This is a genomic window from Pseudomonas asplenii, from assembly GCF_001293465.1.
In the GTDB taxonomy this organism is placed as follows: domain Bacteria; phylum Pseudomonadota; class Gammaproteobacteria; order Pseudomonadales; family Pseudomonadaceae; genus Aquipseudomonas; species Aquipseudomonas fuscovaginae_B.
The window spans coordinates 84,443-142,113 of the sequence record NZ_JSYZ01000023.1 but is presented as its reverse complement, the minus strand read 5'-3'; the positions used below and the strand labels follow the sequence as shown (position 1 = coordinate 142,113).

Here is a 57,671-nt window from a genome sequence, read left to right as displayed (position 1 = left end):
ACTGGCCATCCAGATCAAAGACCGGTTCCTCGCGGCGACGGGCGGGTTGGCGAATGGTGCTGATATGTTTTTCCACCAGGGGCAGCAGCAAGTGGGAGAAGTTATGCAGGGAGGAGCGTTCCTGTGCTGAAAAGTGCTGCGAAGGATTGCAGCGATACAGCGAGATAACGTAGCGGTAGTCTTTCTTGTTGCTGCTCAAGTGCAGTTCAGCGGAATTGTCTGAAGAGAAATCATGCTCCTGGGGGATGCTCTGTCGGCAAGTAGCGAAGCTGGCCAGGCGTTGTGTCGAGTTGTATCCGGCGAGCAAGTCGTCAGTCAATGAGATCGGCGGGGAGGTGTCTGCAGAGGTCCAGTTTGTGTCACGATTTTTATTGTCGAAAGATACTTTCGAGAGGTTGTCTGAAAGATTGCCGACCGGTTCTGCAGGGAACTGGGTAATATGCGTGGCGTCCACTGGGAGGTGGGTCAGAATCAGATCGTGAAGCAGGCGCGGAAAGTGGCTGCTGCCGGTACTTGCAATAACTTTTCCAATGTGTGGGAACAACTTCTGTGCGTTCATCGACTTTACCCGTGTGTCGCCATTTTTCTGTTTAAGGCATAAAAACTCATTACCGATAGAGGGGGCATGAACAGCGAATGCCCCTTGCCACGGCACAATGAATTGTTCACGCCGCCAGTGATTTCAGGCTGTCGTCCGGCACCCCGTGGTCCAGGTCCGTCGTCTTCATGAAGGTGTTACCAGCGTCAGCCGTGGCTTGTGCTTGCGAGCTGGCGTGGTGTGCTCGGTGGACATGACGAAGGTTCTTTGAATCCAGCGATCGCGCCCATCGAGTTGCGCGGAGAAGGCGCTGCGGGCGTGGGCGGTTTTGCGGTTATCGATCACCAGCAGGTCACCGGCCTGGAGGGCCACCGGCTGTGCCACTTCCCAGGCCACGCGGCGCAGCTGCTGCATCTTGTCTTGCGCCAGGCCGCTGGCGGCGACCATGAAGTGCGGGTCGAAACGGAAGGAGGGCCATTGCGGATTGCCGTACAGCACGGTCTGCTTCCTGTTTATATCGATTCGACAGTTCTTTTCTTTCACGCCGTAATCAGAAAGGAAGTTATATTTTTCGGTTTGAAAGAATTCGATATCCGCAGCACTCAGGCGATCGAGAATGTTATCGACCGAACTGATATAGGTGATGGCTTGTGCAGCAGGATCCTGACGCAGGCAGAGGAGAATCAGATAGTCCGGCGACTGGTCGTGGAAGGCATTCTCGGTGTGCAGGTCGAGTTCGGTGTCATAGCTGTCGGAAGTTGCTTGTGCGGAGAACTTCTTTTGCGGGAAAAAATTGTTTACGAGAGCTCCGTCAGACTCTTGAATATAGCCTATTGGCTCCCCTAGTATGCTTGTTGCTGATAGAATTGTTTGTTCGCTGATGTTGCACTTCTTATCTAGCGCGGAACGATCCGTTGGAGTTGGGGGGATGTCGCCGATGGGCTGATTTTTCAGGACTATATAACCGCTTTTGTTACTGTTCAGGCGGAAATCCAGCAGCGTGGATTGGGTTTCCGGGCTCAGCTTTTCAGCCAGGGTAGTAGCGGGCAGTAGAAGGGTGGAATTGCGCATGTCGAGTGTTCTTCTGTGTGGAGTTCGTGGGTCGTTTCAGGCTGGTAAAAGGGATCGCGGCAGGCATCTCTTTGTGCGCAATTTGTATTTTGGGGATTGGTCTGTGCGCCGATTCTTATAGTTAGTTGGCTCTCTTATGAATGTTCGAAATTATCCAGCAGTTCTTTATCTTGAAAAAACAGAAAATAGGGATGGGTAAGGATGAGTATTTATCATGATCCGTACGGTGAAGTTCTCAACCGCTTGCCGCCGCTGTACGCCTTGCGCGCTTTTGAACTGGCGGCTCGTTTCAGTTCCTTTACCACTGCGGCGGATCATCTGTGTATTACCCAGAGTGCCGTGAGTCGGCACGTTCGAACTTTGGAGGAACACTTCGGTTGTTCTTTGTTCGAGCGCAAGGGACCGAAGATCTTTCTGACTGACGCGGGTCGACTATTGGCCCAGGAACTGAAAATAGGTTTCAGGATCATCGAACATGCCTGTCTCTCCACCGCGCGCAAGGAACAGGCACTGCGACTCAAGGCGCCTTCCACATTGACCATGCGCTGGCTGTTGAATGTGCTGGACGGATTCAATGAATTGCATCCCGACGATCAGGTGCAATTGACCAGCGAATGGATGGATGTCGATTTCGTCGACTTCGACTCAGAGCCTTTCGACTGTGCGGTGTTATTGGGCTCGGGTGTGTTTCCGGGAGACTGGAACTACATCAAGCTGTTTGACGAGTGGCTGGTCCCCGTCTGTTCTCCGCAACTGATCGAGCGCCTGGAACTACAGGGCGGTCATATTTTCTCCGCCGGACTGATTCATCCTTCCCGGGACCGTCGCGACTGGCAGCGCTGGCTGGAAAGTACCGGGCTGATCGGGGCCGTGTCCTGGCAGAAGGGCAAGATCTTCGACACTCTGGAACTGGGCATTTCCGCCGCTATCCAGGGGCATGGCATTTCCATCGGTGACCTGGCGCTGGTCGGCGACGAATTGCTCAAGGGCGCCCTGATGCTGCCATCGAAAAAAGCCGTGCGTACCGGCGACAGCTACTATCTGGTCTGGCCCGACCGGGCTCGTGACAACAAGATGCTGGGGATGCTGAAAAACCATCTTTGCGAAAACGTCCCCAAGATCGATCGGGTGGACATGGAATTTCTGGACTGAAAGAGGGCGGCAGCGTGAGCGGGGCCGCCCCCCCGGATTCAGCGTCGCGCATCGGACAGTGCCAGGTTGTTGGCCGGCTGTGCCCAGGGCCCACCCAGTGCGGTGTACAGGTTGACCTGGGACACCAGTTGCGCCAACCGGTCGTTGATCAGTCCCTGCTGGGCGGTGAACAGCGAACGCTGGGCGTCGAGGAATACCAGACTGCTGTCGACTCCGGTGCGATAGCGGCGTTGGGCCAGGTCGTAGTAGGTCTGCGTCGCCTCCACCAGGTCGCGTTGGGCACTGAGCTGTTCGTGGTAGGTCTGGCGAGCCGCCAGTCCATCGGCGACTTCCTGGAAGGCGGTCTGGATCGATTTCTCGTACTGCGCCACCAGCATGTCTTTCTGCAACTTGGCGTAATCCAGGCTGGCCCGCAGGGCGCCGGCGTTGAAGATCGGCAGGTTGATCTGCGGTTGGAAGGTCCAGCCGCCGGAGCCGGCCTCGAACAGTCCGGACAGTTCCTTGCTCGAAGTGCCGGTGCTGGCGGTCAGCGTGACGCTGGGGAAGAACGCCGCCCGGGCCGCACCGATATTGGCGTTGGCCGCCTTGAGCTTGTATTCCGCCTGGAGGATATCCGGGCGCCGCTGCAACAGATCCGATGGCAGGCCCGCCGGGACCTGCGCGACCAGGTCATTGGCCAGCGGCAGGCCGGGCAGGGTATCGGGCACCGGTCCGCCGACCAGCAGGGTCAGGTTGTTCAGGTCCTGGGCCACCAGGCGCTGGTAGCGGGCCACGCTGGCGCGGGCGCTTTCGACGCTGGTCTGGGCCTGGAGCGTATCGAGGGTCGACATCTTGCCGGCGTCGCGGTTGTGTCGGGTCAGGCTCAGGCTTTCCTCGTCGGCCTGCAGGGTCTTGCGGCTCAGCGCCAGCAGTTCCTGGTCGGCGCGCCAGGTCAGGTAGGCGTTGGCAACATTCGCCACTAGGCTGAGGTGGGTGCTGCGGCGGGCCTCCTCGGTGGCAAGGTAGTTGGCCATCGCCTGGTCGGTGAGGCTGCGTACCCGGCCGAACAGGTCCAGTTCATAGGCGCTGATGCCCAGGTTCGCCGAATAGGTCGAGGTGATCGCCGACTTGTTGGTGCCGGTCAGGCTGCCGGGTACGCGCTGGCGGGTACCGCTGCCATTGGCGGACACCGCCGGGAACAGGTCGGCCCGCTGGATCCGGTACTGTGCCTGGAAGGCTTCCACGTTCAGCGCGGCCACGCGCAGGTCGCGGTTGTTGTCCAGGGCCTGGGCGATCAGCTGGCGCATCGACGGGTCCTGGAACACCTGTTGCCAGTCGGCGCCCGCCGCGACCTGGGCGTCGGCCGCGGATGGCGCTGCGTAGGCCGGCCCCGACGGAAACTGGGCGGCGCTGGGCGAAGCGGGTTGCCGATACTCCGGTATCAGCGAGCAGCCGCCGAGCAGCAGTGCCATGAGCAGCAGGGGGATCGGCGACTTGTTCATTTTCACGCTCGGGCCATCCATCGTGCGAGTCCGTGTCGGCCGCTGACACCCAGTTTGCTGGCGGCACGCTTGAGGTAGGTTTCGATCGAACTGTTCTTCACGCAAAGCTGTTCGGCCAGGCGCGGAATGGTGCCGCCGCTGAGCAGCCCGAGACAGACCTCCTTTTCCCTGGCCGAGAGCACGACCTGCTCCAGCGCCAGACGCTCGTCGAAGGCCTGCTCCAGTGGCTTGTGTTCCAGCTCGACGTCAGCCGCGGGCGGGGTATTCATCACGGCTCTCGCAGCCGTCTGCCGGCTGATCCAGGCGTGCCGTTCGGTCAGTGGCAGCAGGGTATCGGAGAGGTTCTTGAGGAACGACAGTTCGCTCAGGGAAAACACCGGCCGCACCTGCGGGCGGCAGAACGAGATGACCCAGCGCCGATTGGCGGTGCGCGAGACCAGGTTGCACTGGTGGTTGTTGTCCCGGGTGCCTCGGCTACCGGCATTCATCTGGATCAGCAGCGAGTCGTCCATCCCGGTCATCCTTTCCAGCAGCGGACTGTTGTCGTGATGGTGCAGTACGGCGGCGGGCGCAGGGTCCTGTTCGAGGGCGGCGCAACCCAGAGGCTTGATATCGAGCACGCTGGCCTGGCGCTCGTCGAGTGTCCACTCGCTGAGTTCGACCAGGTCCACCGGCACCAGCTTGTCCACCAGCCGCAGCATGTTGGCGGCGAAGTGATCGTTGCCGGTACTGGAAATCAGCTCCCCCAGTTCACAGTAGAAGTGGGAGTTTTCAAGGTTCGTCATGCTACTGCCAAGACTCATATCGTCATCATCCTTGAGCCGGACCCGGGCGGGAGTGCTCTGGCATCCGTGTTTGCAAGCAAGCCTCTTCTCCCTGAAGAGGATTACGGACCGGATTTAATCTTATACATCAGTCTGGCGTCTGTAATGGAAAACCGGGACACAAAATGACATGGAAAAACCCTGGGCTGCGCGGGCATTGCTGGAGATGAAAGCCCCGGCGTCAGGGCCGCCACTGTTTGAGTATGAAAAATAACTCTTTGATTTTTAAAAACTATTTTGATCGGTTTGGTTGCTGCGCCGAATTGTCTTACCCAGGTTTGTAGCTGATTTCCTACAGCGAATTGGGCTGATGTACTCGGGGGATTCGAGCAAGCCGTGGCCGGCGAATCCGTCCACACTGGCCCGGATGAGTACGCCAGCTATCAGCGCCTGCTCATCGTGTCGTCTTCGCCGACAGCGCGTGGTGATCGAGGGATCACCGCCTGGATTTTCCCTGCCAATACAACGAGAAGGATCTATGGAAAGGTTTTTTTCACCGGCCGCCGCCGAGGCTGCCCGTCCGGCTTCCGTGCCTTACCCGCTCACCGCCGCTCAACAGGATATCTGGCTGGACCAGTCGAGTCGGGGTGATTCGCCGTTGTACAACATTGGCGGTTATGTCGAGTTGCGTGGCGCGGTGGATCCGTCGCTGCTGCGAAGCGCGATCGAGTTCCTGGTACAGCGTCACGATGCCCTGCGCACGGTGCTGCAGCCCGGTACCGACGGCCTGCCGCAGCAGCGGTTTGTCGAGCGGCTGGAGGTACGGGTCCCCCTGTATTGCTTCGCCGACCATGCCGAGCCGCTGGCCGCCGCGCTGGAACGGGTCGAGCAAGAGATGGCCCAGGTCTATCCGCTGGATGGTTCACCGCTGTTCCGGTTTTTCCTGATGCGCCTGAGTGACGACCACTACCTGCTGGGCACCCAGGCGCACCACCTGATTCTCGACGGCTGGGGTTTTGGCCAGATGCTCGCGGACCTGGGGCGGATCTACAGCGCCCTGGTGCGGGGCGAGGAGGTCGCCGACGCGGCGGCCTCCTATGTCGACTTCATCGAGGAGGACCGGCTCTACCAGGCCTCGCCGCGTTACCTGCGCGATCGCGACTATTGGCTCGACAAGTACCGCACGCTCCCCGAGCCCATGCTGCTGCCCCGTCATCGCGAGCGTCCGCTCGCGGGTACGCCACCCGGCGACAGCGTGGTGCAGGCATTCCCCACGGCGTTGCACGAGCGCATGCAGAACCTGGCGAAGGTCTGCCAGGCCTCGACCTTTCATGTCTGGCTGGCTGCGCTGTACCTGTGCTTTACCCGCAGCCACCAGCGCGACGAGTGGGTGGTCGGGTTGCCGATCCTCAATCGCAGCCATGCCCGCTTCAAGGCGACCGTGGGGCTGTTCGCCCAGGTCAGCCCGACGCGGCTGGCATTCCCTGACGACACGCCGTTCGGCGAACTGGTGCGGGGTATCGGCCAGGTGCTGCGACAGGACCTGCGTCACCAGCGCTTTCCCCTGAGCGAACTCAATCGCGGCCTGGGCCTGCTGCGTGAGGACCGCGCGCAACTGTTCGAGGTGTCGGTGTCCTATGAACAGGATGACCATGACTACCGTTATGGGCAGGTGCCGGCACACACGGTCAAGGTTTCCAACCGTCACGAATCGATGCCGCTGGCGATTCACCTGCGCAGCAATCGCTTCAACGACCGGGTCTGGATGCATTGCGTCTACGACGCGGCGTACTTCGAGGCGGGGGAGGTCGAGGCGCTGGCCGCGCGGGTCATCCATGTGCTCGAACAGGGCCTGGCGAATGCCAGGCTGCCGTTGGCCGCCTTCTCCCTGCTCGCGCCACAGGAAGCCGGGCGGCTGGCGCAGTGGAACGACAGCGTGGCCGACTACCGCCACGACGTGACCCTTCACCGGCGTATCGAGGAACAGGCCGCCGCCCGCCCCGAGGCCGTGGCGGCGGTGCACCAGGGCCGTTCGCTGAGCTATGCCGAGCTGAACCGGCGCGCCAACGCCCTGGCCGCCCACCTGCAGGAGCTGGGTGTGCGCCCTGACGACCGGGTGGCGATCGTCGCCCGGCGCGGGCTGGAGACGCTGGTGGCGCTGCTGGCCATCCTCAAGTCCGGGGCGGCCTATGTCCCGGTCGACCCGAGCCATCCCGACGAGCGTCTGCGCTACCTGCTCGATGACAGCGCGCCGGTGGCGGTACTGGCCCAGCGCGAACTGCTGGCGCGCCTGTCGCCTTCATCGGTGCCCCTGATCGAACTGGACAGCCAGCGCTGGCACGCCGGCAGCGATGCCAATCCGCAGGTTACCGGGCTCGGTGCGCAGCACCTGGCCTATGTGATCTATACCTCCGGCTCCACCGGCCTGCCCAAGGGGGTGATGGTCGAGCACCGGACGCTGTCCAACCTGGTGGACTGGCACAACCGTGCCTTCGATCTCGGTCGGCACAGCCACGTCTCCAGCCTGGCCGGGTTCGGCTTCGACGCCATGGCCTGGGAGATCTGGCCGACGCTTTGCGCCGGGGCGACCCTGCACCTGGCGCCGGTATCCGCAGGGGCCGAGGACCTCGACGCGCTACTGGCCTGGTGGTGCGCGCAGCCGCTGGATATCAGTTTCCTGCCCACGCCGGTGGCTGAATACGCCTTCAGCCGCGAGCTGGACCACCCGACCCTGCGCACCCTGCTGATCGGTGGCGATCGCCTGCGCCAGTTCAGCCAGGCCCGACGCTTCGCCGTGGTCAACAATTATGGCCCGACCGAGACCACGGTGGTCGCCACCTCCGGCGCCCTGTCGCCCGGCCGGGTGCTGCCGATCGGCCGGCCGGTGGCCAACACGCGGATCTATCTGCTCGATGAGCAGCGGCGCCTGCTGCCGATTGGCGCTACCGGCGAGTTGTACATCGGCGGAGCCGGGGTGGCGCGGGGTTACCTGAACCGTGCCGAACTGACCGCCGAGCGTTTTCTGGACGACCCCTACAGCGACGAGCCGGGAGCGCGCATGTACCGCACCGGCGACCTGGCGCGCTGGCACCAGGACGGCAGCCTGGAGTACCTAGGGCGCAACGATGACCAGGTGAAGATCCGCGGTGTGCGGGTCGAACTGGGCGAGATCGAGGCCGCGGTGGCCAGCCATCCGGCAGTGCGCGAAGCGGTGGTGCAACTGCGCGACGGGCGCCTGCTGGCCTGGTTTATCGCCGATCGGGCGCTGCCTGCGCAGACCCTGCACGGCCATTTGCAGGGCCAACTGCCGGGGCACCTGCTGCCGAGCGCCTACGTGCAACTGCACGCCTGGCCACTGACGGCCAACGGCAAGCTTGACCGCCGGGCCCTGCCGGCCCCGGACAGCGAGGCGCTGGTCAGCCGCGAGTACCAGGCGCCCGAGGGGGCGGTCGAAGGCACCCTGGCGCTGATCTGGGCCGAGTTGCTGCAGGTCGAGCGGGTCGGGCGCCAGGATCATTTCTTCGAACTGGGAGGCAACTCGCTGCTGGCCGTGGCACTGGTCGAGCGCATGCGCCAGGCCGGCCTGCAGGCCGATGTCCAGGTGCTGTTCGGCCAGCCGACCCTGGCGGCGCTGGCTGCCTCGGTGACGGCGCGCCAGGCCGTCGAGGTCCCCGCCAACCGGGTCGCAGCCGATTGCCAGTCCCTTACCCCGTCGATGCTGGCCCTGGTAGAACTGCAGCAGGAGGTCATCGACCGGATCGTCGCCGGCGTCCCCGGCCACGCCGCCAACGTGCAGGAAATCTATCCGCTGGCGCCGCTGCAGGAAGGGCTGCTCTATCACCACATGACTGCCACCGCGGGCGATCCCTACCAGCAATACGCGTTGTTCGCCTTCGATGATCGCCAGCGCCTGGAGGCCTTTGCCCAGGCGCTGCAGGCGGTGATCGCGCGGCATGACATCCTGCGCACCAGCCTGGCCTGGGAAGGCCTCGAACAACCGATGCAGGTGGTCTGGCGCGAGGCCCGGCTGGCGGTTGAAATGCCGCAGCTGGCAGCCGAGGGGGGGGACGTCGGTGCGCAGTTGCTGGCGCGTTTCGACCCGGTACAGCGTCCGCTGGACATCCGCCAGGCACCGCTGATGGCGCTGGCCTGCGCCGAAGATGCCGCGAATGGCCGCTGGGTGGGCCTGCTGCGTTTCCATCACCTGATCAACGATGCGACGTCCACCGCCGTGCTGTTGGCGGAAATCAATGCGCACATGCGCGGCCATGAGCACCAGCTCGCACCTTCGGTGCCGTACCGCAACTACGTCGCGCAAGTCCGTCAGGACGAGCGGCAAGCCGGGCACGAGGCGTTTTTCCGTGAACTGCTGGGTGATGTCGAGGAGCCGACGCTGGCGTTCGGGATGCAGCGGCGCCAGGGCGACAGCCAGGACCATGAACGCCTGGAGCAGGCGCTGGACGGCGAGCTGGCCCGGCGTCTGCGCGGTGTGGCCCGGCAACTGGGGGTGAGCGCCGCGAGCCTCTACCATCTGGCCTGGGCACAGGTGCTGGGCGGGTTGTCGGGCCGTGACGATGTGGTGTTCGGTACCGTACTGCTGGGCCGTTTGCAGGCCGGGGCGGGGGCCGACCGGGCCCTGGGCATGTTCATCAATACCTTGCCCTTGCGGATAAACCTGGGCGGCAAGAGCGTGGTCGATGCCCTGCGGCATACCCACCAGCGGCTGACCGAGCTGCTGGCCCACGAGCATGCGCCGCTGGCCCTGGCCCAGCGTTGCAGCGCGGTTCCCGCCACCACGCCGCTGTTCAACAGCCTGCTCAACTACCGGCATACCGCCGCGGCACCGGTGGGCGCGGTGCACACCGGCGTCGAGCTGCTGGACAGTGCGCAGATCGTCAGTCACCTGGTGATGCTGTCGATCGACGATCTCGGCGAGGACTATCGCCTGGCGGCCACAGCCCTGCGGTCGCTGGGTGCGCAACGGGTGCTGGACTACCTGGAGACGGCCCTGGAGGGGCTGGTGGAAACCCTCGCCCGGGCACCGGGCACGGCCCTCGACCGCTTGCCGATCCTGCCGCTGGCGGAGCGTCGGTACCTGCTGGACGAGCTCAATGCGACACAGGCCGAGCACCCGCTGGAGCAATGCATTCAGGCCCTGTTCGAGCAGCAGGTGCGCCGGACCCCGGACGCGGTGGCGCTGGTGGCCGGCGAGCGGCAACTGACCTATCGCGAGCTCAATGAGCGCGCCAACCAACTGGCCTGCCATCTGCGCGAGCAGGGCGTGCGACCGGATACGCGGGTGGCGATCTGCGTCGAGCGTGGGCCGGAGCTGGTCATCGGCCTGTGGGCGATCGTCAAGGCCGGTGGTGTCTATCTGCCGCTGGATCCGGGCTATCCGCTGGAGCGCCTGGTCTACATGTTGCAGGACAGCTCGGCGGTGGCGGTGCTGGTGCACCAGGCGACGCGCGACCTGTTGGGGTCGGTGACCCTCCCGCTGGTCGATTTCGACCGCAACACCTGGCACGACCGCCCGGTGAGCGATCCGGTGATCGCCGACCTCGGCCCGTCTAACCTGGCCTATGTGATCTATACCTCCGGTTCCACCGGCACGCCCAAGGGCGTTGCGCTCGAACACCGTGGCCTGTGCAACCTGATGCACTGGAGTTCGAAGCTGTGCCCGGACATGGGCAACAGTGGCCTGCTGCAGAAGGCGCCGTTCAGTTTCGACGGTTCGATCTGGGAGTTCTTCTGGCCGCTGACCGTCGGCATGCGCCTGGTGCTGGCGCGGCCCGACGGGCATCGCGATCCGGACTACCTGGTGCGCCTGGTGCGCGAGCAGCGGATCCGTGTGATCAAGTTCGTACCGGCGATGCTGCAGCAGTTCCTCGAGCAGGGCGAGGTCAGCCAGTGCACCAGCCTGACGGACGTCTTCTGTGGCGGTGGTGAACTGACGGCGGCGTTGGCCCAGGCGGTGCAGGCGAAGTTGCCGCAGGTGCGCCTGCACAACGTCTATGGCCCGACCGAGGCCACGGTCGACAGCACCGCCTGGACCCTGGAGCCGGGCGCGCCGGTACCGGCGCTGCAACTGCCGATCGGCCGGCCGATCTGCAACACCCGGGTGTACGTGCTCGATGCCCATGATCGGCCGGTACCACTGGGGGTGAGCGGGCAACTGCATATCGGCGGTGTCGGTGTCGCCCGCGGCTACCTCGGCCTGGCGAAGCTGACGGCCGAACGCTTCATCGACAGTCCGTTCGTGGCGGGTGATCGCCTGTACCGGACGGGCGACCTGGTGCGTTACCGCGCCGATGGCAATCTCGAGTTCCTCGGTCGGGACGACTTCCAGGTGAAGCTGCATGGCTTGCGCCTGGAACTGGGCGAGATCGAGGCGGCACTGCTGTCGCATGAGGCGCTGCGCGAAGTGGCGGTGCTGATGCGTGACGAGCGGCTGGTGGCCTACTTCACGGCACGGGTGGCCGGCCAGGTGCCGACGATCGAGGCGCTGCGTGGCTACCTGCTGGGGCTGCTGCCGGACTACATGGTGCCTTCGGCCTACGTGCAGCTCGACGTGCTGCCGTTGAGTCCCAACGGCAAGCTCGATCGGCGGGCCTTGCCGGCGCCGGGCCAGGATGCGGTGATCAGTCGCGACTACGAGGCGCCTCGTGGTCCGGTGGAGATCGCCCTGGCCGAGATCTGGGCCGAGGTGCTGAAGATCGAGCGGGTAGGGCGCAACGACCACTTCTTCGAGCTGGGCGGGCACTCGCTGCTGGCGGTCAGCCTGGTGGCGCGGATGCGCCAGGCGGGACTGAATGCCGATGCGCGGGAGGTGTTCAGCCAGCCGACCCTGGCGGCACTGGCGGCCAAGTCCGTCGGCCGCGTGCAGCAGGTACAGGTGCCGGCGACCACCATTCCGACCCTGAACCGCAAGCGCCGCCTGTAGCGGTGACGCTGCGCTGACTTGCTGCGCGGTGGCAGCAAGACCGCTATCGCCAGCCAGCCGGCTCCCACGGGGTTCGCCTCATGCGCTCATTCCGGGCATGACGCGGTCCCTGTCGGAGCCGGCTTGCCGTGGGCGGCGTTTCGACGATCCGCCTTGGGCGACCCTTCACTCCCTCTCTCTCAAAAAAGTTCCACAAAGCCCCCTCCAGCCCGGGACAGATGTCGGGGGGTGTCCCCGCTTGCCGTGTCAGCCACTGCCATGCGGATGATTTAGTTTCTCAAATACCGAAACAGTGATGGCTAATTGACGCCATTTTTCCTTCAACCTCCTGTCCGAGCCGGCCAGAAATGCCGCTCCGCCAGTACAAGGGCGCGCCGTACCGCTGACACGTTGCCTTTGAAAATGGACTTTCTCGTCAACCGTTTCCGAATTTAAAGCAGGTCTCACTATGCAGTTCAGTGAATTGATGGCAGTTATTTCCACCCATGCGATCCGTCTTCAAAGGGAAGATGACGATCTGGTGATCCTGGGTAACGACGATGCGCTGGACGATGCGCTGTGGGACCAACTGAGCCGGTACAAGGCCCAGTTGCTGGAGCTGGTGGCCCGACATGATGGCGACTGGCTGAGCCCGGCCTTTCGCATCACCCCGGACATGCTGCCGCTGGTGAGCCTGGAGCAGGAGGCCATCGACCGCATCGTCGCCACGGTTCCCGGCGGCGCGGCGAACCTGCAGGACATTTACCCGCTGGCGCCCCTGCAGAGCGGCATGCTCTACCACCATCTGTCCGCCTCCCAGGGCGATCCCTACGTGCTGCAGGCGCAGTTCGCCTTCGACAGCCGCGAGCGCCTGGAGCGTTTCGCCGAGGCCCTGCAATGGGTGATCGGCCGGCACGATATCCTGCGCACCTCGATCGCCTGGGAAAGCCTGGACGAGCCGCTGCAGGTGGTCTGGCGCGAGGCGCCGCTGGTCTGCGAGCAATACCGGCCGCAGCCTCTGGGCGGCGATGTGCTGGCCCGTCTGCGCGAGGCCCACGATGCCCGCGACTACCGCCTCGACCTGCGCCAGGCGCCATTGCTGAGGCTGGTGTTCGCTGAGGATGAGGCCAACCGGCGGGTGGTCGCGCTGTTGCTGTTCCATCACATGGTCATGGACCACACCGGGCTGGACGTGGTGCGCCAGGAGATCGCCGCCTGCCTGCGCGGGGAGGCCGGGCAGGTGCCGCCGGCGGTCGCGTTCCGCGATTATCTGGCCCGCGCGCGGATGAGCCTCGACGAAGCCGCGCACGAAAGCTTTTTCCGCCACATGCTGGGTGACATCGACGAGCCGACCTTGCCCTTCGGGCTGCGCGAAGTCGCGGATGATGGCATCGGCACCGAGGAGGGCCGGTTGACCCTGGAGCCCGGCCTGAGCCTGCGCCTGCGCAACCAGGCGCGGCAGCTCGGGGTCAGCGCGGCGAGCCTGATGCACCTGGCCTGGGCGCGGGTGCTGGGCAGCCTGTCCGGTCGCGAGGCGGTGGTTTTCGGGACCGTGCTGCTCGGCCGGATGGATGCCGGCGAGGGCGCCGAACGGGCCCTGGGCATGTTCATCAACACCCTGCCGCTGCGGATCGACGTGGACGGGCAGGGCGTGCGAGCCGGGGTGCTCGCCACCCATGAGCGCCTGACCGCGCTGCTCGACCACGAGCAGGCGTCCCTGGCCCTGGCCCAGCGTTGCAGCGGCGTGAGCGCGCCGACGCCGCTGTTCAGCGCCATGCTCAACTATCGCCACAGCGCCGCGGGCGATGCCGCCGAGGTGATCGACGTCGCCGAGGGCGTGCAGGTGCTGGGCGCCCGGGAGCGCAGCAACTATCCGTTGAGCCTGAGTGTCGACGACCTCGGCGAAGACTTCCGCCTGACCGTTCATGTCGTGGCAGCGGCAGGCGCGCAGCGGCTCTGCGAAATGATGCGCAACGCGCTGCAGGCCCTGCAGCAGGCCCTGGAGCAGGCTCCGGATACGGCGCTGAACAGCCTGGCGATCCTGCCGGCGGCAGAGCGCGAGCAGGTGCTGGTGGCGTTCAACGGCAGCGCGGTCGACTTCCCGCGCGGGCACACCGTGCATGGCCTGTTCGAGGCCCAGGTCGAGCGCTTGCCCGAGGCGGTGGCCATGGTGCAGGGCGACACTTCACTGAGCTACGGCGAGCTCAATCGCCAGGCCAACCAACTGGCTCACCATCTGCGTACGCTGGGTGTGCAACCGGATGACCGCGTTGCCATCAGCCTGCAGCGCGGCCCGCAACTGCTGGTCGGGCTGCTGGCGATCCTCAAGGCCGGGGCCGGTTATGTGCCGGTCGACCCGAGCCTGCCGCTAGAGCGCCGTCGTTACCTGCTCGAAGACAGCGCACCGGTTGCCTTGCTGACCCGCAGTGAAGGGCGCGGGCAACTGCCGGCACTGTCGATTCCGGTCGTGGAGCTGGACCGGGTCACCTGGCAGGAACAGTCCGTCGACAACCCGGCGCCGGGCGCGTTGACCCCCGCGCACCTGGCCTATGTGATCTACACCTCCGGTTCCACCGGTCTGCCGAAAGGGGTGATGGTCGAGCACCGTACCGTGGAGAACCTGGTGCACTGGCACCGCACGGCCTTCGACCTGCAGCCCGGCGGCCATGCCTCCAGCGTCGCCGGTTTCGGTTTCGACGCCATGGCCTGGGAAGTCTGGTCGACGCTGTGCGTCGGCGCGACCCTGCACCTGCCGCCGGAGGATATCGGACACCAGGAGATCGACCGGTTGCTGGCCTGGTGGCAGGCCCAGCCACTGGACGTGTGCTTCCTGGCGACGCCGATTGCCGAGCATGTCTTCGCCCAACGACTTGAGCACCCGACCCTGCGCACCCTGCTGATCGGTGGCGACCGCCTGCGTCAGTTCAGCCAGGCGCAGCGCTTCGCGGTGATCAACAACTACGGTCCGACCGAAGCCACGGTGGTGGCGACCTCCGGCCTGATGGAAGCCGGGCAGGTGCTGCATATCGGCAGGCCGATCGCCAATGCCCAGGTCTACCTGCTGGACGAGCGACAACAACCGGTACCGATTGGCGTGGCCGGTGAGTTGTACATCGGCGGTGTCGGGGTGGCGCGGGGTTATCTCAACCGTCCGGATCTGACCGCCGAACGTTTCATCCGCGATCCCTTCAGCGCCGATCCGCAGGCGCGCCTCTACCGTACCGGCGACCAGGCCCGCTGGCTGGCCGATGGCAATCTCGACTACCTCGGACGTAACGACGACCAACTGAAGATCCGCGGGGTGCGCATCGAGCCGGGTGAAATCGAGGCGGCGCTGAACAGCCATGAGGTCATCGGCGAATCCGTGGTGCTGGTCCGCGATGGTCGTCTGGTGGCCTGGTTCACCGCCAGCGAAGCCCTGGCGATCGAAGCCCTGAACATCTACCTGCAGGGCCGCCTGCCGGACTACATGATCCCCTCGGCCTATGTGCAGCTCGACGCGCTGCCGCTGACCGCCAACGGCAAGCTCGATCGCCGGGCGTTGCCGGCACCGGACCAGCAGGCGCTGCTGAACCGGGCGTTCGAGGCCCCGCAAGGGGAGGTCGAAACCGCCCTGGCGCGGATCTGGGCCGAAGTGCTCAAGGTCGAGCGGGTCGGACGCCACGACCATTTCTTCGAATTGGGCGGCCACTCGCTGTCGGCGGTGATCCTGATCGAACGCATGCGCCAGGTGGGCTTGAGCACCGACGTGCGGGTGCTGTTCAGCCAGCCGACCCTCGCGGCGCTGGCCGCGGCCATCGGCAGCGGCCGCGAAGTCGAGGTGCCGGAAAATCGCATTCCCGCCGCTTGCCGGCACATTACCCCGGACCTGTTGCCACTGATCGAGCTGGACCAGGCGAGCATCGACCGTATCGTCGCGACGGTGCCCGGTGGTGCGGCCAATGTGCAGGATATCTACCCGCTGGCGCCGTTGCAGGAAGGCATCCTCTATCACCACATGAGCGCCGAACAGGGCGATCCGTACCTGTTGCAGGCGCAGTTGGCCTTTGACGGCCTGGAGCGTCTGCAGACCTTCGCCGCCGCCTTGCAGCAGGTGGTCCGGCGCCACGATATCCTGCGCACCAGCGTGCTCTGGGAGGGCCTGGAGCGGCCGGTGCAGGTGGTCTGGCGCGAGGTCGAACTGCCGGTCCGGGAGGAGCGTTTCGACGCGGCCGGTGGCGAGGTGCTCGAGCAACTGCTGCAACGCTTCGACGCCCGTGCCTATCGCCTGGACATCCGCCAGGCGCCGCTGATGCAACTGGCCTATGCGCAGGACCCGGCGCGGCAGCGGATCGTCGCGGTGCTGATGTTCCACCACCTGGCCATGGACCATACCGCGCTGGCGGTGGTGGTGCAGGAAATCCGCAGCCTGCTATTGGAGCAGGGCGAGCGCCTGGGCGCGGCGGTGCCGTACCGCAACTACGTGGCCCAGGCCCTGCTGGGGGCCAGCGAACAGGAGCACGAAGCGTTCTTCCGCGACATGCTCGGCGATATCGACGAGCCGACCCTGCCATTCGGCCTGCAGGACGTGCAGGGCGACGGGCGCGAGATCGAGTCGGCCCTGCTGCCGCTCGACGCCGAACTGAACCGCCGGCTGCGCGAGCAGGCACGCCTGCTCGGGGTCAGCGTGGCGAGCCTGATGCACCTGGCCTGGGCCCGGGTGCTGGCGGCCACTTCCGGCAAGGACAGCGTGGTGTTCGGCACCGTGCTGATGGGCCGCCTGCAGGGCGGCGAGGGCGCCGATCGCGCCCTGGGCATGTTCATCAACACCCTGCCGCTGCGGGTCGAGGTCGGCGACACGTCGGTGCGTGCCGGGGTCAAGGCGACCCATGCCCGGCTGACCGCCTTGCTCGCCCACGAACACGCCTCGCTGGCCCTGGCCCAGCGCTGCAGCGCGGTGGAGGCGTCGCTGCCGCTATTCAGCGCCCTGCTCAACTACCGTCACAGTGCCGCCGATGAGCGCCCGGCAGCCGGCCAGGGGCTCTGGGACGGCATCCAGTCCCTGGGGGGCGAGGAGCGCAGCAACTACCCGTTGACCCTGAGTGTCGATGACATCGGCAGCGGCTTCGAGCTGCGCGTGCTGGCAGCGCTGTCCGTGGGGGCACAGCGCATGGCCGACTACATGTGCGCTGCGCTGGAACACCTGGTGCTGGCACTGGAACAGGCTCCGGAACAGGCCCTCGGCCAACTGTCGGTCCTGCCGGCGGCGGAGCGGCAGCAGGTCCTGTTCGACTTCAATGCCCGCCAACGCGACTACCCGAGCGAGCAGACCCTGCACCGGCTGTTCGAGATTCGTGCCGCGGCCCACCCGGATGCGCCGGCGGTGGTCCATGGCGAGCAGGTGCTCGGCTATGGCGAACTCAACCGCCGTGCCAACCGCCTGGCCCATCATCTGCTGGGGCTCGGCGTACGACCGGGCGAGCACCTGGCGATCCTGCTGGAGCGCTCGGCGGACCTGCTGGTCAGCCAACTGGCGATCAGCAAATGCGCCGCGGCCTACGTGCCGCTGGATATCAACGCACCGCTCGAGCGCCAGCGTTTCATGCTCGAGGACAGCCAGGCGTCGTGGCTGCTGACCACCCACGACCAGCCGGACGAGCACGGCGTACGACGCATCGAGCTGGACCGGCTGGCCGTCGAGGCGCTGGCGACCGATGACCCGGATCTGCCGCAGTCGGCCGAGGCGCTGGCCTACATCATGTACACCTCCGGCTCCACCGGTACCCCCAAGGGCGTACTGGTGCCGCACCGGGCGGTCGCGCGATTGGTGCTGAACAACGGTTATGCCGAGTTCAACGAGCGGGACCGGGTGGCCTTCGCCGCCAACCCGGCGTTCGACGCCAGCACCCTGGAAGTCTGGGCGCCGCTGCTCAATGGCGGCTGCGTGGTGGTGGTCGAGCAGGATGTGCTGCTGTCCCGCGACGCCCTGGCGAACCTGCTGCGCGAGCAGGCGGTCAGTGTGCTGTGGATGACCGCCGGGCTGTTCCACCAGTATGCCGATGGCCTGATGGAAAGTTTCCGGGCCCTGCGCTACCTGATCGTCGGGGGCGACGTGCTCGACCCGGCGGTGATCGAACGGGTGCTGCGTGACGGCGCGCCACGACACCTGCTCAACGGCTACGGTCCGACCGAAGCGACCACGTTCTCCACCACCTATGAGATCACCACGGTCGAGGGTGGCAGCATTCCGATCGGCCGGCCCATCGGCAACAGCCGGGCCTATGTGCTCGATGCCCGGCAGCAGCCGGTGCCGGTGGGTGCGGTGGGTGAGCTGTACGTGGCTGGCGCAGGGGTTGCCAGGGGCTATCTGAACCAGCCTGAGCTGAGCGCCGAAACATTCATGGCCGATCCATTCGTCGGCGGTTCGATGTACCGGACCGGCGACCTGGTGCGCTGGCGTGCCGACGGCAATCTGGAGTATCTGGGGCGCAACGACAACCAGGTGAAGATCCGCGGCTTCCGTATCGAGCTGGGCGAGATCGAGACCCGCCTGGGACGCCATCCGCAGGTCCGCGACGTGGCCGTGCTGGTGCGTGAGGTGGCCCCCGGTGACAAGCGCCTGGTGGCCTGGTTCAGCGCCGAGGGGGCGGCTCAAACGCCCGATCCCGAAGCGCTGCGCGATTACCTGCAGGAGCAGTTGCCGGACTACATGGTGCCCTCGGCCTATGTGCAGCTCGAGGCGCTGCCGCTGACCGCCAATGGCAAGCTCGACCGCAAGGCGCTGCCGGCGCCGGACCAGAGCGCCTTGCTCAGCCGTGGCTACGAGGCGCCGCAGGGGGCGGTGGAAACCACCCTGGCGCAGATCTGGGCCGAGCTGCTGCAGGTCGGGCAGGTGGGGCGTCACGATCACTTCTTTGAACTGGGCGGGCACTCGCTGCTGGCGGTGACGCTGATCGAACGCATGCGCCAGGCCGGCCTCAACGCCGACGTGCGTGCGCTGTTCAGTCAGCCGACCCTGGCCGGCCTCGCCGCGGCGATTGGCCATGGCCGCGAGCTGCAGGTACCGGAAAATCGTATTGCCGCCGATTGCCAGCGCATCACGCCCGAGCTGCTGCCGCTGGTCGAACTGGACCAGGCGGCCATCGACCGGGTCGTGGCCAGCGTGCCGGGCGGCGCGGCCAACGTGCAGGATATCTACCCGCTGACGCCGTTGCAGGAAGGCATCCTCTATCACCATCTCAGTGCCGGGCAGGGCGACCCCTACGTGTTGCAGTCGCGGCTGGCCTTCGACAGCCCGCAACGCCTGCAGGCCTTCGCCGGCGCCTTGCAGCAGGTCATCGACCGCCACGACATCCTGCGTACCGGTTTCCTCTGGGAGGGCCTGGAGCAGCCGGTGCAGGTGGTCTGGCGCCGGGCCGAACTGGCGGTCCAGGCGTTGTCGCTGGAGCCGGCCGACGGCGATGTGCTGGAGCAGTTGCACAGCCGTTTCGATTCGCGCCACTACCGTCTGGACCTGAGCCGGGCACCGCTGATCCGCCTGGTGCATGCTTACGATGCACGGCGCCAGCGCACCGTCGCGGCGTTGCTGTTCCACCACCTGGTGCTGGATCACACCGCGCTCAAGGTGGTGCTCCAGGAAATGCGGGCCGGCCTGCTCGGCCATGAGGCGGTGCTGAGCGAGCCGGTGCCGTATCGCAACCATGTGGCCCAGGCGCGCCTGGGTGTCAGCGAGGCGGAGCACGAGGCATTCTTCCGCGAGATGCTGGGTAGCATCGACGAACCGACCTTGCCCTTCGGCCTGCAGGACGTGCAGAACGATGGCCGTGATATCGAGGAGGTCGCCCGGCCGTTGCCGGAGGGGCTGAGCCGTCGCCTGCGCGCTCGTGCCCGGGCGCTCGGGGTCACGGCGGCGAGCCTGTTCCACCTGGCCTGGGGCCAGGTGCTGGCGGCCACTTCCGGTCGCGAGCAGGTGGTGTTCGGCACGGTGCTGCTGGGCCGGATGCAGGGGGGGCAGGGCGCCGACCGGGCGCTGGGGATGTTCATCAATACCCTGCCATTGCGGGTGGACATCGACGCCACCCCGGCCAGGGCCGCGGTCATGGCCACCCACGCCCGGCTCACCGGGCTGATGGGACATGAACACGCCTCGCTGGCGCTGGCCCAGCGTTGCAGTGCCGTGGCGGCGCCGGCGCCGTTGTTCAGTGCCATGCTCAACTACCGCCAGAGCCGCGACGAGGAGCAGGCCGCCTGGCCGGGGATCGAGACCCTGGCCAGCGATGGCCGGACCAACTATGCGCTGAGCCTGAGTGTCAACGACCTGGGCGAAGGCTTCCGGCTGATCGCCCTGACCCTGGCCTCGGTGGGCGCGCAACGCATCTGCGAGCTGATGGAGACGGCCCTGGAGTCGCTGGTCGAGGCCCTGGAACAACAGCCCGGTACGGCGGTGAACCGCCTGCCGGTGCTGCCGGCCGGGGAGCGCGAGCAACTGGTGTCCGGGCTCAATGCCAGCGCGGTCGATCACGCTCTCGACCCGTCGATCCATGGCTTGTTCGAGGCCCGTGTCGAGCGCGCGCCAGAGGCGCTGGCCCTGGTGGCGGACGGTCAGTCACTGAGCTATCGGGAACTGAACCGACGCGCCAACCGTCTGGCCCATTACCTGCGCGAGCAGGGGGTGGGGCCGGATGAGCGGGTGGCGATCTGCGTCGAGCGCGGCGTGGAGATGCTGGTCGGGTTGCTGGCGATCCTCAAGGCCGGCGGTGCCTATGTGCCGCTGGACCCGGGCTATCCGCAGGAGCGGATCGCCTACATGCTCAAGGACAGCGCGCCGCGGGTGGTGCTGGCGCAGGACGTCACCCTCGCGCGCCTGGGCAGCGTTGCGGTACCGCTGATCAACCTCGACCGGAATGTCTGGGCTGATCGCGCCGAGGCCAACCTGGCGCCGGTGCAGGCCTCGGACCTGGCCTACGTGATCTACACCTCCGGTTCCACCGGTACCCCCAAAGGGGTGGCGGTGGAACATCGTGGTCTGTGCAACCTGGTGCAGTGGAGTTCCCGACTGCATGGCAAGGATGCGCAGGGCGCGCTGCTGCACAAGACGCCCTTCAGCTTCGACGCCTCGGTATGGGAGCTGTTCTGGCCGCTCAGCGCCGGCCTGCGCCTGGTACTGGCACGCCCCGAGGGGCATCGCGACCCGGCCTACCTGGCGCAGTTGGTGCGTGAGCAACAGGTCAGCGTGATCCAGTTCGTTCCGGCGATGCTGCAGCAGTTCCTTGACGTGGAAGCGGCCGGCCAGTGCCACAGCCTGACCGACGTGTTCTGTGGCGGCGGCGAGCTGACCTCGGCGCTGGCCCAGGCGGTGCGCGCACGCCTGCCCTGGGTGCGCTTGCACAACGTCTACGGGCCGACCGAGGCCACGGTGGACAGTACCGTGTGGACCTTGGAGCCGGACGCAGCGGTCCCGGATTCACAACTGCCGATCGGCCGGCCGATCGACAACACCCGCCTTTATGTCCTGGACGCCCGGGATCAGCCGGTACCGCTGGGGGTCAGCGGCCAACTGCACATCGGCGGCGTCGGGGTGGCCCGCGGCTACATCGGCCTGGCCGAACTCAGTGCCGAGCGCTTCATCGACAGCCCGTTCGTGGCCGGCGAGCGCCTGTATCGCACCGGCGACCTGGTGCGCTACCGCCTTGACGGCAACCTCGAATTCCTCGGCCGCAACGACGACCAGGTCAAGCTGCGCGGCCTGCGTATCGAACTGGGCGAGGTGCAGGCGCGGCTGGCCGAGCACCCGGCGTTGACAGCTGCGGTGGCGATGGTCCGCGAGGACCTGCCGGGCGACCCGCGTCTGGTCGCCTACTACACCGCGAGCGAGGCGCAGGCGGTCGACGACCTGCGGGCCCACCTGCTGGGCTACCTGCCGGAATACATGCTGCCGACGCTGTTCGTGCACCTGCCGGCGCTGCCCCTGAGCCCCAACGGCAAGCCGGATCGCAAGGCGTTGCCGGCACCGGACCAGGGCGCGCTGTCCAGCCGCGAATACGTGGCCCCGGTGGGCGAGGTCGAGACCCGCCTGGCCCAGATCTGGGCCGACCTGCTCAAGGTCGAGCGGGTGGGACGCCACGATCACTTCTTCGAACTGGGCGGCCATTCGCTGCTGGCGGTGACGCTGATCGAGCGCATGCGCCAGGCCGGCCTGAGTGCCGACATTCGCGTGCTGTTCAGCCAGCCGAGCCTGGCGGCGCTGGCCGCGGCGGTGGGCAGCGGGCGGGCGGTGACGGTACCGGAAAACCGCATTCCAGCCGATTGCCGGCAGATCACGCCGTACCTGCTGCCGTTGATCGAACTGGACCAGGCGAGCATCGACCGCGTCGTCGCCAGCGTGCCCGGTGGCGCGGCCAACGTGCAGGACATCTACCCGCTGGCACCGCTGCAGGAAGGCATTCTCTATCACCACCTGAGTGCGGAGCAGGGCGACCCGTACCTGCTGCAATCGCAGATGGCCTTCGACGATCCGCAGCGCCTGCAGGCCTTTGCCGCCGCCCTGCAACAGGTCATCGATCGCCACGATATCCTGCGTACCGGCATGCTCTGGGAGGGCCTGGACCAGCCGGTGCAGGTGGTCTGGCGCAAGGCCGGGCTGGTGGTCGAGGAGGTGGCCCTGGAGCCGGCGGCCGGCGATGCGCTGGAGCAGTTGCAGGCGCGTTTCGACGCCCGCCACTATCGCCTGGACCTGAACCAGGCGCCGCTGATCCGCCTGGTGCACGGCTACGATGCGGTGCATCAGCGCACGGTGGCGGTGCTGCTGTTCCATCACCTGGTGCTGGACCATACCGCCCTTGAGGTGGTCAGCGAGGAAATGCAGGCCGGCCTGCTGGGGCGGGTCGAGCCGCTGGGCGCGGCGGTGCCTTATCGCAACTACGTGGCCCAGGCGCGCCTGGGTGTCAGTGAGGAGGAGCACGAAGCCTTCTTCCGCGAGCAACTGGGCGATATCGACGAGCCGACCCTGCCATTCGGCCTGCTGGATGTGCAGGGCGATGGCCGGGCCATCGAGGAGACCAGCCAGCGGTTGCCGGTCGACCTGAATCTGCGCCTGCGGGCCCAGGCCCGGCTGTTGGGGGTGAGCGCCGCGAGCCTGTTCCACCTGGCCTGGGCCCGGGTACTGGCGGCCACCAGTGGCCGCTCGTCGGTGGTGTTCGGTACCGTTCTGCTCGGTCGCATGCAGGGCGGTGCCGGCAGCGACCGCGCCCTGGGGATGTTCATCAATACCTTGCCGCTGCGGGTCGATATCGATGCCGCGTCGGTACGCGACGCAGTCAAGGCGACCCATGACCGGCTCACCGCGCTGCTCGGTCACGAGCACGCCTCGCTGGCCCTGGCCCAGCGTTGCAGTGGGGTGGCGGCGCCGCTGCCGCTGTTCAGTGCCATGCTCAACTATCGCCACGGCAGCGCGGGCGAGCCGGATGCCGAAACCCGCCAGGCCTGGCAGGGCATCGAGGTGCTGACCAGCGAGGAGCGCACCAACTTCCCGCTGAGCCTGAACGTCGACGATCTGGGCGATGCCTTCCGCCTGGTCGCCCAGGTGGCCGAAGTGGGCGCGCAGCGGATCTGCGACTACATGCAGGTGGCGCTGGAGGCGCTGGTGCAGGCCCTGGAGTTCGAGCCGCAGTTGGCCGTCGAGCGCCTGCCGGTGCTGGGCGCGGCCGAGCGTGCGCAACTGCTCGACGGGCTCAATGCCACCGCGGTCGACTACGATCTCGAACAGACCCTGCACGGGTTGTTCGAGGCCCGGGTCGTACAGGCAGCCCAGGCTCCGGCCGTGCAGGCCGGCGAGCAGTGGCTGAGCTACGACCAATTGAACCGCCGCGCCAACCAGCTGGCCCATCACCTGCGCGAGCAGGGCGTGGGGCCGGATGCGCGGGTGGCGATCTGCGTCGAACGCGGCCTGGACATGGTCATCGGCCTGCTGGCGATCCTCAAGGCCGGTGGTGCCTATGTGCCGCTGGATCCGGCCTATCCGCAGGAACGGATCGCCTACATGCTGGCCGACAGCACGCCGCTCGTCGTGCTGGTAGAGGGCCGTACCCGCGGCTTGCTGGGCGAGCTGGCCGTGCCGGTGATCGACCTGGAGAACAACGTCTGGGCCCATCAGCCGGACAGCAATCCGCAGGTTCCACGACTCAGCCCACGGCACAGTGCCTACGTGATCTACACCTCCGGTTCCACCGGCCAGCCCAAGGGTGTGATCAACGAACACGCGGCGGTGGTCAACCGTCTGCTGTGGATGCAGGACAAGTATGGCCTGACCCCTGACGACGCGGTGCTGCAGAAGACCCCGTTCAGCTTCGACGTGTCGGTGTGGGAGTTCTTCTGGACGCTGTTCACCGGCGCACGGCTGGTGATGGCCCGTCCGGAAGGGCACAAGGACCCGGTCTACCTCAGTGAGGTGATCGCGGCCGAGCGCATCACCACCCTGCATTTCGTACCGTCGATGCTCGACGTCTTCCTCGCCCATGGCGACAGCGCCCTGTGCGGTGGTGTCAAGCGGGTGATCTGCAGCGGCGAGGCGCTGCCGGGCAGCGTGGTGCGCCGGTTCAAGGCGCAGTTGCCGCACGCCGGGTTGCACAACCTCTACGGCCCGACCGAGGCCGCGGTGGACGTGACGGCCTGGGAGTGCAGCGAACCGCTCGCACAGACCCCGGACAACACGCCGATCGGCAAGCCGATCGCCAACACCCGGATGTACCTGCTGGATGCGCAACTGCAGCCGGTGCCCATGGGCGTTGTGGGCGAGTTGTACATCGGTGGCGTACAGGTGGCGCGCGGTTACCTGAACCGTCCCGAACTGACCGCCGAGCGCTTCCTGAAGGATCCGTTCAGTCCGGCCGCCGAAGCCCGCATGTACCGCACCGGTGACATCGCCCGCTACCTGGCGGATGGCAATATTGAATACCTGGGGCGTAACGACGACCAGGTGAAGATCCGCGGCCTGCGTATCGAGCTGGGCGAGATCCAGGCGCGCCTGAGCGCCTTCCCGGCGATTCAGGAGGCGGTGGTGGTGGCCCGTGAGGACGTCGCGGGCGACAAGCGCCTGGTGGCCTACTACACGGCGGCCGAGGCCCAGGACATCGATGCGCTGCGGGCCCATCTGCTGGAGCGACTGCCGGACTACATGGTCCCGGCGCTGTTCGTGCACCTGGCGGCGCTGCCGCTGAGCCCCAACGGCAAGCTCGATCGCAAGGCGCTGCCGGCGCCGGACCAGGCGGCCCTGGTCGTGCGCGAATACCAGGCGCCGCAAGGCGAGGTGGAAGTCGCCCTGGCGCGCATCTGGGCCGAAGTGCTCCGGGTCGGGCAGGTCGGGCGCCACGACAACTTCTTCGAACTGGGAGGGCATTCGCTGCTGGCGGTCAAGCTGATCGAGCGCATGCGCCAGCAGGGCCTGGCGGCCGATGTGCGGGTGCTGTTCGGCCAGCCGACCCTGGCGGCCCTGGCGGCGGCCGTGGGCGGGCAGGTCGAGGTGCAGGTGCCGGCCAACCGCATCGCCGTCGATTGCCCGCGCATCACACCGGACCTGCTGCCCCTGGCCGATCTCGACCAGGCGTCCATCGACCGTCTGGTGGAAAGCATCCCCGGCGGCGTGGCCAATGTGCAGGATATCTACGGCCTGGCGCCGTTGCAGGCGGGCATTCTCTATCACCACCTGGCGACGAGTGTCGGCGACCCCTATGTCATGCAGGCCCAGTTCGAGTTTGCCGGGTTGAAGCCGTTGCACGCCTTCGTCCACGCGCTCGACGCGGTGATCGAGCGCAACGACATCCTGCGTACCAGCGTGCATTGGCAAGGCCTGGGCGAACCGGTGCAGGTGGTCTGGCGCCGGGCGCCTCTGGCGCTCGAACGGATCGACAGCGATCCGCACGGCGGCGATGCCCTGGAGCAACTGCAGCAGCGCTTCGATCCACGCCACTACCGACTGGACCTCAACCAGGCGCCGCTGCTGCGCCTGGCCTATGCCCATGACGAGCAGGGCGACCGCTGGTTCGGCATCCTGCTGTTCCACCACATTCTGCTGGATCACACCGCTCTGGACGTGCTGGTGCACGAGATGAGCGCCAGCCTGCAAGGGCGGATGGCGCAACTGGCAGCGCCGGTGCCGTACCGCAACCAGGTGGCGCAGACCCGCCTGGGCACCAGCGAGGCCCAGCACGAGGCGTTCTTCCGTGGGATGCTCGGCGATATCGACGAGCCGACCCTGGCCTTCGGCCTGCAGGAAGTCGCTGGCGATGGCCGCGATATCGAGGAACTGCCAGTGCCCCTGGACACGGCCCTGAGCCGACGCCTGCGCGGGCAGGCCCGCCAGCTCGGCGTGAGTGCCGCCAGCCTGCTGCACCTGGCCTGGGCCCGGGTGCTGGGGCAGGTGTCGGGGCGCGAGGAGGTGGTGTTCGGCACCGTACTGCTGGGGCGGATGCAGGGCGGCGAAGGGGCCGACCGTGCGCTGGGGATGTTCATCAACACCTTGCCGTTGCGGGTCAGTGTGGGTTCCGTCGGCGTCCGCGAAGCCCTGCGCACCACTCACGGGCGGCTGTCGCAACTGCTCGGCCACGAGCACGCCTCGCTGGCCCTGGCCCAGCGTTGCAGCGGCGTGCCGGCTTCGCTGCCGCTGTTCAGCAGCCTGTTCAACTACCGTCATAGCGCCGCGGGCGAGACTTCGGCGCAGCAGGCGGCGACCTGGGACGGCATCCGCCTGCTGCAGGCGCGCGAGCGCAGCAACTATCCGCTGGTGCTCAACGTCGATGACCTGGGCGAGGACTTCTCGTTCAAGATCCAGGCTCCGGCCGAACTCGGTCTGGAACGGATCGGCGGCTACCTGCGCACGACCCTGCAGCATCTGGTCGATGCCCTGGAGCACGCGCCGACGACGCCGCTGCAGACGCTGCCGATGCTGCCGCCGCAGGAGCGCGAGCACCTGCTGCACGGCTTCAACGCCACCGAACGCCGCTATCCCGTCGAGCAGACCCTGCACAGCCTGTTCGAGGCACGGGCCGAGGCCCGTCCGCACGCGACGGCGCTCATCCATGGCGAGCAGGTGCTCGACTATGGCGAACTCAACCGTCGTGCCAACCGCCTGGCCCATCATCTGATCGGCCTGGGCGTGAGGCCCGGCCATCATCTGGCGATCCTGCTGGAGCGCTCGGCGGACCTGCTGGTCAGCCAACTGGCGATCAGCAAGTGTGCGGCGGTCTATGTGCCGCTGGACATCAACGCACCGGCCGAGCGCCAGGCCTTCATGATCGAGGATAGCCAGGCGCTGCTGTTGCTGACCCGCAGCAGCGAGACGCTCGGCTATCCGGTCCGGCGTGTCGATCTCGACCAGCTCGATCTCGACGGCCAGCCGGACCATGACCCACGCTTGCGGCAGTCGAGCGAGTCGGCGGCCTACATCATGTACACCTCCGGCTCCACCGGTACGCCCAAGGGGGTCCTGGTGCCCCATCGGGCGGTCAGCCGGCTGGTGCTCAACAACGGCTATGCCGAGTTCAATGAGCAGGACCGGGTGGCCTTCGCCTCCAACCCGGCGTTCGACGCCAGCACCCTGGAAGTCTGGGCGCCACTGCTCAACGGCGGCTGTGCGGTGGTGGTCGAACAGGACGTGCTGCTGTCCCGCGAGGCCCTGGCGAACCTGCTGCGCGAGCAGCGGATCAGTGTGCTGTGGATGACCGCCGGCCTGTTCCACCAGCATGCCGATGGCCTGCTGGCGGCCTTGCGCGGCCTGCGCTACCTGATCGTCGGTGGCGATGTGCTCGACCCCGCGGTGGTCGAGCGGGTGCTGCGCGACGGTGCGCCACAGCATCTGCTCAACGGTTACGGACCGACCGAAGCCACCACCTTCTCGACCACCTTCGAAATCACCGCAGTCGAGGGCGGCAGCATTCCGATCGGCCGGCCCATCGGCAACACACGCGCCTATGTGCTCGACGCCCGCCAGCAGCCGGTGCCGGTCGGCGTGGTCGGTGAGTTGTACATCGGTGGCCTCGGGGTTGCCCTGGGCTACCTGAACCAGCCGCAACTGAGCGCCGAGAAGTTCCTCGTCGATCCGTTCAGCCCCAGTTCCCAGGGCCTGATGTACCGCAGCGGCGACCTGGTGCGCTGGCGTGCCGACGGCAACCTGGAGTATCTGGGCCGTAACGACAATCAGGTCAAGCTGCGTGGTTTCCGCATCGAGCTGGGCGAGATCGAGACCCGCCTGGGCCGCCATCCGCAGGTGCGCGATGTGGCGGTGCTGGTGCGTGAACTCGCGCCGGGCGACAAGCGCCTGGTGGCCTGGTTCACCGCTGCCGTGGCCGGCGCGGCGCCGGATGTCGAAGCGCTGCGCAATCACCTGCAGGCACAGTTGCCGGACTACATGGTGCCTTCGGCCTACGTGCAGCTCGACGCCTTGCCGCTGACCGCCAACGGCAAGCTCGACCGCCGGGCGCTGCCGGCACCGGACCAGGCCGCGCTGTCGAGTCGGGCGTTCGAAGCCCCGCAAGGGGAGGTGGAAACCGCCCTGGCGCGGATCTGGGCCGAGGTGCTCAAGGTCGAACAGGTGGGTCGCCACGACCACTTCTTCGAACTGGGCGGCCACTCGCTGCTGGCGGTGACGCTGATCGAGCGCATGCGCCAGGCCGGCCTCAGTGCCGACGTGCGGGTGCTGTTCAGCCAGCCGACCCTGGCGGCCCTGGCCGCCGCCATCGGCAGCGGTCGCGAGATCGAGGTACCGCGCAACCTGATCGAGGTCGGTTGCCAGCACATCACCCCGCAACTGCTGCCCCTGGTGGAACTGGACCAGGCGAGCATCGATCGTCTCGTCGCCACGGTACCCGGCGGGGCGGCCAACGTGCAGGACATCTACCCGCTGGCGCCGTTGCAGGAAGGCATTCTCTATCACCACATGAGCGCCGGGCAGGGCGATCCGTACCTGCTGCAATCGCAGATGGCCTTCGACAGCCGGGTGCATCTGCAGGCGGTGATCGAGGCCTTGCAGCAGGTGGTCGACCGCCACGACATTCTGCGTACCAGCGTGCACTGGGACGGCCTGGAGCGGCCGTTGCAACTGGTGCGCCGGCAGGCCGAACTGCCGGTGCAGGAGCTGCTGCTCGACCCGGCGGCCGGGGACGTGCTGGAGCAGTTGCAGCAGCGCTTCGAGACCCGCCGCTACCGCCTGGATATCCGTCAGGCGCCGCTGCTGCAACTGGTGTATGCCAACGATCCGCTGAACCGGCGCATCGTCGCGATCCTGATGTTCCACCACCTGGCACTGGACCATACCGCCATGGCGGTGGTGGTCGAGGAAATGCATGCGCTGTTGCAGCGCGGCGGCGAGGGCCTGGCCGCGCCGGTGCCGTATCGCAACTATGTGGCCCAGGCGCGCCTGGGGGTCAGCGAGCAGGAGCACGAGGCGTTCTTCCGCGACATGCTGGGCGATATCGACGAGCCGACCCTGCCGTTCGGCCTGCAGGACGTGCAGGGCGATGGCCGGGATATCGAGGAAGCACCGCTGATGCTGGCCGAGGCCCTGAGCCGCCGGCTGCGTGAGCAGGCCCGCCTGCTCGGGGTCAGTGCGGCGAGCCTGATGCACCTGGCCTGGGCGCGCGTGCTGGGCGTCACCGCCGGCAAGGACCGGGTGGTGTTCGGCACGGTGCTGATGGGGCGCATGCAGGGCGGCGAGGGGGCCGACCGGGCCCTGGGGATGTTCATCAATACCCTGCCGCTGCGGGTCGAGGTGGACGGTACGGCGGTACGTGAAGGGGTCAAGGCCACCCACGAGCGCCTGACCGCACTGCTGGGCCATGAGCATGCCTCGCTGGCCCTGGCCCAGCGCTGCAGCGCGGTGGAGCCTGCGCTGCCGCTGTTCAGTGCCCTGCTCAACTACCGCCATAGCGCCCACGACGCGTTGCCGGCAGAGGCCGGGGATGTCTGGCAGGGTATTCACCTGCTGGGCGGCGAGGAGCGCACCAACTATCCGCTGACCCTGAGTGTCGATGACCTCGGTCTCGACTTCCGGCTGCGGGTGCTGGCGGCGACTTCGGTCGGCGCGCGGCGCGTGGCCGGGTACATGCAGGGTGCCCTGGAGCAGTTGGCCGAGGCACTGGAGCAGGGGGGCGCGCTTGCCCTGAACCGTCTGGCGATCCTGCCGGCGGCAGAGCGCCGGCAACTGCTGGTGGGCTTCAATGCCAGTGCCGCCGGTTTCCCGCAGGGCCAGACCGTCCATGGTCTGTTCGAGGCCGAGGCCGAGCGTCGGCCAGAGGCGCTGGCGGTGGTGCAGGGCGACGCGACGCTCAGCTACCGCGAGCTCAATCGCCAGGCCAACCGGTTGGCCCACCATCTGCGCACGCTGGGCGTGCAGCCGGATGATCGGGTGGCGATCTCGGTCCGTCGTGGCCCGCAGATGCTGGTGGGCCTGTTGGCGATCCTCAAGGCCGGGGCCGGTTATGTGCCGGTCGATCCGGCCCTGCCGGATGAGCGCCAGCGTTACCTGCTCGAAGACAGCGCACCGGCGGTGCTGCTGACCCAGAGCGAGTGGCGTGGACGGTTGCCGGGCCTGCAGGTGCCGGTGCTGGAACTGGACCGGGTCACCTGGCAGGAGCAGTCCGTCGACAATCCCGTGCCGGGCGCGCTGACGCCGGCGCACCTGGCCTATGTGATCTACACCTCCGGTTCCACCGGTCTGCCGAAAGGGGTGATGGTCGAGCACCGTACCGTGGAGAACCTGGTGCACTGGCATCGCACGGCCTTCGATCTGCAGGCTGGCGGCCATGCCTCCAGCGTCGCCGGTTTCGGTTTCGACGCCATGGCCTGGGAAGTCTGGTCGACGCTGTGTGTCGGCGCGACCCTGCACCTGCCACCGGCGCAGATCGATCACCAGGACATCGATCGCCTGCTCGGCTGGTGGTTGCAGCAACCGTTGCAGGTGAGCTTCCTGTCCACCCCGGTGGCCGAACATGCCTTCAGCCGGCAACTCGAACATCCGACCCTGCGCACGCTGCTGATCGGTGGCGACCGCCTGCGCCAGTTCAGCCAGGCGCAGCGCTTCGCGGTGATCAACAACTACGGCCCGACCGAAGCCACGGTGGTGGCGACCTCCGGCCTGATGGAAGCCGGGCAGGTGCTGCATATCGGCAAGCCGATCGCCAATACCCGGGTCTACCTGCTGGACGAACAGCTACAACCGGTGCCGGTCGGCGTGGCGGGTGAGTTGTATATCGGCGGGGCCGGCGTGGCGCGGGGTTACCTGAACCGTCCTGATCTGACCGCCGAACGTTTCATCCGCGATCCGTTCAGTGCCGATCCGCAGGCGCGCCTCTACCGTACCGGCGACCAGGCGCGGTGGCTGGCCGATGGCAATCTCGATTACCTCGGCCGTAACGACGACCAGCTGAAAATCCGCGGCGTGCGCATCGAACCGGGCGAGATCGAGGCGGCCTTGAGCGGTCATGCGTCGGTCAGGGACGCCGTGGTGCTGGTCCGTGACGGACGTCTGGTGGCCTGGTTCAGCGCCGACGAAAGCCTGTCGATCGAAACGTTGAGCGACTACCTGCACGATCACCTGCCGGACTACATGGTGCCGTCGGCCTATGTGCAGCTCGATGCGCTGCCGCTGACCGCCAACGGCAAGCTCGATCGCCGGGCACTGCCGGCGCCGGACCAGGCGGCCCTGTTGAGCCGCGCGTTCGAGGCCCCGCAAGGGGCCGTCGAGATCGCCCTGGCGCAGATCTGGGCCGAGGTGCTCAAGGTCGAGCGGGTGGGTCGCCACGACCACTTCTTCGAGCTGGGCGGCCATTCGTTGCTGGCGGTGACGCTGATCGAGCGCATGCGCCAGGTCGGTCTCGACAGCGATGTGCGGGTGCTGTTCAACCAGCCGACCCTGGCGGCGCTGGCCGCAGCCATCGGCAGCGGTCGCGAAGTCGAGGTACCGGAAAACCGCATTCCCGCCGCTTGCCGGCAGATCACCCCGGACCTGCTGTCGCTGATCGAGCTGGACCAGTCGAGCATCGACCGTCTCGTCGCCGCCATCCCCGGTGGCGCGGCCAACGTGCAGGACATCTACCCGCTGGCACCGCTGCAGGAAGGCATCCTCTATCACCACATGAGTGCCGGGCAGGGCGACCCGTACCTGCTGCAGTCGCAGATGGCCTTTGACAGCCTGGCGGACCTGCAGGCCTTTACCGGCGCCCTGCAGCAGGTGATCGACCGCCACGACATCCTGCGCACCAGCGTGCACTGGGAAGGGCTGGAACGGCCGCTGCAGGTGGTGCGCCGGCAGGCGCCGCTGCGGATCCGGGAGGTCGCGCTGCAGGCCGCTGATGGCGATGTCCTGGCGCAGTTGCACCAGCGCTTCGATGCCCGGCACTACCGCCTGGATATCCGCCAGGCACCCCTGGTGGAACTGGTGCATGCCCACGACCCGGTCGGCCAGCGGATCGTCGCGATCCTGCTGTTCCATCACCTGGCCGTCGACCACACCGCGATGGAAGTGGTGGGCCACGAAATGCGTGCCTTCATCGAAGGCCGTGCCGATGCACTCGGCGCGCCGGTGCCGTACCGCAACTACGTGGCCCAGGCGCGCCTGGGCGTCAGCGAACAGGAGCACGAAGCGTTCTTCCGCGAGATGCTTGGCGATATCGACGAACCGACCTTGCCATTCGGCCTGCAGGACGTGCAGGGCGACGGGCACGACATCGAGGAAGCCTGGCAGCGCCTGCCACTGGAGCTTGCCATTCGGCTGCGCCAGCAGGCACGGCTGCTCGGGGTCGGCGCCGCGAGCCTGTTCCACCTGGCCTGGGCCCGGGTGCTGGCGGCCGCTTCCGGCCGGCAGACGGTGGTGTTCGGCACGGTGCTGCTGGGGCGCATGCAGGGCGGCGACGGTGCCGACCGGGCGTTGGGCATGTTCATCAACAGCCTGCCGTTGCGGGTCGATATCGACGACACGCCGGCGCGCGCCGGGGTCAAGGCGATCCACGGCCGCCTGACCGCGCTGCTCGGCCACGAGCACGCCTCGCTGGCCCTGGCCCAGCGCTGCAGTGGCGTGGCCGCGTCGCTGCCGCTGTTCAGCGCGATGCTCAACTATCGCCACAGTGATGCCGGTCTCTTCGACAAGGCCACCCCAGGTGCCTGGAGGGGCATCGAGACCCTGGCCAGCGAGGAGCGCACCAACTATCCGCTGAGCCTGAACGTCGACGACCTGGGTGAAGGCTTCAGCATGACCGCGATGACGCCGGCCCGCATCGGTGCGCAGCGCGTCTGTGACTTCATGCTGGCGGCCCTGGAAGGGCTGGTCGAGGCGCTGGAAAAGGCGCCGCGGCGGGCGCTCAACCGCCTGCCGGTGCTGACTGACCGCGAGCGTCGGCAGGTGCTGGAGGCGTTCAATGCCACTGAGGTCGCCTACGACCTCGAGCGGACCCTCCATGGCCTGTTCGAGGCCCAGGCCGAACGTGCGCCGCAGGCGCAGGCGGTGGCCGCCGGCGAGCAGCGCCTGGGCTACGGCGAACTGAATCGCCGCGCCAACCAGTTGGCCCACTACCTGCGCGAGCGGGGTGTGGGGCCGGACAGCCGGGTGGCGATCTGCGTCGAACGCGGCCTGGACATGGTCGTCGGCCTGCTGGCGATCCTCAAGGCCGGTGGCGCCTACGTGCCGCTGGACCCGGCCTATCCGGCCGAGCGGATCGCCTACATGCTCGCTGACAGCGCGCCGCTGGCGGTGCTGGTGCAGGGCCGCACCCGCGACCTGCTGGGTGAGGTGACGGCACCGGTGATCGATCTGGACTGCAACACCTGGCAGGACCGCTCGGCGGACAATCCACGGGTACCCGGCCTGACCCCACGGCACAGCGCCTACGTGATCTACACCTCCGGTTCCACCGGCCAGCCCAAGGGCGTGATCAACGAACACGCGGCGGTGGTCAACCGCCTGCTGTGGATGCAGGACGAGTACGGCCTGACTGCGGATGATGCGGTGCTGCAGAAAACCCCGTTCAGCTTCGACGTGTCGGTCTGGGAGTTCTTCTGGCCGCTGTTCACCGGTGCACGGCTGGTGATGGCGCGTCCGGAAGGGCACAAGGACCCGATCTACCTGGGCGAGGTGATCAAGGCCGAACAGATCACCACCTTGCACTTCGTACCGTCGATGCTCGACCTCTTCCTGGCCCATGGCGATGTCAGCCGTTGTGCCAGCGTCCAGCGGGTGATGTGCAGCGGTGAGGCCTTGCCGGGCAGCGTGGTGCGGCGGTTCAAGGCGCAGTTGCCGCATGCCGGGTTGCACAACCTCTATGGCCCGACCGAGGCCGCGGTGGACGTGACGGCCTGGAACTGTGCCGGCCCGATCGAGCAGACCCCGGACAACACGCCGATCGGCAAACCGATCGCCAACACCCGGATGTACCTGCTCGACGCTCAGATGCAGCCGGTACCGCTGGGTGTGGTCGGTGAGCTGTACATCGGCGGGGTGCAGGTGGCGCGGGGCTATCTGAACCGTCCCGAGCTGACCGCCGAGCGTTTCCTCGACGATCCGTTCAGCACGACGCCGGAGGCCCGGATGTACCGCACCGGTGATATCGCCCGCTACCTGGCGGACGGCAACATCGAGTACCTGGGGCGTAACGACGACCAGGTGAAGATCCGCGGCCTGCGTATCGAACTGGGCGAAATCCAGGCGCGCCTGGCCGCCTTCCCGGCGGTGCAGGAGGCGGTGGTGGTGGCCCGTGAGGACGTCGCGGGCGACAAGCGCCTGGTGGCCTACTACACGGCGGCCGAGGTCCAGGACATCGATGCGCTGCGGGCCCATCTGCTGGAGCAACTGCCGGACTACATGGTCCCGGCGCTGTTCGTGCACCTGGCGGCGTTGCCGCTGAGCCCCAACGGCAAGCTCGATCGCAAGGCGCTGCCGGCGCCGGACCAGGCGGCCCTGGTCGTGCGCGAGTACGAGGCACCGCTGGGTGAAACCGAAATACTGATGGCCCGGCTCTGGGCGGAACTGCTGAATGTCGAGCGTGTAGGTCGCCACGACAACTTCTTCGAGCTGGGTGGGCACTCACTGCTGGCCGTCAGCCTGATCGGCCGTCTGCACCAGGAAGGCATGGAAGCCGACATGAGGGCGCTGTTCGAACAACCGACGTTGGCCGGATACGCCGCAATTACCGAACAAATGGAGATCGCCTTGTGAACGTGACGGAACTGCTGGCCATATTGAAGGCAAAAGGCATCCAACTGGCTGTCAGGAACGATCAACTGATCGTACAGGGTAACAAGCAGGCACTGACCGAGCCTGAACTGCTGGCGCGCCTGCGCGAGTACAAACCGGTGCTGATCGGCATGATCCGCGACGGTTCCTATTCGCCGGCGGCGAGCGGCCAGGTGACGGTGCCGGCCAACGCCATCGAGGCCGGGACCACCCGCATCACCCCGGCGATGCTGCCCCTGGCCAATCTGGACCAGGAGCAGATCGACCGGATCGTCGCCCAGGTACCGGGCGGGGTCGCCAACGTGCAGGATATCTACCCGCTGGCACCGTTGCAGGAGGGCATCCTGTTCCACCACGCCAGTGCGACGCAGGGGGATCCCTATGTCATGCAGTCACAGTTCGCCTTCGCCGACCTGGAGCGGCTGACGGCTTTCGCCCAGGCCTTGCAGAAGGTCATCGACCGCCACGACATCCTGCGCACCGCAGTGCTCTGGGAGGGCCTGGAAAGTCCGGTACAGGTGGTCTGGCGCAAGGCCGAACTGGTGGTGGAAGAGGTGCTGCTCGAACCGCACGAGGGTGAGGCGCTGCAACGGTTGCACGAGCGTTTCGACGCTCGCCACTATCGCCTCGATGTGAGCCGGGCACCGCTGATCCGCCTGGTGTACGCGCGCGATGAAGCCGCGCAGCGGCTGGTGGCGATGTTGCTGTTCCACCACATGGCCCTGGACCATAGCGCACTGGACGTAGTGCGCCATGAGATGGGCGCGTTCCTGCGCGGGCAGGGTGGGCAACTGGGCCAGCCGGTGCCGTTTCGCAACTATGTAGCCCAGGCCCGCCTGGGAATCAGCCAGGCGGAGCATGAAAGCTTCTTCCGCGAGATGCTGGCGGAGATCGACGAGCCGACCTTGCCCTACGGCCTGCAGGACGTGCAGGGCGACGGCACGGCCATCGACGAATTCAATCTGGCGCTGGAGCCGCAACTGAACCTTCGGCTGCGGGCCCTGGCCCGGCAGCAGGGGGCGAGTGTCGCCAGCCTGTTCCACCTGGCCTGGGGCCAGGTGCTGGCGGCGTTGTCGGGCAGGCGCAGCGTGGTCTTTGGCACGGTGCTGATGGGCCGCATGCAGGGCGGTGGCGATGGCGACCGGGCGCTGGGGATCTTCATCAACACGCTGCCGGTGCGGGTCGATATCGGCGGCCTGACGGTCCAGGCCGGGGTCCGTGCGACCCAGGCCCGGCTCACCGCGCTGATGCGCCACGAACACGCACCGCTGGCGCTGGCCCAGCGCTGCAGTGGGGTCGAGGTGCCAACGCCGCTGTTCAGCAGCCTGCTCAACTACCGGCACAACGGCCTGGCGGTCGCCGCCAGCGCCAGCGACGCGGCCTCGGCCTGGCATGGCATCACCCCGCTGAGTTCCGAGGAGCGCACCAACTACCCGCTGACCCTGAGCGTCGACGATCAGGGCGAGGACTTCCGCCTGGCCCTGCTGGCCAGCTCGCAGATCGACGGGCAGCGGGTCTGTGACTACATGCGCACGGCCCTGGAGCAACTGGCGCAGGCCCTCGAACAGAGTCCGCAGGCGTTGCTGGAGCACCTGTCGATCCTGCCGATGGATGAGCGCGAGCTGTTGCTGAAGGGCTTCAACGCCAGCCAGGCCGACTACCGGCAAGGGTTGACCCTGCACCAGCGCATCGCCGCCCGGGCTGCCGAACAGCCGCAGGCGGTGGCTGCGGTGTGCCAGGGACAATCATTGAGTTATGCCGAGTTGAACCGGCAGGCCGAGGTCCTGGCCCACCACCTGGGTGAACTCGGCGTTCGCCCCGACCAGCGGGTGGCGATCGTTGCCCGGCGCGGGCTCGATACCCTGGTCGGGTTGCTGGCGATTCTCAAGGCCGGGGCCGGCTATGTGCCGATCGATCCGGCCCACCCGGCCGAGCGCCTGCGTTACCTGCTCGACGACAGCGCACCGGTGGCGGTGCTGACCCAGGACGACCTGCTGGCCCGCCTGCCGGAACTGGCGGTGTCGGTGATCAACCTCGACAAACCGTTCTGGCAGGAGCACACCGTCGCCAGCGGGCAACTGCCGACCCCTGATCCCCGGCACCTGGCCTATGTGATCTACACCTCCGGTTCCACCGGGCTGCCCAAGGGGGTGATGGTCGAGCACCACACCGTGTCCAACCTGGTGGACTGGCATTGCGCGGCCTTCGATCTGTGCCCGGGACGGCACACCTCCAGCGTCGCCGGTTTCGGCTTCGACGCCATGGCCTGGGAAGTCTGGCCGGCCCTGTGCGCCGGGGCGACCCTGCACCTGCCGCCGCCGGCCGAGGGCGGCGAGGATGTCGACGGCCTGCTCGACTGGTGGTGCGCGCAGCCGCTGGACGTCAGCTTCCTGCCGACGCCGATCGCCGAACACGCCTTTGCCCGCAACCTCGAACACCCGACCCTGCGTACACTGCTGATCGGCGGTGACCGCCTGCGCCAGTTCAGCCGCAACCAGACCTTCGAGGTGATCAACAACTATGGTCCGACCGAGGCCACGGTGGTCGCCACCTCGGGGCGGGTCGAGGCCGGGCAGCTCCTGCATATCGGCAAGCCGATGAGCAATGCGCGCGTCTACCTGCTCGACGAACGCCAACGCCCGGTGCCGCTGGGGGTGGCCGGTGAGCTGTATGTCGGCGGTGCCGGCGTCGCCCGCGGTTACCTCAACCGCCCGGAACTGACCGCCGAGCGTTTTCTCCATGATCCGTTCAGCGATGATCCCCGGGCGCGCATGTACCGCACCGGCGACCTGGCCCGCTGGCAGCTCGACGGCACCCTCGAGTACCTGGGACGCAACGACGACCAGGTGAAGATCCGCGGCATGCGCATCGAGCTGGGCGAGATCGAGAGCCGGCTCAACCAGCTTCCCGGTATCCAGGAAGCGGTGGTGCTGGCCCGCGAGGACCAGCCGGGGCAAGCGCGGCTGGTGGCCTATTTCACCGAGCAGGCGCAGGTCGATGCGTTGGAAACCGCCGAGCTGCGGGCCTGGCTGCAGGCCCACCTGCCGGACTACATGGTGCCGGCCGCCTATGTGAAGCTGGCCGCGCTGCCGCTCACGGCCAACGGCAAGCTCGATCGCCGGGCGCTGCCCAGGCCCGAGCTGGATGCCCTGTTCACCCGCGAGTACGAAGCGCCCGAGGGCGAGCTGGAAATCACCCTGGCGCAGATCTGGAGCGAGGTGCTGCAGGTCGAGCGGGTCGGTCGCCGCGATCATTTCTTCGAACTGGGCGGGCACTCGCTGCTGGCGATGCGCATGGTGGCGCAGGTCCGCCAGCGCCTCGGCGTGGAATTGGCGCTGGCGCAACTGTTCGCCAATGCCGAGCTGGCGGCAGTAGCCGAAGCCCTCGGCCAGGCGGCCCGCAGTACCCTGCCGGACATTCTCGCGGTGGCGCGGGACCAGGCGCTGCCACTGTCGTTCGCCCAGCAGCGGCTGTGGTTCCTGGCGCAGATGGGCGCCGCGAGCAGCGCCTACAACATTCCGGTCGGCCTGGGCCTGCACGGCCCGCTGGACAGCCAGGCGCTGCAACGGGCGCTGGCGCGTATCGTCGAGCGTCACGAGACCCTGCGCAGTCGTTTCGTCCTGCACGGTGACGAGCCACGGGTGGAGATTGCTCCGGTCGGCCAGGGGCTGCGGTTCGCCATCGAGGACCTGCGCGCGACCCCCGATGCCCAGACCTGCGTCCAGGCGCGTCTGCGCGAGGAAGCCGGCGAACCGTTCGACCTGCAACAGGGGCCGCTGATCCGTGGCCGTCTGCTGTGCCTGGCCGACCGGCACCATGTGCTGCTGCTGACCCTGCACCATATCGTCTCCGATGGCTGGTCGATGGGCGTGCTGACCCGCGAGCTGATGGCGCTCTACGAGGCCTTCCGCCACGCCCGGCCTGACCCGCTGCCACCGTTGGCGGTGCAGTACGGCGACTTCGCCGTGTGGCAACGGCGTTGGCTCGATGGCGAGCTGTTGCAGCAGCAGGGCAGCTACTGGCAACAGGCCCTGGCCGGCGCGCCAGCCCTGCTGATGGTGCCCACCGACCGGCCGCGTCCGGCCCGCCAGGACTACGCCGGCGCCACGATCGGTTTCACCCTGGATGAACGCCTGAGCGCCGCGGTCAGGGCCCTCGGCCAACGTCATGGCACCACCCCCTACATGACCCTGCTGGCCGCCTGGGCCCTGCTGCTGGGGCGCCTCAGCGGGCAGCATGATCTGGTGATCGGCTCGCCGGTGGCCAACCGCCAGCGGGCCGAGGTGGAAGGCCTGGTGGGGCTGTTCGTCAACACCCTGGCGATCCGCCTCGATGTCTCCCCACAGCAGACCGTCGAGGCGCTGCTGGCCCAGGTGCGCGAACGGACCCTGCAGGCCCAGGCTCACCAGGACCTGCCGTTCGAGCAGGTGGTGGAGCTGACCCGGCCGGAGCGCAGCCTGGCCCACAGCCCGCTGTTCCAGAGCATGTTCTCCTGGCAGAACCACGATGAGGCGGCGCTGCAACTGGGCGACCTGCAACTGGAGGCGCTGGCCGGCAGCGGGCAGTTCGCCAAGTTCGACCTGGCCCTCGACCTCGGCGACGGCGGCGCGCAACTGGTGGGCTCGCTGACCTATGCCACGGCCCTGTTCGACGCGGCCACCATCGAGCGTTATCTCGGTTATCTGCGTGGTGTGCTGCAGGCGATGGTCGACAACGACCAGGCCAGCCTCGGCCAGGCTAATCTGCTGGACGAAGCGCAGCGCGTGCAGTTGCTGCAGGACTTCAATGCCAGCCAGGTCGAGTACCCCCGTGGGCATACCCTGCACGGGTTGTTTGAACGTCAGGTCGAGCGCACGCCGGATGCCGTGGCGGTGCGGATGGACGGGCAGGCACTGAGCTACCGTGAGCTCAACCGTCAGGCCAACCAGCTGGCCCATCATCTGCGGGCACTGGGTGTGCAGGCGGATGAGCGGGTGGCGATCTGCGTGACCCGCGGGCCACGGATGCTGGTGGGCCTGTTGGCGATTCTCAAGGCCGGTGGCGCCTATGTGCCGGTCGATCCGGCCCATCCGGCCGAGCGGATCCGCTATCTGCTGGAGGACAGCGCCCCCCTGGCCGTGCTGGTCCAGGGCAACACCCGCGAGCTGGCGGGCCGGTTGCAGGTGCCGCTGGTCGATCTCGACCAGCCGACCTGGCACGACCAGCCCGTCAGCGATCCGCACGTGGCGGGGCTCGCTGCCCGGCACCTGGCCTATGTGATCTACACCTCTGGCTCCACCGGCCTGCCCAAGGGCGTGATGGTCGAGCACGGCACCGTGGAGAACCTGGTGCACTGGCACTGTGCGGCCTTCGATCTGCGTGCCGGCAGTCACACCGCCAGCGTTGCCGGCGTCGGTTTCGATGCCATGGTCTGGGAAGTCTGGCCGGCGCTGTGCGTGGGCGCGACCCTGCACCTGCCGCCGGCGAGCCTGGGCAGCGGCGAGCTGGATGGCCTGCTCGACTGGTGGCGGGCGCAGCCGTTGCAGGTGGCGTTCCTGCCGACGCCGGTGGCCGAGTATGCCTTTGGCCAGGGCCGTGGCCATCCGACCCTGCGCACCCTGCTGATCGGCGGCGACCGCCTGCGGCACTTCGCCGAGGACCCGGGCTTCGCGGTGATCAACAACTACGGCCCGACCGAAGCCACGGTGGTGGCGACCTCCGGGCAGGTCGAGCCGAATGGGCTGCTGCATATCGGTCGGCCGATCGCCAACGCGCGCCTCTATCTGCTGGACGAACAACTGCGTCCGGTGCCGGTGGGGGTGGCCGGCGAGCTGTATGTCGGGGGGGCCGGGGTGGCGCGCGGTTATCTGCACCGCCCGGAACTGACCGCCGAGCGTTTTCTCGACGACCCGTTCAGCACACTGCCGCAGGCCCGTATGTATCGCACCGGCGACCTGGCGCGCTGGCGGGCCGACGGTACCATCGAGTACCTGGGCCGCAATGACGACCAGGTGAAGATCCGTGGTGTACGGATCGAGCTGGGCGAGATCGAGGCCAGCCTCAACCGCCTGCCGGGCGTCCGTGAAGCGGTGGTGCTGGCCCGTGAGGATGAGCCCGGCCAGGTGCGCCTGGTGGCCTATCTGACCGAGGCGGCATCGGGCGGCTTGCCCGAGCCTGGTGAATTGCGCGCGCAGTTGGCGACGCAACTGCCGGAGTACATGGTGCCGGTGGCCTATGTCCGGCTCGACGCGCTGCCGCTGACCGCCAATGGCAAGCTCGACCGCCGGGCGCTGCCGGCGCCGGCGCTGACGGCCCTGTCGCAGCGTGAATACCAGGCGCCCGAAGGCGAGCTGGAAAATACCCTGGCGCGGATCTGGGGCGAATTGCTGCAGGTCGAGCGGGTCGGTCGGCGGGACCATTTCTTCGAGCTGGGCGGCCACTCGTTGCTGGCGATGCGCATGGTTTCCCAGGTGCGCCTGCAATTGCAGCGCGAGCTGCCGTTGGGCGAGCTGTTCGCCAATCCCGAACTGGCGGCCGTGGCACGGTTTCTCCAGAGCGATGCACCGGTCAGCCTGCCGGCCATCGTCGCGGTTCCCCGTGACGGCGCGCTACCGCTGTCGTTCGCCCAGCAGCGGCTGTGGTTCCTGGCCCAGATGGACGGTGCCAACAGCGCCTATAACATTCCCGTCGCCCTGCGCCTGCGTGGGCAGTTGCAGGCCCAGGCCCTGCAACAGGCGCTGGCGACCCTCGTCGCGCGCCACGAAACCCTGCGCAGCCGTTTCGTCGAATGCGATGAAACACCCCAGGTGCTGATCGCCCCGGTTGAGGCCGGCCTGCTCCTGCAGGTCGAGGACCTGCGCCAGCATCCGCAGGCCGCCACCGCCCTGGAAGACCTGCTGAGCGATGAAGCCCGTGCCCCGTTCGACCTTGCGCGCGGGCCGTTGATTCGTGGCCGGCTGGTGATCCTCGGCGAGGAGCATCATGTACTGCTGCTGACCCTGCACCACATCATCGCCGATGGCTGGTCGATGGACGTGCTGACCCGCGAGCTGGTCGCGCTGTACGCCGCCTTCAGCCGCGGCGAGGATGACCCGCTGCCGCCCCTGGCCTTGCAGTATGGCGACTTCGCCGTCTGGCAGCGGCAGTGGTTGAGCGGCGAGGTGCTGGCGCGGCAGAACGCCTACTGGCAGCAGGCCCTGAGTGGTGCGCCAGCCCTGTTGATGCTGCCCACGGACCGACCGCGTCCGGCGCGTCAGGACTATGCCGGGGGCCAGGTCGAGATCCATCTCGACGCGTCGTTGAGCGCGGGGCTCAGGGCGCTCGGCCAGCGCCATGGGCTGACGCTGTACATGACCCTGATGGCCGGCTGGGGCGCGCTGCTCGCTCGCCTGGCCGGGCAGGACGAGGTGGTGATCGGTTCGCCGGTCGCCAACCGCCAGGGCGCGGAGATCGAGGGCCTGATCGGGCTGTTCGTCAATACCCTGGCGATTCGTCTCGATGTGGCCGGCGCCGGGAATGTCGCCGCGCTGCTGGCACAGGTTCGCCAGCGCATTCTCGAGGCCCAGGCGCACCAGGACCTGCCGTTCGAGCAGGTGGTGGAACTGATCCGGCCGGCGCGCAGCCTGGCCCACAGCCCGCTGTTCCAGACTCTGCTGACCTGGCAGGCGGGCGAGCGTGCCGAAGCGGTGCCCGGTGGCCTGCAGTTGGAAGGGATCGCTGCCCCGGGGCATTTCGCCAAGTTCGATCTGTCCCTGAACCTGGGCGAGACCCAGGGCTGCATCAGCGGTGGCCTGGTGTACGCCACGGCGTTGTTCGACGAGTCGACGATGCAGCGTTATGCCGGCTACTTCGAACGCCTGCTGCGGGCCATGGTCGCCGACGACCAGGCCCGGTTGGCGCGGATCGACCTGCTGGACATGACCGAGCGCGAGCACTTGCTGGGGGATTTCAATGCCACCGACACCGGCTACAACCTGGCGCAGACCCTTCATGGCCTGTTCCAGGACCAGGTCGAGTGGGCGCCGGAAGCCGTGGCGCTGCAGGCGGACGAGGAGCGCCTGACCTACCGGGCGCTGAACCAGCGCGCCAACCAGTTGGCCCACCACCTGCGCGAGCAGGGTGTGGAGCCGGATGCACGCGTGGCGATCTGCGTCGAACGCGGCCTGGAGATGGTCGTCGGCCTGTTGGCGATCCTCAAGGCCGGCGGCGCCTATGTACCGCTGGATCCGGCCTATCCGCAGGAGCGCATCGCCTACATGCTCGCTGACAGCGCACCGGCGGTGGTGCTGGTGCAGGGCCGCACCCGCGACCTGTTGGCTGAGGTGGCGGTACCGGTGATCGACCTGGACTGCAACACCTGGCACAACCGCTCGGTGAACAACCCGTGGGTGGGTGGACTGACCCCAAGGCATAGCGCCTACGTGATCTACACCTCCGGCTCCACCGGCCAGCCCAAGGGCGTGATCAACGAACACGCGGCGGTGGTCAACCGCCTGCTGTGGATGCAGGACGAATACGGCCTGACCCCGGATGACGCGGTGCTGCAGAAAACTCCGTTCAGCTTCGACGTGTCGGTCTGGGAGTTCTTCTGGCCGCTGTTCACCGGCGCGCGGCTGGTGATGGCGCGTCCGCAAGGGCACAAGGACCCGCTGTACCTGAGCGAGGTGATCCAGGCCGAGCAGATCACCACCTTGCATTTCGTGCCGTCGATGCTCGATGTGTTCCTGGCCCACGGTGATGCCGAACGCTGCGCCAGCGTGAAACGGGTCATGTGCAGCGGTGAAGCCTTGCCTGGCAGTGTGGTGCGTCGGTTCAAGGCGCAGTTGCCGGGTGCCGAACTGCACAACCTCTACGGTCCGACCGAGGCCGCGGTGGACGTGACGGCCTGGAACTGTGCCGGCCCGATCGAGCAGACTCCGGACAATACGCCGATCGGCAAGCCGATCGCCAACACCCGGATGTACCTGCTCGACCCACAGATGCAGCCGGTACCGCTGGGTGTGGTCGGTGAGTTGTACATCGGCGGGGTGCAGGTGGCACGCGGTTACCTCAATCGCCCCGAACTGACTGCGGAACGTTTCCTCGACGATCCGTTCAGCACGACGCCGGAGGCCCGGATGTACCGCACGGGCGATGTCGGCCGCTACCTGGCGGACGGCAACATCGAGTACCTGGGGCGTAACGACGACCAGGTGAAGATCCGCGGCCTGCGTATCGAGCTGGGCGAGATCCAGGCGCGCCTGACCGCCTTCCCGGCGATTCAGGAGGCAGTGGTGGTGGCCCGTGAGGACGTCGCGGGCGACAAGCGCCTGGTGGCCTACTACACGGCGGCCGAGGTTCAGGACATCGATGCGCTGCGGGCCCATCTGCTGGAGCAACTGCCGGACTACATGGTCCCGGCGCTGTTCGTGCACCTGGCGGCGCTGCCGCTGAGCCCCAACGGCAAGCTCGATCGCAAGGCGCTGCCGGCGCCGGACCAGGCGGCCCTGGTCGTGCGCGAGTACGAGGCACCGCTGGGTGAAACCGAAATACTGATGGCCCGGCTCTGGGCGCAGCTGCTGAAGGTCGAGCGTGTGGGGCGCCACGACAACTTCTTCGAGCTGGGTGGTCACTCGCTGCTGGCGGTCAGCCTGATCGGACGCATGCGCCGGCTTGGCCTGACGGCCGATGTGCGGGTGCTGTTCGGCCAGCCGACCCTGGCCGCGTTTGCCGCCAGCCTCGGCGCGGGGCGCGAGATCGAGATTCCGGCCAACCGCATCCGGGCCGGTGCCCGGCGGATCACGCCGGCTGACCTGGCGCTGGTGACACTGGAGCAGGAGGCCATCGACCGGATCGTCGCCAGCGTGCCGGGTGGCAGCGCCAACGTGCAGGACATCTACCCGCTGGCGCCGTTGCAGGCGGGGATTCTCTACCACCACCTGGCCGCCAGCGAAGGCGACCCGTACCTGCTGCAGGCGCAATTCGCGTTTGCCAGCCGGGAGCGCCTGGACGCCTTCAGCCAGGCTCTGGGGCAGGTGATCGAACGCAATGACATCCTGCGCAGCGCGGTCCTCTGGGACGGACTGCCGGAACCGTTGCAGGTGGTGCTGCGCGAGGCGCCGCTGGTGTGCGAGGCGGTGTCGCTGGATCCGGCCGATGGGGAGGTGTCCAGCCAGTTGCTGGCGCGCTTCGATACCCGCCACTATCGCCTGGACATCACCCGAGCGCCGTTGCTGCGCCTGGTGCACTGCGCCGATCCGGCCAATGGCCGGATCATCGGGCTGCTGTTGTTCCATCACCTGGTCATGGACCACGTCGCGCTGGAGGTGCTGCAGCAGGAACTGCAAGCCTGCCTGCTCGGCCATGGCGAACGGCTGGGCGCCGCGGTGCCTTACCGCAACTACGTGGCCCAGGCCCGTCTGGGCATGAGCGAGCAGGAGCACGAGACGTTCTTCCGCGAGCAACTGGGGGACATCGATGAGCCGACCCTGCCGTTCGGCCTGCGGGACGTTCAGAGCAATGGCGGTGGCGTCGAGGAGCGCCAGCGGCCGGTCGATCCGGCGTTGAGCCGACGCCTGCGCCAGCAGGCCCGGCAACTGGGCGTCAGCGCCGCGAGCCTGGTGCACCTGGCCTGGGCGCGGTTGCTCGGGGCGGCGGCGGCCCGTGAGCAGGTGGTGTTCGGCACCGTGCTGCTCGGGCGCCTGCAGGGCGGCGAGGGCGCCGAGCGGGCCCTGGGGGTCTTCATCAATACCTTGCCGTTGCGCGTCGACATCGACGCCCGGTCGGTACGCGAGGCCCTGCAGGCCACCCATGGAGGCCTGGCCCGGCTGCTGGCCCATGAACATGCGCCGCTGGCGCTGATGCAGCGTTGCAGCGGCGTGGCCGCTGGCACGCCGCTGTTCAGTGCCTTGCTCAACTACCGGCACGGAGCCTCGGCAACGGCGGCAGACGATGAGGTTCGGGGCGCCTGGCAGGGCATCGAGTTGCTCAAGGCCGAGGAACGTACCAACTACCTGTTGACCCTCAGCGTCGACGACCTGGGCGAGGACTTCGCCCTGACCGCGCTGGCACCGGCACAGATCGGTGCGCAGCGGGTCTGCGACCTGATGCACGCGGTGCTGGAGAACCTGGCGCAGGCCCTGGAGCAGCAACCGACCTTGCCGATCGAGCAACTGTCGGTGCTGCCGGGCGATCAGCGTCGGCAGTTGCTGGACGGATTCAACGCGACCACGCGCGAGTATCCGCACCTGCAGACCGTGCACCGGCTGTTCGAGGCGCAGGCCCTGGCCCGTCCCGAGGCCCAGGCGCTGGTGCACGGGACACAGAGCCTCAGCTACCACGCCTTGAACGCCCGGGCCAACCGCTTGGCCCATCACCTGCTGGCCCTCGGCGTGGCGCCGGGTGACACGGTGGCGATCCTGCTGGAGCGCTCGGCGGACCTGCTGGCCAGCCAGTTGGCGATCAGCAAGTGCGCGGCGGTGTACGTGCCGCTGGACATCAATGCCCCGGTCGAACGCCAGCGCTTCATGCTTGAAGACAGCCGGGCGGTGCTGCTGTTGACGCGTGGTGATGAGCTGGCCGACCTGGCATTGCCCCGGGTCGAGCTGGACAGCCTGGCCCTCGACTGGCGGCCGGAGCACAACCCGGATCTGCCGCAGTCGTCCGAGACGGTGGCCTACCTCATGTACACCTCCGGCTCCACCGGTACCCCCAAGGGCGTACTGGTGCCGCACCGGGCGATCACGCGTTTGGTGATCAACAACGGCTACGCCGATTTCAACGAGCACGACCGGGTGGCCTTCGCTTCCAACCCGGCGTTCGACGCCAGTACCCTGGAGGTCTGGGCACCGTTGCTCAACGGCGGTTGCGTGGTGGTGGTCGACCAGGGCGACCTGCTGTCGCGTGATGTGCTGGGGGCGTTGTTGCAGGAGCAGGCCGTCAGCGTGTTGTGGATGACCGCCGGCCTGTTCCAGCAGTACGCCGACGGCTTGATGGAGGCTTTGCGTGGCCTGCGCTACCTGATCGTCGGTGGCGACGTGCTCGACCCGGCCGTGATCGAGCGGGTGCTCAGGCACGGGGCACCCCGGCATCTGCTCAATGGCTACGGCCCGACCGAGGCCACGACCTTCTCCACCACCTTCGAGATCACCACGGTGGGCGAGGGCAGCATCCCCATCGGCCGGCCGATCGGCAACGCCCGCGCCTATGTGCTGGATGCCCGGCGGCAGCCGGTGCCGGTAGGCGTGGTCGGTGAGTTGTATGTCGGTGGCGCGGGCGTGGCGAAGGGCTACCTGAACCAGCCGGAACTGACGGCGGAGAAATTCCTCGCCGACCCGTTCAACCCGCTGCCGGACAGCCTGATGTATCGCACCGGCGACCTGGTGCGCTGGCGCGCCGATGGCAACCTGGAGTACCTGGGGCGCAACGACGGCCAGGTGAAGATCCGTGGCTTCCGCATCGAGCTGGGCGAGATCGAGACCCGCCTGGGCCGGCATCCGCAGGTTCGCGAGGTGGTCGTGCAGGTACATGAGCTGGCGCCGGGCGACAAGCGCCTGGTGGCCTACTTCACGGCGATCGGCGAAGGCGTGGCGCCGCAGGTCGAGGAACTGCGCAACCATCTGCTCGGGCAATTGCCGGACTACATGGTGCCGTCGGCCTATGTGCGGTTGCCTCTGCTGCCCCTGACCGCCAACGGCAAGCTCGATCGCAAGGCGCTGCCGGTGCCGCTCATCGAGGACTTCGCCAGCCGTGCCCATGTCGCTCCGGCGAACCCGCTCGAGCAGACCCTGGCGCAGCTCTGGGCCGACGTGCTCAAGGTCGAGCGGATCGGCCGCCACGACAACTTCTTCGAGCTGGGAGGCCATTCGCTGTTGGCGATCCGCCTGGTCAACCTGCTGGAACAGGCGGGCCTGCCAGTGTCGCTGGCGGAGTTGTTCCAGCATGCCAGCGTCGAATCGCTCGCCACCTTGCTCAGCCAGCGCGGCGCCGCGCCGCAAGGGCGCGACGAGGTGATCACCGTGCGGGCCGGCGGCAGTCAGCCGGGGCTGTTCCTGGTGCATGAGTTCAGTGGTGCGGATGCCTATTTCCCGGTGCTGGGCCAGCACCTGCCCGGCGATTTCCCGATCTACGGCCTGCCGGGCATCGCCCTGGGCCAGCCGCAGTTGCGGACCATGGAGTGCCTGGCGGCACGGCTGGTGGAACTGATCCGCGAGGTGCAGCCGCAGGGGCCGTATCGCCTGGCCGGCTGGTCGTTCGGGGGGGTACTGGCCTACGAGATCGCCATCCAGTTGCTGGGCCAGGACCAGCCGGTGCAGTTCCTCGGCCTGTTGGACAGCTACGTGCCGCGCCTGACCGACCAGGGCAAGGCGCGCTGGGCCGGTGAGGCGGCGCACAAGCGCCACCTGCTGCTGCAATGCTCGGCCTGGCTTACCGTCGAAGGGCCGGCGGGCAGCGATGGCCTGGCGCAGGTGCGGCAGTTGGAGCAGGACCTGGACCGCTTCGACTTCGACGGCCTGCTGGAGCACTGCCGCGAACGGCAGTTGCTGCCGGCCAGTCTCGGTTCGGTATCGTCGCAGGCGTTGTGGCCGTTCATCGATCGCGAGGTGGCCCATGGGCATGCCTTGGCCCATTACCGCCTGCACCCGATCGGCATGCCGGTGCACCTGTTCCGGGCCGGCGAGCGTACCAGCGAGCTGGCGCGGCGCAGCGAGTCGCTGGGCTGGGCAGAGGCCCTGGGGCGTGGCGAACTGCGCTGCATCGAGGTACCGGGCGATCACTTGAGCATGATGCAGGCGCCGCATGTCCAGGTCCTCGGCCAGGCGCTCGGCGACGCCCTGGAGCGTGCGCAGGTGGCGCCGGGCAGCGTGCACCAGCCGCTGTTGACGATCCAGCAGGGCCGCGCCGGCCGCCCGCCGATCTTCTGCGTGCCCGGTGCCGGGGACAGTGTCACCGGATTTATCGGGCTCACCGATGCCCTCGGGCCGGACTGGCCGGTGATCGGCCTGCAGCCCCGCGGGCTGGATGGCGAGTCGGTGCCGCACAGTTGTGTCGAGAGTGCCGCGCAGTTGTATCTACAGGCGCTGGAGCAGGCCTGCCCGGAGGGGCCGTTGCATCTGGTCGGCCATTCCTTCGGTGGCTGGGTCGCCTTCGAAATGGCCACCCGGCTGCAGGCGGCCGGGCGCGAGGTGGCCTCGCTGACGTTGATCGACAGCGAGTCGCCCGGCGGCAACAGCGTGATCGGCAAGCCCTATACCACCACTGCGGCCCTGCAGCGGCTGGTCGAGGCGATGCAGTTGGCCTCGGGCAAGTCCCTGGGCATCGATGCGCAGGCCTTCGCCGAACAGGACGACAACACCCAACTGGCGCAACTGCATGCCGGCATGGTCCGGGTCGGTCTGCTTTCGGCACGGGCGGCGCCGCAGGCCATGCATGGCCCGGCGCGGACCTTCGCCAGCGCACTGCGTACCGTCTATCGGCCGCAGCGGGGTTTTGTCGGTCGGGCCAGCCTGGTGCTGGCGGACGATCCGACCCTGGACGCGGCCGGCAACCAGCGCGAGCAACAGGCGATGGTCGCCGGCTGGAGCGCCCAGGTCGACGAACTGACGGTCTGGTATGGGCCGGGCAACCATTTCAGCCTGCTCAAGGCGCCCGCCGTGAGCCAGCTGGCGGCCTGGTGGCTGGGCCGATTGTCGGCTGCCGTGGAGGAGGGGGTGTCGTGAGACGCCCCGTCCCCGGGTTCGATTTCAGGTATTTCTCAAGGTATTGATGGTCACTTATGAAAAAAACGAAGTTTCGCAAGACGGGTATCGGGCTGGCGCTGGTGCTGGTCGCAGGCCTGGTGTTCTATGCGGTGCAGGCGCCGGCAGAGCCGCCGCAGTACCTGATCGCCACGGTCGAGCGCAGCGATATCGAGAACACGGTGCTGGCGACCGGGGTGCTCGAAGGCATCCGCCAGGTCGATGTCGGCGCCCAGGTTTCCGGGCAGTTGAAATCCCTCAAGGTCAAGGTCGGCGACAAGGTCAGGCGCGGCCAGTGGTTGGCCGAGATCGACCCGCAGGTGCTGCAGAACACCCTGCGCCAGGCCCAGGTCGATGAGGAAAACCTGCAGGCGCAACGGCGCGCGACCCAGGCCCAGCTCAAGCAGACCAAGGCGGTCTACGAGCGTTACCTGGGGCTGCAGAGCGATGCGGCGATCTCCCGGCAGGATTTCGAGACCGCCGAATCCAACTATGAGGTGCAGCGCGCCAACCTGGGTGCCCTCGAGGCGCAGATCAAGAGTGCACAGGTGCAGATCGACACGGCCAAGATCAACCTGGCCTATACCCGCATCGTCGCGCCGATCGATGGCGACGTGGTGGGCATCGTCACCCAGGAAGGCCAGACCGTGATCGCCAACCAGCTGGCACCGGTACTGCTCAAGCTGGCTGACCTGGACACAATGACCGTCAAGGCCCAGGTCTCGGAAGCCGACGTGATCCATATCAGCCCCGGCCAGGAGGTGTACTTCACCATCCTCGGCGAGGCGGACAAACGTTACTACGCCAAGCTGCGTGGCACCGAGCCGGCACCGCAGAACTTCGTGGAGACCCAGACCGCCGGCACGCCCAAGCAGAACACCGCGGTGTTCTACAACGCGCTGTTCGACGTGCCCAACCCCGACCATCGCCTGCGGATTTCCATGACCGCCCAGGTGCGTATCGTCCTCGACACCGCCAAGTCGGTGCTCACGGTGCCGGTCGCGGCCCTCGGCCCGCGCGACGCCGATGGCCGTTTCCCGGTGCGGGTGGTCGACGCCAAGGGCGTGGCCCATGAGCGCAAGGTGCGCACCGGGATCAACAACAACGTCAAGGTGCAGATCAGCGAAGGTCTGGCCGAAGGCGACAAGGTGGTGATCGGCGAACCGACGCCGGCGGTGGCGGGAGCCGGCCAATGACGCAGCCACTGCTGGAACTGCGCGGCATCAGCCGCAGCTTCATGGCCGGGGAACGTGAGTTCACCGCGCTGAAGAACATCGACCTGAGCATTCATGCCGGGGAAATGGTGGCGATTACCGGCGCCTCGGGTTCGGGCAAGTCGACCCTGATGAACATCCTCGGTTGCCTCGACTACGCCACCGCCGGCAGCTACAGGATCAACGGTCGCGAGACCCGCGACCTGGGCAGCGAAGAACTGGCCGAACTGCGCCGCGACTATTTCGGTTTCATCTTCCAGCGCTACCACCTGCTGCCGCACCTGAGCGCCATGCACAACGTCGAGATGCCGGCGATCTATGCCGGTACCGGCGAGTCCCGGCGCCATGGCCGGGCCCGCGAACTGCTCGGCCGCCTCGGCCTGGCCGCACACCTGGAGAATCGGCCGAGCCAGCTCTCCGGTGGCCAGCAGCAGCGGGTGAGTATCGCCCGGGCACTGATGAACGGCGGCGAGGTGATTCTTGCCGACGAACCCACCGGTGCGCTGGACACCCACAGCGGCAAGGAGGTGATGCAGATTCTCCAGGAACTGCATGCCGCCGGGCATACGGTGATCATCGTCACCCATGACCCCAAGGTGGCCGCCAACGCCGAGCGGATCATCGAGGTGCGCGATGGCGAGATCATCAGCGACCGGGCCAACGAGCGCCCCACCGACGAGACGGCGGGCACCCACAAGGCCACCCTGGCGTCCAAGAGCACAGGGCGCCTGGTGGCCGGCTTCGGGCTGTTCAAGGAGGCCTTCAACATGGCCTGGGTGGCGCTGATCTCGCACCGCATGCGCACGCTGCTGACCATGCTCGGCATCGTCATCGGCATCACCTCGGTGGTGTCGATCTCGGCCATCGGCGAGGGGGCCAAGCGTTATGTGCTCAAGGACATCCAGGCGATCGGCAGCAACACCATCGACATCTACCCGGGGACCAGTTTCGGCGACAGCCGGGCCAGCCGGATCGAGACCCTGGTACCGGCCGACGTGCTCGCGCTGAGTCAGCTGTACTACGTCGACAGCGCCACGCCCATGGTCGGACGCAACATGCTCCTGCGCTACCAGAACGTCGATCTCGATGCCCAGGTCAACGGAGTCAGTGATCGCTACTTCCAGGTTCGCGGGTTGAAGCTGGCGCAGGGCATTGCCTTCAGCGAAAGCGACGCCCGGCGCCAGGCCCAGGTGGTGGTGATCGACCACAACACGCGCAACCGCCTGTTCGGTCCGAATGTCGACCCGCTGGGCCAGGTGATCCTGCTGGACAACCTGCCCTGCACGGTGATCGGGGTCACGGCCGACAACAAGAACATCTTTACCTCCAGCAAGCAGTTGAACGTCTGGGTACCCTACGAGACCGCGGCGGGCCGCCTGCTCGGGCAACGCTACCTGGACAGCATCATGGTGCGGATCAAGGACGGGCAGCCGAGCAAGGTGGTCGAGGACAACGTGATCAAGCTGATGCAGCAGCGCCACGGCACCAAGGACTTCTTCACCAACAACCTCGACAACATCATGCAGACGGTGGACAAGACCAGCCGCTCGCTGGCGCTGCTGCTGTCGCTGATCGCGGTGATTTCCCTGGCGGTGGGCGGCATCGGCGTGATGAACATCATGCTGGTGTCGGTCACCGAGCGTACCCGCGAGATCGGCATCCGCATGGCGGTCGGTGCGCGCCAGTCGGACATTCGCCAGCAGTTCCTGGTGGAAGCGGTGATGGTCTGCCTGATTGGCGGGATGATCGGCATCTCGCTGTCATTCGGGATCGGCTACCTGTTCTCGCTGTTCATCAAGGAATGGCAGATGGTGTTCTCCCTGGGGGCGATCGCCACGGCGGTGATCTGTTCGACGCTGATCGGCATCGTGTTCGGCTTCGTACCGGCGCGCAACGCCTCGCGGCTCGACCCGATCGAGGCGCTGGCGCGCGATTGAGAGAGGCGGGGGGATCGCACGCTGCAATCCCCTCGCCGGTCCGCTGGCAGGAGACGGTTACACGGGCGTTGCCGGCACCACCGGCGCCGGCGCTTCCTCTGCCGCGTACATCCAGCGCATCAGCGAGTGGCGTCCGCTGATGCCCAGCTTGATGGACGCGCGCTTGAGGTAGCTCTCCACGGTATTGACCTTCAACTGGAGCATTTCGGCCAGCACCGGTGCCGTGCGCCCGGACAGCAGGCCGACGCAGACGTCCGTTTCACGGTTGGACAGTGTCAGCCCCGACTGCGCCAGGCGGTCGACAAAACGCAGGCGCAAGGCCTGCAGCCCCTGGCTCTCCATGTCGTCGAGTTGGCCGGGCTGACTGTCCAGCGGGGGCGACAGGGGTTGCAGGGCGCTGATGTGCTTTTCAACCATCGGCAGCAGCAGCGGGGAGAAGTCCTGCAGGATGCTCCTTTCCTGTGCGGAGAACTGCTGCGACTGGTTCGAACGGTACACCGAGAGGGTGTAGCTGCAGTCATCCTTGCGCCGGGTCAGGTGCAGGGCCGATTCCTTGGCGTTGGACGCCGGGGAGATCGGTTCGCCATGGGTGATGACCTGGCTGCCGGCATGGGCCGATAGGGGGGTGGTTTGCGGGTGTATCGGCAGCTTGCGGATGTGGGTGGCGTCGACTGACAACTGGGTGAGAATGAGGTCGTGCAACATCCGCGGAAAACGGCGACTGCCAGTGCTGGCGATGACCTTGCCAATTTGCGGGAAAAGCTGTTGTGAGTTCATCGATTCATCCATGAGTTTCAAAATCCGGAACATTTGCTTACCAGGAAACGAGCCTGGAGCAGCGGCCTTTACCATAGCCCAATTCCCAGTATTCCGCTCGGGAATACGCCCATGAAAATCGTTGATTTCATTTGTCCGGGCAGATCCCGTAGCGTGTCGCTCTCATTCCAAGGAGAGTCTGCCGTGAACGATGCCCGTCTGCGTTTGTATGTCGATGCCCAGTACACCAGTCCCTATGCCCTGTCGGTATTTGTCGCGCTGCGGGAAAAGGCCCTCGAATTCGATCTTCACCCCCTCGACCTGGACGCCCATGAGCAGCAGTCGCAGGCGTACGCCGGCTTGTCCCTGACCCAGCGGGTGCCGACCCTGGAGCAGGGGGGCTTCGCGCTCTCCGAGTCCTCGGCGATCACCGAGTACCTGGACGAACTGTTCCCGCAGGCACCGCTCTATCCACGCGATGCCCAGCAGCGGGCCCGGGCGCGGCAGGTGCAGGCCTGGTTGCGCAGCGACCTGCAGGCGCTGCGCCAGGAGCGTTCGACCCTGGTGATCTTCTATGGGCGCAAGGCTGGCCCGTTGTCGGCCGCCGGCGAGGCGGCGGCGCGCAAGCTGATCGAGGCGGCGCAGGTTCTGCTGGGGGATGGCAGAGAGTACCTGTGCGGCCAATGGTCGATTGCCGATGTCGACCTGGCGCTGATGCTCAACCGGCTGATCCTCAATGGCGACCCGGTGCCCGCCGGGCTGGCCGACTATGCCCGCCGCCAGTGGCAGCACCCGGCGGTGCAGGCGTGGGTGGCGCTGGAACGTCCGGCCCTGGGGTGATACAGGGGGCCTCCTGGCTCAACGGCTGGATGGCGCCAGCAGGGTTCTGACGACCTCGATCTCGGGGGCCACATGGCGGGCGCCTGGAAGCGCCAGCAAGGGGTGCTCCGGTCGGCTGGCAGCGGCACGGCCGACGATCAGCGTTTCGCCCCGCCATTGTCGGAACAGTTCGAACAGCGGTATCGATGCACAGGCCTTCGCTGAACGAAATGATGCTGCCGGATAACCGGTCGCCGTTTTTCAGCAGCAGCGTGTCGGCCAGTGCCGGCAGGGTTTCGTAGAGATAGAAAAAGATCACACCGATGCCGCAGAGCAACTTCAGCGGGCTGATCATGCTGGTGTCCTTGCCCCAGGCCGAGGCGGTAGCCAGCCACGCTCAGGGAGCGTGGCCTGGTGAGTGGCCGCGAGGCGATCAGGACAGCGCGATGCCGAGCCGGCCGACATACTCGGCCATCTTCGGATCGTTTCTTATGCCTTCGAGGAACTCCTGATGGAGCTTTTCGTTCATCGAGCGGGAGTTGAGGGCGGCGTAGGTGGACTCCTCGTCGACAAGACCGTTTCGTTCGTACAGGGCATCCATGTGGGATTGCAGCAGGTTGAAGTATTCATCTCTTTCCCCAGACGAAAGATTCGAAAACTTTCCATCCATGAACATTGATGTTCCATCTGGCCGGGTTATGACTTGGATCGCGAATTCACCCGACCATCCTGGCATCGCACCCACAGGAACAGGCGGATCCATCGCATCGGACATCTCGGCGCCAGCGGCGCTGATGCTGACCGGGTCAGAAGTGTTTTTCGTATTGCCGGGAGTTTCCAGTGAGAAGCCTTTCTGGCCTTGTTCTTGATGTGTCACTGATTTGGCCGTGGATGGATTGTATGTAGAGAGTGATAAACGGCTGTTGATGTTCATGAGGGTACCTTGCGTAAGAGGTTCTTTCGGTTTAGGTTGTGCGGTTTTAACTCCAGATGCGGTTTGGCGTCAGGATAAAGAGCGCCCTATCTGCCTGCCGTATTGGGCTGGCGATGGCGTCGCTCTCTCGGTTGCAAGAAAGTTGGTGCTGCTCTTTTGTAAGCGGATATTTAATATCTTTTGCTGGGACTTAATAACTGGCCGAATGGATGGGTTCTTTATTATTTTGAAGTAATAAAGGTTGTTCTGAGGTTGTGCGGGAATATGTGTGGGAAGTGGCTGTAGTCTTGATATTACAAAAGAAGGTTGCACACTGGACGCAGTGGAGGTTTGGCCTGTTTTCCAGGATTGAGGACCTATTCGCGGGCAAGCCCGGCTCCTACGGGAAGGTGTCGTAGGCAAGCTCCGTGAACGACGCCACCTTGGCGCCGGGCATGCTTGTCTTTGATCTACCGGCCCCGTTTCTGACAGGGCCGCGGCGAGAGCCTATGGAGGGGGCCGCCAGACCCGGAAGCAGCGGCCTTGTTGAAAGTCGCTCAAGCCCTGCGCGTGGAGCAATATTCCACAATCAGCCGAGTGACCGCCGCCACGATCGCCTGATCCGCTTCAGGTGAGGTGAACAGCCGAAATTGCACATCCGGCAAATCCGGCAGCCCCTGCTCGGCTCCAAGCACCGCCAGCCCTTGCCCTACCTGGCTGAGTGTCATGGGGGCGATTGCGAAGCCTGCGAGCGCCGCCGCCCGCAACCCGGCAGCGCTGCTGCATAACAGCGCCGTGCGTTGGGCGATGCCCGCCTGGGCCAGCCGCGTCAGTGCGGCCTCTCGATAAGGGCACGGCTCCGGGAACAGCGCCAGCGGCAACGGTGTCGGTAAGGCGGTGGCGGCCTGCGCTGGCCAAGCCCACACCAGTGGTTCCTGCCACAGCAGCAGCCCCGCTTCGCCGGTTTCGCACAGAGAACCGATGACCAGTTCCAGATGGCCTTGTTTCATCAGGCTCAGCAACGTGCCCGGAATGCCCACCTGCACATCGATCTCCAGGCCCGGGTACTGCGCCGCGAAATCCTGAAAGGTGCGCAATAACCGCGATTCGACAAAATCCTCGGACACCCCGATCCGCAGCCGTCCGTGAAACGGCGTACGCGTCAGTTCTGCCCAGGCATCACGGTTCAACACCAGGATCGTACGCGCATAGGAAACCAGGCGTTCGCCATCGGGAGTCAATTGCTGGGAGCGGGTGGTACGCGTCAACAGCGGTTTGCCAATCTGTTCTTCCAGCCGCCGCACGTGGCCACTGACTGCCGACTGCGTGAGGTGCAGCTTCTGGGCGGCACGGCTGAAACCTTCTTCATCGACGACCGTGACAAATGTCTTGAGCAGCAGCGTATCGAACATAGTTGTATTCGTGATGAGTGTCGTATTTATTTACGATTTATATTTTAAATCAAGCTATGTTGCAATGCGCGTATCGGTTCTGTTCACCCCCAACCCCCGAGGCGCGCCATGACGACTCTTCTGCATATTGAATGTTCTCCCCGCAAGCAACGTTCGGCTTCCCTTGAGGTGGCCCGCAGGTTCATTGCGCGTTATCAGGAACATGCCCCGGATACCGAACTCATCACGCTCGACCTTTGGCAGATGGCGTTACCGGAGTTCGACGACCTGGCCATGCAGGCCAAATACGCCGGGCTCAGTGGCACGCCCTTGACCCCCGCGCAACAGGACGCCTGGGACACCTTGAAAGCGTTGGCCAGTCACCTGCACCGCGCGGATGTGCTGGTGATGTCCGTGCCGCTGTGGAATTTCAGTATCCCGTACAAACTCAAGCACTTCATCGACCTGGTGTCGCAGAAAGACATCCTGTTCAGTTTTGACGCGGAGCGCGGCCTGCAAGGCATGCTGTTCAACAAGACCGCTGTGGTGATGTACGCCCGAGGCCTGGATTTTTCGGCGCAGTCGATCACGCCGGCCACACGCTTCGATTTTCAGAAGCCTTATGTGGAAGCCTGGCTGAAGTTTGTCGGCGTGATGGATGTGCATTCGGTGATTGTGGAGAAAACCATCCTGGGCGAAGAGGTTGATCGCAGCGCACGCGAAGCCGCGGTCCAGCAGGCCAGGGGTTTGGCAGACAGTCTGTGTCGCTGACGTTTCAGGAGCTTGATGGGCTTCAATTGAAAAAATCCCACTAGGCTGTGTACGAAATTGT

15 protein-coding genes (1 of these 15 cut by a window edge) are annotated in these 57,671 nt (G+C 66.7%); 8 read left to right on the top strand and 7 right to left on the bottom strand.

All coding sequences use genetic code 11. The features are described 5' to 3' along the window. Positions 1-559 carry the 5' portion of a helix-turn-helix transcriptional regulator gene (locus PF66_RS26480; RefSeq protein ID WP_054064282.1) on the bottom strand. It extends 257 nt beyond the left edge of the window, so the window shows 559 of its 816 coding nt (coding positions 1-559); it begins with the start codon at positions 557-559; the stop codon falls past the left edge of the window. 165 nt (positions 560-724) lie between these two features. Then, positions 725-1,609, bottom strand: coding sequence for a TauD/TfdA family dioxygenase (locus PF66_RS26475; protein WP_054058106.1), 885 nt, complete (start codon positions 1,607-1,609; stop codon positions 725-727). 201 nt (positions 1,610-1,810) lie between these two features. Between PF66_RS26475 and PF66_RS26470 the strand changes: the two genes are divergently transcribed. After that, the gene (locus PF66_RS26470) at positions 1,811-2,761 is read left to right on the top strand and encodes a LysR family transcriptional regulator (RefSeq protein WP_054058105.1); all 951 of its coding nucleotides are present in this window, start codon (positions 1,811-1,813) and stop codon (positions 2,759-2,761) included. A 38-nt stretch (positions 2,762-2,799) separates the two neighbouring features. Here the strand turns inward: PF66_RS26470 and PF66_RS26465 are convergent, their stop codons facing one another. Continuing rightward, on the bottom strand, positions 2,800-4,242 hold the full coding sequence (locus PF66_RS26465; protein ID WP_054058104.1) for an efflux transporter outer membrane subunit: 1,443 nt from the start codon (positions 4,240-4,242) through the stop codon (positions 2,800-2,802). Positions 4,243-4,244: 2 nt separating this feature from the next. After that, positions 4,245-5,045, bottom strand: coding sequence for a helix-turn-helix transcriptional regulator (locus tag PF66_RS26460; RefSeq protein ID WP_054058103.1), 801 nt, complete (start codon positions 5,043-5,045; stop codon positions 4,245-4,247). Positions 5,046-5,544: 499 nt separating this feature from the next. Between PF66_RS26460 and PF66_RS26455 the strand changes: the two genes are divergently transcribed. The 5 genes from PF66_RS26455 to PF66_RS26435 all read left to right on the top strand — a co-directional run bounded on the left by PF66_RS26455 (position 5,545) and on the right by PF66_RS26435 (position 52,960). Continuing rightward, the gene (locus PF66_RS26455) at positions 5,545-11,946 is read left to right on the top strand and encodes a non-ribosomal peptide synthetase (protein ID WP_054064281.1); all 6,402 of its coding nucleotides are present in this window, start codon (positions 5,545-5,547) and stop codon (positions 11,944-11,946) included. Between the two features lie 448 nt (positions 11,947-12,394). After that, positions 12,395-35,098 (top strand): non-ribosomal peptide synthetase, encoded by a 22,704-nt coding sequence (locus PF66_RS26450; protein WP_054064280.1) that lies wholly within the window; start codon positions 12,395-12,397, stop codon positions 35,096-35,098. Then, complete coding sequence (locus PF66_RS26445) at positions 35,095-49,791, top strand: non-ribosomal peptide synthetase (protein WP_054064279.1); 14,697 nt, start codon at positions 35,095-35,097, stop codon at positions 49,789-49,791. Before PF66_RS26450 ends, PF66_RS26445 begins: the two co-directional genes overlap by 4 nt. Before the next feature lie 56 nt (positions 49,792-49,847). Further along, positions 49,848-51,005, top strand: coding sequence for a macrolide transporter subunit MacA (gene macA / locus PF66_RS26440; protein WP_054064278.1), 1,158 nt, complete (start codon positions 49,848-49,850; stop codon positions 51,003-51,005). Then, complete coding sequence (locus tag PF66_RS26435) at positions 51,002-52,960, top strand: MacB family efflux pump subunit (RefSeq protein ID WP_054064277.1); 1,959 nt, start codon at positions 51,002-51,004, stop codon at positions 52,958-52,960. Before macA ends, PF66_RS26435 begins: the two co-directional genes overlap by 4 nt. A 57-nt stretch (positions 52,961-53,017) precedes the next feature. Here PF66_RS26435 and PF66_RS26430 read toward each other — a convergent pair whose 3' ends face one another. Next, complete coding sequence (locus PF66_RS26430) at positions 53,018-53,737, bottom strand: helix-turn-helix transcriptional regulator (RefSeq protein ID WP_054056569.1); 720 nt, start codon at positions 53,735-53,737, stop codon at positions 53,018-53,020. A gap of 183 nt (positions 53,738-53,920) precedes the next feature. On the opposite strand from PF66_RS26430, the gene yfcF reads away from it, so the two are divergent. After that, positions 53,921-54,556, top strand: coding sequence for a glutathione transferase (gene yfcF, locus PF66_RS26425; RefSeq protein WP_054064276.1), 636 nt, complete (start codon positions 53,921-53,923; stop codon positions 54,554-54,556). A gap of 412 nt (positions 54,557-54,968) precedes the next feature. On the opposite strand, the gene PF66_RS26420 is transcribed toward yfcF, so the two are convergent. Both PF66_RS26420 and PF66_RS26415 read right to left on the bottom strand, forming a co-directional pair. After that, positions 54,969-55,469, bottom strand: coding sequence for a hypothetical protein (locus PF66_RS26420; RefSeq protein ID WP_054060647.1), 501 nt, complete (start codon positions 55,467-55,469; stop codon positions 54,969-54,971). A 536-nt stretch (positions 55,470-56,005) separates the two neighbouring features. Next, on the bottom strand, positions 56,006-56,860 hold the full coding sequence (locus PF66_RS26415) for a LysR family transcriptional regulator (RefSeq protein ID WP_054060648.1): 855 nt from the start codon (positions 56,858-56,860) through the stop codon (positions 56,006-56,008). 108 nt (positions 56,861-56,968) lie between these two features. On the opposite strand from PF66_RS26415, the gene PF66_RS26410 reads away from it, so the two are divergent. Then, positions 56,969-57,610, top strand: coding sequence for an FMN-dependent NADH-azoreductase (locus PF66_RS26410; protein ID WP_054064275.1), 642 nt, complete (start codon positions 56,969-56,971; stop codon positions 57,608-57,610). Positions 57,611-57,671 lie beyond the last annotated feature (61 nt).

Bases quoted from the DNA above. Each gene is read 5' to 3' on its own strand.
- PF66_RS26420 (WP_054060647.1), bottom strand. From the start codon at position 55,469: ATGAACATCAACAGCCGTTTATCACTCTCTACATACAATCCATCCACG.
- PF66_RS26415 (WP_054060648.1), bottom strand. From the start codon at position 56,860: ATGTTCGATACGCTGCTGCTCAAGACATTTGTCACGGTCGTCGATGAA.
- PF66_RS26455 (WP_054064281.1), top strand. From the start codon at position 5,545: ATGGAAAGGTTTTTTTCACCGGCCGCCGCCGAGGCTGCCCGTCCGGCT.
- PF66_RS26410 (WP_054064275.1), top strand. From the start codon at position 56,969: ATGACGACTCTTCTGCATATTGAATGTTCTCCCCGCAAGCAACGTTCG.
- PF66_RS26470 (WP_054058105.1), top strand. From the start codon at position 1,811: ATGAGTATTTATCATGATCCGTACGGTGAAGTTCTCAACCGCTTGCCG.
- macA (WP_054064278.1), top strand. From the start codon at position 49,848: ATGAAAAAAACGAAGTTTCGCAAGACGGGTATCGGGCTGGCGCTGGTG.
- PF66_RS26465 (WP_054058104.1), bottom strand. From the start codon at position 4,242: ATGAACAAGTCGCCGATCCCCCTGCTGCTCATGGCACTGCTGCTCGGC.
- PF66_RS26435 (WP_054064277.1), top strand. From the start codon at position 51,002: ATGACGCAGCCACTGCTGGAACTGCGCGGCATCAGCCGCAGCTTCATG.
- PF66_RS26430 (WP_054056569.1), bottom strand. From the start codon at position 53,737: ATGAACTCACAACAGCTTTTCCCGCAAATTGGCAAGGTCATCGCCAGC.
- PF66_RS26460 (WP_054058103.1), bottom strand. From the start codon at position 5,045: ATGAGTCTTGGCAGTAGCATGACGAACCTTGAAAACTCCCACTTCTAC.
- PF66_RS26450 (WP_054064280.1), top strand. From the start codon at position 12,395: ATGCAGTTCAGTGAATTGATGGCAGTTATTTCCACCCATGCGATCCGT.
- PF66_RS26475 (WP_054058106.1), bottom strand. From the start codon at position 1,609: ATGCGCAATTCCACCCTTCTACTGCCCGCTACTACCCTGGCTGAAAAG.